Annotated in this window: 48 protein-coding genes and 1 pseudogene (1 of these 49 running past the window's edge); 24 read left to right on the top strand and 25 right to left on the bottom strand. The window is 71.5% G+C overall.

Annotated features, from left to right (window positions below; genetic code table 11):
* Positions 1-162, bottom strand: partial view of a cytochrome P450 gene (locus AC07AB_RS35420; RefSeq protein WP_478575921.1) — the 5' end (the start) only. It extends 1,125 nt beyond the left edge of the window; the window shows 162 of its 1,287 coding nt (coding positions 1-162); it begins with the start codon at positions 160-162; the stop codon falls past the left edge of the window.
* Complete coding sequence (locus tag AC07AB_RS35415; protein ID WP_478575920.1) at positions 159-1,376, bottom strand: MFS transporter; 1,218 nt, start codon at positions 1,374-1,376, stop codon at positions 159-161. Before AC07AB_RS35415 ends, AC07AB_RS35420 begins: the two co-directional genes overlap by 4 nt.
* A gap of 98 nt (positions 1,377-1,474) precedes the next feature.
* On the opposite strand from AC07AB_RS35415, the gene AC07AB_RS35410 reads away from it, so the two are divergent.
* The 4 genes from AC07AB_RS35410 to AC07AB_RS35395 all read left to right on the top strand — a co-directional run bounded on the left by AC07AB_RS35410 (position 1,475) and on the right by AC07AB_RS35395 (position 6,414).
* Positions 1,475-2,533, top strand: coding sequence for a LysR family transcriptional regulator (locus AC07AB_RS35410; RefSeq protein ID WP_478575919.1), 1,059 nt, complete (start codon positions 1,475-1,477; stop codon positions 2,531-2,533).
* Between the two features lie 68 nt (positions 2,534-2,601).
* Positions 2,602-4,017, top strand: a complete 1,416-nt coding sequence (locus tag AC07AB_RS35405; protein ID WP_478575917.1) for an FtsW/RodA/SpoVE family cell cycle protein — start codon at positions 2,602-2,604, stop codon at positions 4,015-4,017.
* On the top strand, positions 4,014-5,468 hold the full coding sequence (locus AC07AB_RS35400) for a peptidoglycan D,D-transpeptidase FtsI family protein (protein ID WP_478575915.1): 1,455 nt from the start codon (positions 4,014-4,016) through the stop codon (positions 5,466-5,468). Before AC07AB_RS35405 ends, AC07AB_RS35400 begins: the two co-directional genes overlap by 4 nt.
* A 100-nt stretch (positions 5,469-5,568) precedes the next feature.
* Complete coding sequence (locus tag AC07AB_RS35395) at positions 5,569-6,414, top strand: ABC transporter ATP-binding protein (protein WP_478575913.1); 846 nt, start codon at positions 5,569-5,571, stop codon at positions 6,412-6,414.
* 77 nt (positions 6,415-6,491) lie between these two features.
* Here AC07AB_RS35395 and AC07AB_RS35390 read toward each other — a convergent pair whose 3' ends face one another.
* Together AC07AB_RS35390 and AC07AB_RS35385 are read right to left on the bottom strand one after the other, a co-directional pair.
* Positions 6,492-7,007: a GNAT family N-acetyltransferase gene (locus AC07AB_RS35390; RefSeq protein ID WP_478575911.1), complete on the bottom strand. Its 516-nt coding sequence runs from the start codon at positions 7,005-7,007 to the stop codon at positions 6,492-6,494.
* Positions 7,008-7,009: 2 nt separating this feature from the next.
* Positions 7,010-7,786 (bottom strand): polysaccharide deacetylase family protein, encoded by a 777-nt coding sequence (locus AC07AB_RS35385; RefSeq protein ID WP_478575910.1) that lies wholly within the window; start codon positions 7,784-7,786, stop codon positions 7,010-7,012.
* A gap of 368 nt (positions 7,787-8,154) precedes the next feature.
* Between AC07AB_RS35385 and AC07AB_RS35380 the strand changes: the two genes are divergently transcribed.
* Complete coding sequence (locus AC07AB_RS35380; protein WP_478575908.1) at positions 8,155-9,033, top strand: NAD-dependent epimerase/dehydratase family protein; 879 nt, start codon at positions 8,155-8,157, stop codon at positions 9,031-9,033.
* 211 nt (positions 9,034-9,244) lie between these two features.
* Here the strand turns inward: AC07AB_RS35380 and AC07AB_RS35375 are convergent, their stop codons facing one another.
* From AC07AB_RS35375 to AC07AB_RS35365, 3 genes are all read right to left on the bottom strand, one after another.
* Positions 9,245-9,463 (bottom strand): hypothetical protein, encoded by a 219-nt coding sequence (locus tag AC07AB_RS35375; protein ID WP_478575906.1) that lies wholly within the window; start codon positions 9,461-9,463, stop codon positions 9,245-9,247.
* 68 nt (positions 9,464-9,531) lie between these two features.
* A complete protein-coding gene (locus AC07AB_RS35370; RefSeq protein WP_478575905.1) occupies positions 9,532-10,569 on the bottom strand; it encodes a hypothetical protein in 1,038 nt (345 codons plus the stop codon).
* 9 nt (positions 10,570-10,578) lie between these two features.
* Entirely contained in the window at positions 10,579-11,013 is a 435-nt protein-coding gene (locus AC07AB_RS35365; protein WP_478575904.1) for a hypothetical protein, read from the bottom strand.
* 417 nt (positions 11,014-11,430) lie between these two features.
* On the opposite strand from AC07AB_RS35365, the gene AC07AB_RS35360 reads away from it, so the two are divergent.
* Positions 11,431-12,858, top strand: coding sequence for a hypothetical protein (locus AC07AB_RS35360; RefSeq protein WP_478575965.1), 1,428 nt, complete (start codon positions 11,431-11,433; stop codon positions 12,856-12,858).
* 63 nt (positions 12,859-12,921) lie between these two features.
* Here the strand turns inward: AC07AB_RS35360 and AC07AB_RS35355 are convergent, their stop codons facing one another.
* On the bottom strand, positions 12,922-13,614 hold the full coding sequence (locus AC07AB_RS35355; RefSeq protein ID WP_478575902.1) for a hypothetical protein: 693 nt from the start codon (positions 13,612-13,614) through the stop codon (positions 12,922-12,924).
* Between the two features lie 423 nt (positions 13,615-14,037).
* Complete coding sequence (locus tag AC07AB_RS35350; RefSeq protein ID WP_478575900.1) at positions 14,038-15,168, bottom strand: ferritin-like domain-containing protein; 1,131 nt, start codon at positions 15,166-15,168, stop codon at positions 14,038-14,040.
* A gap of 158 nt (positions 15,169-15,326) precedes the next feature.
* Between AC07AB_RS35350 and AC07AB_RS35345 the strand changes: the two genes are divergently transcribed.
* From AC07AB_RS35345 to AC07AB_RS35325, 5 genes and pseudogenes are all read left to right on the top strand, one after another.
* A complete protein-coding gene (locus tag AC07AB_RS35345) occupies positions 15,327-16,295 on the top strand; it encodes an AurF N-oxygenase family protein (RefSeq protein ID WP_478575898.1) in 969 nt (322 codons plus the stop codon).
* A gap of 96 nt (positions 16,296-16,391) precedes the next feature.
* Positions 16,392-17,168, top strand: coding sequence for a TetR/AcrR family transcriptional regulator (locus AC07AB_RS35340; RefSeq protein WP_478575896.1), 777 nt, complete (start codon positions 16,392-16,394; stop codon positions 17,166-17,168).
* 358 nt (positions 17,169-17,526) lie between these two features.
* Entirely contained in the window at positions 17,527-17,793 is a 267-nt protein-coding gene (locus AC07AB_RS35335) for a hypothetical protein (protein WP_478575895.1), read from the top strand.
* Between the two features lie 382 nt (positions 17,794-18,175).
* Positions 18,176-19,192 (top strand): annotated as a pseudogene (locus AC07AB_RS35330) (chitinase); the annotation flags it as partial.
* A 151-nt stretch (positions 19,193-19,343) separates the two neighbouring features.
* Positions 19,344-20,486: a C40 family peptidase gene (locus AC07AB_RS35325; protein WP_478575893.1), complete on the top strand. Its 1,143-nt coding sequence runs from the start codon at positions 19,344-19,346 to the stop codon at positions 20,484-20,486.
* Positions 20,487-20,582: 96 nt separating this feature from the next.
* On the opposite strand, the gene AC07AB_RS35320 is transcribed toward AC07AB_RS35325, so the two are convergent.
* The 5 genes from AC07AB_RS35320 to AC07AB_RS35300 are packed head-to-tail and all read right to left on the bottom strand — an operon-like array spanning position 20,583 to position 26,366.
* The gene (locus AC07AB_RS35320) at positions 20,583-21,821 is read right to left on the bottom strand and encodes a styrene monooxygenase/indole monooxygenase family protein (protein ID WP_478575891.1); all 1,239 of its coding nucleotides are present in this window, start codon (positions 21,819-21,821) and stop codon (positions 20,583-20,585) included.
* A 13-nt stretch (positions 21,822-21,834) separates the two neighbouring features.
* Positions 21,835-22,395, bottom strand: coding sequence for a GTP-binding protein (locus tag AC07AB_RS35315; protein ID WP_478575964.1), 561 nt, complete (start codon positions 22,393-22,395; stop codon positions 21,835-21,837).
* Positions 22,396-22,444: 49 nt separating this feature from the next.
* On the bottom strand, positions 22,445-22,846 hold the full coding sequence (locus tag AC07AB_RS35310; RefSeq protein ID WP_478575890.1) for a DUF742 domain-containing protein: 402 nt from the start codon (positions 22,844-22,846) through the stop codon (positions 22,445-22,447).
* Positions 22,843-23,334 (bottom strand): roadblock/LC7 domain-containing protein, encoded by a 492-nt coding sequence (locus tag AC07AB_RS35305; RefSeq protein WP_478575888.1) that lies wholly within the window; start codon positions 23,332-23,334, stop codon positions 22,843-22,845. The genes AC07AB_RS35310 and AC07AB_RS35305 overlap by 4 nt, the downstream gene beginning before the upstream one ends.
* Complete coding sequence (locus AC07AB_RS35300) at positions 23,331-26,366, bottom strand: sensor histidine kinase (protein ID WP_478575887.1); 3,036 nt, start codon at positions 26,364-26,366, stop codon at positions 23,331-23,333. The genes AC07AB_RS35305 and AC07AB_RS35300 overlap by 4 nt, the downstream gene beginning before the upstream one ends.
* A gap of 408 nt (positions 26,367-26,774) precedes the next feature.
* Between AC07AB_RS35300 and AC07AB_RS35295 the strand changes: the two genes are divergently transcribed.
* A complete protein-coding gene (locus AC07AB_RS35295) occupies positions 26,775-27,545 on the top strand; it encodes a protein phosphatase 2C domain-containing protein (RefSeq protein ID WP_478575885.1) in 771 nt (256 codons plus the stop codon).
* Positions 27,546-27,608: 63 nt separating this feature from the next.
* Here AC07AB_RS35295 and AC07AB_RS35290 read toward each other — a convergent pair whose 3' ends face one another.
* On the bottom strand, positions 27,609-28,103 hold the full coding sequence (locus AC07AB_RS35290) for a MarR family winged helix-turn-helix transcriptional regulator (protein WP_478575884.1): 495 nt from the start codon (positions 28,101-28,103) through the stop codon (positions 27,609-27,611).
* Positions 28,104-28,353: 250 nt separating this feature from the next.
* Here AC07AB_RS35290 and AC07AB_RS35285 point away from each other — a divergent pair, with 250 nt between their 5' ends.
* Positions 28,354-29,220, top strand: coding sequence for a lysozyme (locus AC07AB_RS35285; protein ID WP_478575883.1), 867 nt, complete (start codon positions 28,354-28,356; stop codon positions 29,218-29,220).
* A gap of 206 nt (positions 29,221-29,426) precedes the next feature.
* On the opposite strand, the gene AC07AB_RS35280 is transcribed toward AC07AB_RS35285, so the two are convergent.
* Positions 29,427-32,357 carry a M4 family metallopeptidase gene (locus AC07AB_RS35280; protein ID WP_478575881.1) on the bottom strand — a complete coding sequence of 977 codons (2,931 nt, stop codon included), beginning with the start codon at positions 32,355-32,357 and terminating at the stop codon, positions 29,427-29,429.
* A 220-nt stretch (positions 32,358-32,577) separates the two neighbouring features.
* Here AC07AB_RS35280 and AC07AB_RS35275 point away from each other — a divergent pair, with 220 nt between their 5' ends.
* On the top strand, positions 32,578-34,134 hold the full coding sequence (locus AC07AB_RS35275; RefSeq protein ID WP_478575880.1) for an AMP-binding protein: 1,557 nt from the start codon (positions 32,578-32,580) through the stop codon (positions 34,132-34,134).
* Positions 34,135-34,271: 137 nt separating this feature from the next.
* Here the strand turns inward: AC07AB_RS35275 and lon are convergent, their stop codons facing one another.
* Both lon and AC07AB_RS35265 read right to left on the bottom strand, forming a co-directional pair.
* The gene (gene lon / locus AC07AB_RS35270; protein WP_478575878.1) at positions 34,272-36,707 is read right to left on the bottom strand and encodes an endopeptidase La; all 2,436 of its coding nucleotides are present in this window, start codon (positions 36,705-36,707) and stop codon (positions 34,272-34,274) included.
* A gap of 452 nt (positions 36,708-37,159) precedes the next feature.
* On the bottom strand, positions 37,160-38,011 hold the full coding sequence (locus AC07AB_RS35265; RefSeq protein WP_478575877.1) for a LysR family transcriptional regulator: 852 nt from the start codon (positions 38,009-38,011) through the stop codon (positions 37,160-37,162).
* Between the two features lie 80 nt (positions 38,012-38,091).
* On the opposite strand from AC07AB_RS35265, the gene AC07AB_RS35260 reads away from it, so the two are divergent.
* From AC07AB_RS35260 to AC07AB_RS35240, 5 genes are all read left to right on the top strand, one after another.
* Positions 38,092-38,601: a cupin domain-containing protein gene (locus AC07AB_RS35260; RefSeq protein WP_478575876.1), complete on the top strand. Its 510-nt coding sequence runs from the start codon at positions 38,092-38,094 to the stop codon at positions 38,599-38,601.
* 179 nt (positions 38,602-38,780) lie between these two features.
* On the top strand, positions 38,781-39,143 hold the full coding sequence (locus AC07AB_RS35255) for a DoxX family protein (RefSeq protein ID WP_478575874.1): 363 nt from the start codon (positions 38,781-38,783) through the stop codon (positions 39,141-39,143).
* A 379-nt stretch (positions 39,144-39,522) separates the two neighbouring features.
* Positions 39,523-39,879, top strand: a complete 357-nt coding sequence (locus tag AC07AB_RS35250) for a hypothetical protein (RefSeq protein WP_478575873.1) — start codon at positions 39,523-39,525, stop codon at positions 39,877-39,879.
* Between the two features lie 193 nt (positions 39,880-40,072).
* Complete coding sequence (locus AC07AB_RS35245) at positions 40,073-40,858, top strand: helix-turn-helix domain-containing protein (RefSeq protein ID WP_478575872.1); 786 nt, start codon at positions 40,073-40,075, stop codon at positions 40,856-40,858.
* A gap of 168 nt (positions 40,859-41,026) precedes the next feature.
* Positions 41,027-42,199, top strand: a complete 1,173-nt coding sequence (locus AC07AB_RS35240) for a 4-hydroxybenzoate 3-monooxygenase (protein WP_478575870.1) — start codon at positions 41,027-41,029, stop codon at positions 42,197-42,199.
* Positions 42,200-42,432: 233 nt separating this feature from the next.
* Here AC07AB_RS35240 and AC07AB_RS35235 read toward each other — a convergent pair whose 3' ends face one another.
* A complete protein-coding gene (locus AC07AB_RS35235) occupies positions 42,433-43,401 on the bottom strand; it encodes an AraC family transcriptional regulator (RefSeq protein WP_478575869.1) in 969 nt (322 codons plus the stop codon).
* Positions 43,402-43,513: 112 nt separating this feature from the next.
* Between AC07AB_RS35235 and AC07AB_RS35230 the strand changes: the two genes are divergently transcribed.
* On the top strand, positions 43,514-44,503 hold the full coding sequence (locus AC07AB_RS35230) for a zinc-dependent alcohol dehydrogenase family protein (protein ID WP_478575867.1): 990 nt from the start codon (positions 43,514-43,516) through the stop codon (positions 44,501-44,503).
* 344 nt (positions 44,504-44,847) lie between these two features.
* Here AC07AB_RS35230 and AC07AB_RS35225 read toward each other — a convergent pair whose 3' ends face one another.
* The 6 genes from AC07AB_RS35225 to AC07AB_RS35200 all read right to left on the bottom strand — a co-directional run bounded on the left by AC07AB_RS35225 (position 44,848) and on the right by AC07AB_RS35200 (position 50,120).
* Complete coding sequence (locus tag AC07AB_RS35225; RefSeq protein ID WP_478575866.1) at positions 44,848-45,123, bottom strand: hypothetical protein; 276 nt, start codon at positions 45,121-45,123, stop codon at positions 44,848-44,850.
* Positions 45,124-45,226: 103 nt separating this feature from the next.
* Positions 45,227-46,339, bottom strand: coding sequence for an ACR3 family arsenite efflux transporter (gene arsB, locus AC07AB_RS35220; RefSeq protein ID WP_478575864.1), 1,113 nt, complete (start codon positions 46,337-46,339; stop codon positions 45,227-45,229).
* A complete protein-coding gene (locus AC07AB_RS35215; RefSeq protein WP_478575862.1) occupies positions 46,336-46,650 on the bottom strand; it encodes an ArsR/SmtB family transcription factor in 315 nt (104 codons plus the stop codon). The genes arsB and AC07AB_RS35215 overlap by 4 nt, the downstream gene beginning before the upstream one ends.
* 117 nt (positions 46,651-46,767) lie before the next feature.
* Positions 46,768-48,243 (bottom strand): glycoside hydrolase family 5 protein, encoded by a 1,476-nt coding sequence (locus tag AC07AB_RS35210; protein WP_478575861.1) that lies wholly within the window; start codon positions 48,241-48,243, stop codon positions 46,768-46,770.
* 172 nt (positions 48,244-48,415) lie between these two features.
* Positions 48,416-49,321: a pentapeptide repeat-containing protein gene (locus AC07AB_RS35205; RefSeq protein ID WP_478575860.1), complete on the bottom strand. Its 906-nt coding sequence runs from the start codon at positions 49,319-49,321 to the stop codon at positions 48,416-48,418.
* A gap of 79 nt (positions 49,322-49,400) precedes the next feature.
* Complete coding sequence (locus tag AC07AB_RS35200) at positions 49,401-50,120, bottom strand: rhomboid-like protein (protein WP_478575859.1); 720 nt, start codon at positions 50,118-50,120, stop codon at positions 49,401-49,403.
* 194 nt (positions 50,121-50,314) lie between these two features.
* Here AC07AB_RS35200 and AC07AB_RS35195 point away from each other — a divergent pair, with 194 nt between their 5' ends.
* The 4 genes from AC07AB_RS35195 to AC07AB_RS35180 all read left to right on the top strand — a co-directional run bounded on the left by AC07AB_RS35195 (position 50,315) and on the right by AC07AB_RS35180 (position 57,095).
* On the top strand, positions 50,315-51,055 hold the full coding sequence (locus tag AC07AB_RS35195) for a spermidine synthase (RefSeq protein WP_478575857.1): 741 nt from the start codon (positions 50,315-50,317) through the stop codon (positions 51,053-51,055).
* Positions 51,056-51,166: 111 nt separating this feature from the next.
* Complete coding sequence (locus AC07AB_RS35190) at positions 51,167-51,904, top strand: response regulator transcription factor (protein ID WP_478575855.1); 738 nt, start codon at positions 51,167-51,169, stop codon at positions 51,902-51,904.
* A gap of 70 nt (positions 51,905-51,974) precedes the next feature.
* Entirely contained in the window at positions 51,975-53,093 is a 1,119-nt protein-coding gene (locus AC07AB_RS35185; protein WP_478575853.1) for a sensor histidine kinase, read from the top strand.
* Positions 53,094-53,342: 249 nt separating this feature from the next.
* Entirely contained in the window at positions 53,343-57,095 is a 3,753-nt protein-coding gene (locus AC07AB_RS35180; protein WP_478575851.1) for a multifunctional oxoglutarate decarboxylase/oxoglutarate dehydrogenase thiamine pyrophosphate-binding subunit/dihydrolipoyllysine-residue succinyltransferase subunit, read from the top strand.
* The last annotated feature ends 171 nt before the right edge of the window (positions 57,096-57,266 follow it).

Genomic DNA, 57,266 nt, shown 5'->3' with positions numbered 1-57,266 from the left:
AGCGCCCAGCTCGGGCACCGGGTCCATGCCGGTGCGGCGGAGCGGCATCAGCGTGGACTCGGGGAGGAGCCCCGCCTTGGACAGATCAAAACCACCCTTGCGGACATTTGCCAGAAAACGGCGAGTCAGCCAGGCGCTGACTCGCGTACGAATGTTCATCATGCGTGCAATACTGCCCGGTCCCGCCCCCCTCGCGCCCCGGCGGACAGGCTCATCGCCAGGAGGGCGAGGGCCGCGAGTGCGCCGCCGCACCACAGCACGGCGGTGAGCGAGAAGGCGTCGAGCACCCGGCCGCCGATGAGCGCGCCGAGCGCGATGGCCGCGTTGAAGGCGGCGACGAAGAGGGACGACGCCGATTCGCGGGCCTGCGGGGCGAGGGTGAGCAGCCAGGTCTGGGCGGTCACGGAGACCCCGCCGTAGCCGAGGCCCCAAGCCACCACGAGGACGATCGCCCCCGGGACCGTGCGGCCGAGTACGGGCGCCAGCAGTACGGACGCGGCCAGCAGCGCGGTGAGGGCCAGCAGCGTCCGGCGCGGGTCGCGGGTCGCCGTGGCGCCGGCCAGGAAGTTGCTGGCCACCCCGGCCAGCCCGTACCCGAGGAGGAGCCCGCTGATCAGGGTCGGGGTGATGCCGGAGACCTCTTCCAGCACCGGCCGGATATAGGTGTAGGCGGCGAAGTGGCCGGTCACGAGGAGGAGCGTGACGACGAGGGTGCCGCGTACCCGGGTGTCGCGCAGCAGCGCGGGCACGTCGTCCAGGCGCGCGGGCCGGGTCACCGGGAGCGGGGTCATGGTCAGCCACAGCACGGCCAGCACGACCGCCGACAGGGCGGCCATGACGGTGAACCCGGTGCGCCAGTCGGCGAGTTCGCCGAGCTGGGTGCCGGCCGGGACGCCGAGGACGGAGGCGACGGCGATGCCGCTGAACGCGAGCGAGGTGGCGGTGCCCGCGTTCCGGGCCGGCACCAGGCGGACGACCAGGCTCGCCACGATCGACCAGACGCCGCCGATGCTGACGCCGACCAGGACGCGGGCGGCCAGCAGCACCGCGAAGTTCGGGGCGAGGGCGGAGACCACGTTGGCGACGGCCAGCAGCGCGATGAGCGCGCACAGCAGCAGCCGCCGGTCGACGCGGGCGCAGCCGAGGGTGACGGCGGGGGCCGAGATCGCGGCCACGATGCCGGGCACGGTCACGGCCAGACCGGCCACCCCGTCCGTGACGTGCATCGACGCGCCGATGGGGGTGAGCAGGCCGATGGGCAGCATCTCGCTCGTGACGTCCGCGAAGGTGGCGGCCGCGACGGCGTAGACCGCGAGCCAGCCGCGGCGGGTGGCCGTGGCGGGGGCGGCGGGGGGTTCTTCGGTGGCGCGTGACATGTCCCAAGCCTTTGCCCGTGCGGCGGCGGGAACAACAGTGAAGGGCTCATCCTTGGATGAGGTGGGCTAATCGACGGGACCGACGGGGCGGGCAGCGCGTGAGCGGACTGGAGATACGGGAGCTGGAGTGCTTCCTCGCGCTGAGCGAGGAGCTGCACTTCGGGCGCGCGGCGGAGCGGCTGTATGTGTCCCAGGGCCGGGTGAGCCAGCTGCTGCGGTCACTGGAGAGCCGGATCGGGGCGCGGCTGCTGGACCGTACGAGCCGCCGGGTCGCGCTGACCCCGCTCGGCGCCCGCTTCCTGGCGGAGCTGCGCCCGGCGTACGACACGCTGCGCACCGCCGTCGAGAGCGCCCGCACCGCGGCGCGGGGCCTGGCGGGCGTGGTGCGCGTCGGCTTCCAGGGCAACGTGGACGAGCAGGTCACGGGGGCCGTACGGGCGTTCCGCACGCTGTATCCCGACTGCGAGGTGGAGATCGTGGAGGTGGCCCTGGGCGATCCGTTCGGCGCGGTGCGGCGCGGCGAGGTGGACGCGGCGATCGTGCTGATGCCGGTGGCGGAGCCGGATCTGGTCGTCGGCGCGGTGTTCCCCTCGCAGCCGCAGACGCTGGCGGTGTCCGTACGGCACCCGTTCGCGCGCCGGGCGTCCATCGGCGCGGAGGAGCTGGCGGACGGCCCGCTGATCGGCCTCGCGGGCCCCGCGCCCGCGTACTGGCTCGAATTCATGGCACCCCCGACCACCCCGGGCGGCCTCCCGATCCCGCGCGGCCCGCTGGTGCGTACGAACCAGGAGGCGCTGCTGGCGGTCGCGGCGGAGCGGGGCGCGATGGTGTTCTGCGCGCCGACCGCGGCGTACTACGGGCGGCGCGACATCACCTTCGTGCCGGTCACGGGGCTGCCGGCCTCGACGCTGTGCGTGGTGTGGCGGCGCCGGGCGGAGACGGAGCGGGTACGGGCCTTCAACCGGGCGGTGGCCACGGGGGTGGCGCGAGGCAGCGACGAAGGCGCGGCCACGGACGTAACGCGGGACGGCGGCGACGGTACGGCCACGGACGCAACGCGGGGCGGCGGCGACGGTGCGGCCGCGGGCGACCGTACGAGCGGCGGGAAGCCCGCCGCGGGCGTCGGCGACACAGCGGCGCCGGTCCCCGCCGGCTAGGGAACATGCGGGCGGAATAGCAACATCCATAAGGGACATAAGTCGCATACCTTGCTAGGTTGCAGCCCATGAGCGCAACGCCGGCAGACGCTCCCCCTCCCCTGCTTCGGCTCCCCAAACGCCGGGGCACCGAACTGGTTCTCCTCATCGGGGCCGTGCTGGTCTCGGTCTACGGCTATGTGGCCGTCGGGCTGGCGGCCGAGGACACCGTCCCCAAGGACGCCGTGAACTACGGCGCCGGGCTCGGCGTCCTCGCCCTCCTCGCGCATCTCGTGGTCCGGTTCCGCGCCGCGTACGCCGACCCGCTGCTGCTGCCCATCGCCGTCCTGCTCAACGGCATCGGCCTGGTCCTCATCTACCGGCTCGACCTCCAGACCCCCAAGGACCAGGCCGCGCCCACCCAGCTCATCTGGTCGACGCTGGGCGTCGCCCTGTTCATCGCGGTCGTCCTCTTTCTCCGCGATCACCGGCTGCTCCAGCGCTACGCCTATCTCTTCGTCGTCGCCGCGCTCATCCTGATGGTCGTGCCGATCGGCTTCCCCGCCATCAACGGCGCCAAGATCTGGATCCGGATAGGCGCGTTCTCGATCCAGCCCGGCGAGTTCGCCAAGATCCTGCTCGCGGTCTTCTTCGCCGCCTACCTCTCGGCCAACCGGCACGCCCTCGCCTACACCGGCCGCAAGATCCGCCGCCTCCAGCTGCCCACCGGCCGGGTGCTCGGCCCCGTCGTCGCGATCTGGCTGGTCAGCGTCGGCGTACTCGTACTGGAGCGGGACCTGGGCACCTCGCTGCTCTTCTTCGGCCTCTTCGTGGTAATGCTGTACGTGGCCACCGGCCGCACCGGCTGGATCGCGGTGGGCCTGCTGCTCTGCGCGGTCGGCGCGGTGGCCGTCGGCTCCCTGGAGCCGCATGTGCACAGCCGCGTGGAGGACTGGCTGCACCCCTTCGCCTCCATCGACGCGGGGCGCGGCGCCTCCCAGCTCGCCCAGTCGCTCTTCGCCTTCGCCGCGGGCGGCATTCTCGGTACGGGCCTGGGCCTGGGCCACTCGTATCTGATCGGCTTCGCGATGAAGTCGGACTTCATCCTGGCCACGGTCGGCGAGGAGCTGGGGCTCGCCGGGCTGACCGTCGTCTTCCTGCTGTACGCGTTCCTGGTGGCCCGCGGCTACCGGGCCGGGCTGGCGCTGCGCGACCCCTTCGGCCGGCTGCTCGCCATCGGGCTGGCCTCCATCCTCGCGCTCCAGGTCTTCGTGATCGCGGGCGGCGTGATGGACCTGATCCCGCTCACCGGGATGGCGATGCCGTTCCTCGCGCAGGGCGGGTCGTCGGTCGTCACCAACTGGATCATCATCGCGCTGCTCATCAAGATCAGCGACAGCGCGCGCAGACCGCCCCCGGCGGCGGCGACGGGGGTCACCGCGGCGGCCGCGCCCGGCTCGGGGCCGCTGGACGATCCGTACGGATTCGAGGAGGACGAGCTGTGATCCGCTACATCCGGCGCGCCGCGGCCTTCTGCCTGCTCCTACTGGTGGCGCTGCTCCTCAACGCCGGCCGCATCCAGGTCTTCAAGGCCGACGACTACGACAAGAATTCCGCCAACCGCCGCCAGACCATAGCCCGTTACAGCCAGCCGCGCGGCGACATCTACGTCGGCGGCAGGCCGGTGACCGGCTCCAAGGACAGCGGCCAGCAGCTGCGCTATGAACGCACGTACAAGCAGGGGCCGTTGTACGCGCCGGTCACCGGGTACGCCTCGCAGACGTACGGCACCTCGCTCATCGAGAACGCCGAGGACGACGTGCTCTCCGGCACCGACTCCCGCCTCGCGCCGCTCCCGTTCTGGAACGAGGTCACGCGCGGGAAGCAGCCCAGCGGCGGTGTGCACACCACCATCGACGCCGCCGCCCAGCGGGCCGCGTTCAACGGCCTCGGCGGCAAGAGGGGCGCGGTCGCCGCCATCGAACCGAGGACCGGCAAGGTGCTCGCGCTCGCCTCCACCCCCTCGTACGAACCGAACCGGATCGCCGGCACCGGCTCGGCCGTGGCCCGCGACTGGTCGCGGCTCAACGACGAGGACTCCCAGCCGATGATCAACCGGGCGCTCAAGCAGGTCTACCCGCCCGGCTCCACCTTCAAGGTCGTCACCGCCGCCGCGGCCCTGGAGCACGGCGCCGTCGAGGACCCGGACGCGGCGACCGACACCCCGAGCCCGTACACCCTGCCCGGCACCACCACCAAGCTGACGAACGAGGCGAGCGGCTGCGAGAACGCGACGCTGACCCACGCCTTCGAGGTCTCCTGCAACACCGTCTTCGCCCACCTCGGCGTGGACGTCGGGCTCGGCGGCATGGTGGACACCGCCCGTGGCTTCGGCTTCAACGACGGCGGTCTGCGCATCCCGTCGGCCGTGGTGCGGAGCAACTTCGACAGCGAGATGAACGACTCGCAGGTCGCGCTCTCCGCCATCGGCCAGTACAACACCGCCGCGACCCCGCTCCAGATGGCGATGGTCCCGGCGGCGGTCGCCTCCGGGGGCGAGGTCAAGAAGCCGTACCTGGTGGCCAAGATCACCGCGAAGGACGGCGACACCATCGCGACCGCCAGCCCCCAGACGCTGCACCGGGCGATGAGCACCGGCACCGCCGAAACCCTCCAGAAGTTGATGGTGAACGTCGTCACCAAGGGCACCGGCACCAACGCGGCGATCAACGGCGTGACCGTCGGCGGCAAGACGGGCACCGCGCAGCACGGCGTGGACAACAAGGGCACCCCGTACGCCTGGTTCATCTCCTGGGCCAAGGCCGACGGGGACGACCCGGCGGTGGCGGTGGCGGTCGTCGTGGAGGACGCCGCCGCCAACCGCGCCGACATCAGCGGCGGCGGCAGCGCGGCGCCGATCGCGAAGTCCGTGATGGAGGCGGTGCTCAACCACTGAGAGCCCGGGCCGGGTCCACGTATCGGACGGACCCGCGAAAAGGTGCAGCATGAAGCTAGCCTCCGGTGGCACAGCAGCGCGGGCGCGAGGAGGCAGAACGATGAGTGCGCCGGGTACCAGCAGTGACCAGGACATCCGGCCTGGGCGGACCGGCCGGGTGGTGGTGGCCCTCGACGGCGTCGGCGTCCGGCGCTACACCACGGGCCAGACCATTCTCGACGGGATCGACTGGACCGTACGCCCCGGGGAGCACTGGGCGCTCCTCGGCGCCAACGGGGCCGGGAAGACCACGATCCTGAAGCTGATCGGCGCGACCATGCACCCCACGACGGGTTCCGTGGAGGTCCTCGGCCACCGGCTCGGCCGCGTCGACATGCGCGAGCTGCGGGCCCTGATCGGCCTCGTCTCCTCCGCCCAGAAGGTCCCGCTGGACGCGACCGGGCACACCGTGGCGCTGACGGGCGCGACCGGGACCGTGCAGCCGCTGTGGGGGAAGTACGACGAGGCGGTGCGCGAGCGCGCCCACGAACTGCTGGCCGAGCTCGACTGCAAGGAGCTGGCCGACCGCCCGTACGGCGTCTGCTCCGGCGGCCAGCGCGCCCGCGTCCTCATCGCCCGCGCGCTGATGGCCGACCCGGCGCTGCTCCTGCTGGACGAGCCGTTCAACGCGCTCGACCTGCCGTCCCGCGAGGACCTCATCGACACGATGCACCGGCTGGCCGCGAACCGCCCCGAGCTGGCGACGGTCACGGTCACCCACCACTTGGAGGAGCTCTCGCCGAGCATCGGCCACGCGCTGCTGCTCCGGGAGGGGCGGGTGCAGGCGCGCGGGCCGGTGGATGAGGTGCTGACGGCGGAGCGGATGACGGGTTGCTTCGGCAGGTCGATCGAGGTGACGCGGCACGAGGGCCGCTGGCTGGCGCGGTCGGGGGCGGCGGCGAGGTAGCGGTGGTGAGGTAGCGGCGGTGAAGTAGCGGCCCCCGCTTGCAGCTCCCGGCGCATGCGGTGAGGTACCGGCCCCCGCTACAGCTCCCGCCGCATGCAGACGCGGGGCCACCGGTCGAGCCCGAGCTCGGCCTCGTGGCGCCGGATCTCTCGCAGACCGGGCGTCAGTTCCGCGTCCGCGAGGGGGCGGAAGCCGCACCGCTCGTAGTACGGCGCGTTCCAGGGCACCTCGGTGAAGGTGGTCAGCGTCAGAGCGCGGAGCCCCTGCCCGTCCGCCCACTGGGCCAGGTGCTCGATCAGGGCCCGTCCGGCGCCCCGGCGGGCGAGGTCCGGATGGACCGTCACCTGCTCGATGTGGGCGGCGCCGTCGACGGCATCGGCGATGAGATAGGCGCGGGGCCGCCCGCCGGCGTCGAGCGCCACCCAGGCCCGGCCGCCCTGCTGATAACGCGTGAGGTCGGCGAGCGAGGGCGGTTCGTCGTCGGCGATGGCGGCCATGCCGATGTCATGGAAGGCGAGCCCGCCGGCCCGTTCGATGTCTTGGAGAACGGGCAGTTCGTCGGCCGCGCACGGCCGGATGCGGTGGGTCTGCATGATCAGATCTTAGGGAAACTGAATCCGTATCCCTGTTCCTTCAGCCACGGCAGAAGCTCATCGAGCGCGGCCACGGTCTCGCTGCGCTCCCCGCCGCCGTCGTGGAAGAGGATGGTGGGCCCGTTCGACAGCTCCTGCTTGACGGTGTTGATGATCCCCTGCACGCCGGGGTGCTCGAAGTCCTTGGTGTCGATGTTCCAGCCGAGGGGCCGCATGCCGTGCGCCGCCGCGATCTTGCGGCTGTCGGGGGTGAAGGCACCGCCGGGCGCGCGGTAGTACTGCACCTTCGCGCCGCCCGCCGCGCCCTCGATCATCTGCTGGGCGTCGAGGATCTGCTGCTTCTGGTAACTGACGGAGCGGTGGTCCATGGCTATGTTGTGATCGATGGTGTGGTCGCAGAGCCGGTGCCCGGCCGCCACGACCTTCTTGACGAGTTCCGGGTGCTCCTTGGCCTGCGGCCCGATCATGCAGAAGGTCGCCTTCACGTCGTACCGCTTGAGCAGTTCGAGGACCTTGGGCGTCCAGACGGGGTCGGGCCCGTCGTCGATGGTGATGTTGACGGCCTTGCCGCCGCTCTCGGTGGCGTGCGTGATGCCGATGGGTATCTTCTTCTGCGGCGCGGGCTTCGCCGCGGGGTTCTCCTGGCGTACGTGTTGCCCCTGTTCACCACCGGAACTGTGGGTGGCCGCGGCCACCGCCCCGGCGATCCCCGCGGTCGCCACCACGACGGCGGCGACCGCCATCGCGACGCGCCGCCGTTGGGCGGTCAGTCGTGCCATGAGAACGTCCCACTCCCTCTGTGCGTCTCAGTACGGCAGGACTGAACGCGGTACGGCTCCCCATTACTTCTCCCCAAGATGCCCTGTGCGGGGAGATTGGTTCCAATGATTCGCGTGTGTGACGAGTCACCCGCCCAACGCCGGGGGCGCTCCGCTCACGGAAGGGCGAAGGGGCAGGTCAGCGGGCGGGTGCTGAATCGGAGGGGCGGGGCTGAGGGGCGGGCCGTGCCGTGCCGTTCGAGCACGCCCTCCCCGTCCGCGCCTTCGCGGCGTGGCACATACTCGGCACTGCCCCACGGCCCGCGACAACCGCCGCGCGACACAGTCCCGGCCACCGCGACAGACGGGGTACGGGTTAGCCTCGTGGGATGCGTGTACTGATCACTGGGGCAACTGGCTATGTCGGCCATGCTGTTGCGATCGCTCTGGCCGGGGCGGGGCATGAGGTCGATGCCCTCACCCGGGATCCGGGCTCGGACAGGGCGCGGGGGCTGCGGGACCTCGGTGTCCGGCCGCTGCGCGGGAGTCTCACGGACCGTGCCGTGCTCAGCGGGATACTCGCCAGTGCGGACGCCGTGGTCCATACCGCCTTCGACCCGGATGACCCCGTCGGCGCCGATCGTGCTCTGTTCGGCGCTCTCGCCGACGCCGGTCGCCGCCGGCATCTGGTGTATACGACCGGCTGCTCGGTCTACGGTGAGCACGCCCACGCGGTGCTGACGCCTCAGACGCCCGTCGACGACGGCAATCGACGTGCGCGCCTGGAAGCCGAACTGCGCGGTACCGGGCTGCCGCACACCGTGCTGCGCCCCGGGATGGTGCACGGCGGTGATGCGCGCAGTTCGATCGTCGGGGACTGGTTCAGCGAGGCCCGGTCCTCCGGGCCGGTGCACCGGGGACGGCGGGACAAGGTGTGGTCCTGGATCCACGTCGAGGACCTGGCGCGTGCGTACACGGCGGTACTGCGTGCGCCCGAGGAACATGACGGGCGCACCTACCTGCTGGCCGACGCACATCCCGTGGCCCCGCTGGCTGTCGTCGAAGCCGCTGCCCGGGCGGCCGGCAGCACCGACGCTCCGGCCTTCGCCCCGGTTGAGGACGAGAAGCCGGTGTACCGGGTGTTCGACCGTGACGAGGTCATCGACTCCTCCGCCGCCCGGGGCGCGTTGGGGTGGACCCCGCAGGAGAGCGATGTCCTGGCAGCACTGCCTGCTTCGTTCAGGCAGTGGTCGGCCGCCCGGCCCTGAGCAGGGTCTGCCGGGGAACGGAGACCGAGCCACCGTGGTCGACGACGCAAGGTGGATCCGCACAGCCCCGGCGCGGCCTGCGAAGGAACACCTTTCGCTCCGCTGGTCGCCATGCCCGGCGCCGCAGCGTTCACCTGCGCGGGACACCCGGGCCGTGGAGTGCGGCACCTCATGAGGTGGCGGCTCACACGGCCCGGGGGCCGTACGGGCGTCAGCGGCGGCCCGCCGGTGTTCCGGGGGACCTCTTCGCATAGGCGATGACCCACCCGACGGCCAGCGCCAGGCCCGCGATACCGATCGCGGCGAGGGCCAGGGTCTTGAGGATTCCCGCCCCCGCGGACGCCCCGCCGATGGCGCCCGTGATTCCCCCGACGGCCGCCAGGATTCCCAGGACGAGCGTTCTGTGGTTTCCGAACAGCCCGTCGGCCAAACGGCTCCGGCCCGGCCGGGGTGCGCTTCTGGGCTGCGCTCCCGGCTGCGGTTCCCTGCGGTGGTCGCTCATTTCCAGTGCACTCTCCCCGGGTCCTTGGGGGCCATGATCTTCGCATCCGGCCGTTCGGAAGCGTGCTGGGCCGGGGTGTAGTAGAAGTCCAGGCCGGTGGCGACGATGCCGGCGGGGACGCCGAAGACCTTTCCGCCGAACTTGCCCGCCTTGTTCATGAAGGTCGGTTTGCGATGCCGGCCGCCGCCGCCGGAGGTCTCCACGAGGGAGGCTTCCATACCGGCCGCGTAGGCCGGTGTGCCGTCGATGAAGTACGACTTGGCACCGGCCCAGTCGTGCTTCTGCACGCTGTCGGCGCTGTTGAGCCATGCCCGGTAGCTGAGGAATTCGGCCACCGGCTTGACGGTGGAATTGCCGAACTTGCCGTCCGCCGCGTGGTCGATCTTCGACTGGATCTCGGCGTCGGAGATTTCCTTGAGCGAGATCTTCTTGTCGCTCTGCTGCCCGCGTTCCTTCCGCATACTGCGCGCCTCGGCGAGGCTGACCGGGGCCGTCGGGAGAAACCCTATGTCGTAACTGTGCTTCATGTCCCGCAGCGCCCACCGCAGCGTGGAGTCGGTCTTGTCGGCGTCCTCAAGAGCCTGCTGGGTCCGGTTCTTGTAGGCCGCGATGGTGGGCTCGTAATCCTTTTTGAGCTCGGCGAGCTCATCCGGTTTCACCTTGTCGGCGTCCACATAGACGGAGCCGTCGCTCGACTTGACCGAAAGGTGCTCGTGGCCCGCGAGCTCCTCCGTGATGTCGGTCAGCCCCTTCTTCGCCGCGCGGAACGACTTGAGGCAGCTGTTCAGGAATGTGTGGACGCTGCCGGCTTCGTTCTCCGCGTTGTCGAGCTGGTACCCGAGCCCTCGGATGGTCGTGAAAGCCGCTTGCGCCGCGTCCCCTTCCCAGTCCGACCGCTCCAGCCCCTTCGCGACCTGGGTGTCGAAGGTCCTCGCGGCCTTGTGCACGCGCTTGGGCAGGTGCGACCAGGCGTCGACGGCCGAGGAGAGCTTCTCCAGGTTCACGGACTTCAGGTCCGTATAACTCACTGACATGCCGCCCCCTCAGATGACGTCGCCGGGCTTGTACGTGTACTTCTTCTGGAAACTTCGCTTCCGCTCGTGGTCCTCGGTCTCGAAGGAATCCGCGGCCGAGCGCAGCGCCCCGCCCAGCCCCTCTTTGCCGATCTGCCCGGCCACGTACTTCGCGCCCTTTTCCCAGGAGTCGATGAAATCCGAGAAAGCGCCGTCGGAAGAGAATCCCTTCAGCGATCCAGGGATCTCCGCCGTCTTGGCCAGCACGTCCTTGTGAGCGTCCTTGAACTCCTTCGACGCCTCGTTCTCCGCCTTTTCCGCCCGGCCGCGCAGAAGGGACGGCGTCACATGGAGCTTTCCCTTGGCTCCCTGTCCGCCGCCGCCCGCGCCATTGAGCCGCGTACCCGTGGCCTGCTCGGCCTGCGCATTGGCCTTGAGCTGAGCCCACTCGTCATCAAAAGACATCATTCCCCCGTTCGGATCACGCTACGCAAGCATCCGTTCACCAGCCACGAGCCTGGCGGACGTCCGCGCCTGTACGGTAACCCGGAGTTCAGCCCGTACGCACCTGCCGCCGGCCCCCGGGAAACAAGCCCTGTTCCCGATTCGCCACGCAATGCACGTAAAGGCCGTAGCTCTTTTCGCAGGGCCGTCGCAGTCGGGGAGCGGATAGGGCAGGCGCCGGAACTGCCGGAGATTCGGCGGCGCCCGCGGGGGTGACCCTCAGGTGGCCCGCAGGTTACGCAATGACCAATTCCCGTAACGGTCTTGCCAGTTGAGAGCCGCGTGGCCCATGGTTCGATCTCAAGCCGGTGCCGGGTACGTCCGACGCTCGTCGGGCGCGGTGTCGGTGTCCGTTCCGGCGAAGGGTTGTCGACCACCGTGCTCTCCCCCGCTCCGCACTCCTCGCGCCGCAACCGGTTCCTCGGCTGCGGCATCGCTCTGGCGCTCGCCGCCGGTTCCGCCGCTCTGACGCTGCCGGCCTCCGCGGCGGCGGGCCCCGGCAAGCCGAGCATCAAACTCTCCACCGGGTACCTGTCCGGCGCGGTCGGCGCCACGGGCGACCCCACGGTCACGGTCACGGTCGCCCAGAGCGGCGCGGGGAGCGACGCGCTCACGGTCAGCGCCACCGCCAGTTCCCGCGATTCGGTCGCCAAGGCCGGGGACGTGGAGATCACCGGCAGCGGCGACAGCCGGCAGGTGGCCGTCAAGGCGCGCGGGAAGGGGTACGCCGACCTCACTCTGGAGGTGAAGGGAGCCGGCGGGAAGAGCGCCACCACCACCCTCCACTACGCCGCCTCCGGCGCGCTGCACGACGCCGGCGCCGGCACCCGGTACCTCACGGGGGCCAGCGACTCCTCCGCCGCGGTGGACGTCGGCGGCGGGTACATGGTCGTCGCGGACGACGAGAACAACACCCTGCGGCTGTACCGCCGGGACGCCTCCGGCGGGCCGGTGAAGACCTGGGACTTCAGCTCGAAGCTGGGCGTCTCGGAGGAGATCGACATGGAGGCCGCGACCCGCGTCGGCGACACCGTCTACTGGACCGGGTCCATGGGCAACAGCAAGAAGGGCAAGCCGAAGCCGGACCGCTCCACGCTGTTCACCACCACCGTCACCGGCTCCGGGGCCGGCACCGAGCTGAAGGTCGGCGGCTCGTACCACGGGCTGCGCGACGACCTCGTCAAGTGGGACCAGGACCACGGGGACCGCTTCGGATTCGCCGACGGCACCGCAGAGGGCCAGGTGCCCAAGCAGATCGACGGCTTCAATGTGGAGGGGCTGGAGTTCGCACCGGGCAGCTCCAGCACCGCCTACGTCGGCTTCCGGGCGCCGCTGGTGCCGCCGAAGAAGGGCGCCAAGGCGCTCCTCGTACCGGTCACCAACATGGACAAGCTCGCGAAGGCCGGCAAGAAGGGCACCGCGGCGGTGCACGCCACCTTCGGCGACCCCGTCACCCTCGACCTCGGCGGCCTGAGCGTCCGCGACATCCGGCGGAACTCCGCCGGCCAGTACCTGATCGTCGCCGGTTCCTGGGCGGCGGAGGACAACAGCGAGCCGTACGCCCTGTACGCGTGGGACGGCGTCGCCGGGCACCAGCCGGTCAAGCGGCTCGACCTGCCGGTCTCCGACCCCGGCGGCTGGGAGGCCGTGGTCGACGTCCCCGACCTCTCGGCGCCCGGCGCCAAGGTGCAGGTGATCACGGACGCCGGCTCCGCCGACCTGTACGGCGACGGCACCGAGGCCAAGGAGCTGCCGCACGCCGAGTGGAAGAAGTCGCGGGCCACCTGGTTCCCGCTCGGCTCCTGACCGGACACGGCCACCGGGCGCGGTCCGCGCCGCTCGCCGCGAGGCGGCGCGGTCCGGTCCGGTTCAGGACGCCTTGACGCGGACCTCGTCCCGGACCGCCGCCGCCCGCTTCGCCAGGGCGTTCACGTCCGAGGCACCGCCGCCGGCCGAGCCCCCGCCGGTCTCCAGGACCGTCGCCACGGTGCTGTGATCGCTCCACGCGCATACGGGCATGGTGCCGGACTGGCCGGCGCGGCTGATGGTGATCACCTGGCAGCGCACCGGCTCGTCCGCGCCCGGCGGGGTGACGTCGCGGGCGGGCGTGGTGACTTCGGTCCCCTGCGCCTCGCCGACCCCCTTGAGCATGCTCTCCATGGCGACATCCGGGTCGGAGATCTCCCCGTACATGCCCGAGAAGACCAGGGTGGTCGGCGTCTTGCCGGACGCGGCCGTGTACTGGCCGCCGGCATTGCGCATACCGCGCTCGTTGGGGCCGGAGTTGCGGTCGCCCAGCTTGTCGTCGAGCGTGCCGGTCAGATCCTTGGCGAGGGTGTATTGGCCGCCCGCCAGGGACTTGGGGACGGTCAGCCGGTACTCCGCGGAGCTCGACGGCGACGACGGCGATTCCGAGGACGATGACGACGATGACGAGGACGTCGGGGAGGAGGACGACGTCGACGAGTGGCCTTGCGACGCGATCGCGGTCACGACGCCGCCCAGGACCGTGACCCCGACCAGAGCGCCCGCGACTATCGCGATGATCTTGCCCGGGCCCATTCCACGCCGCGGCGGCGGCATCGGCGGCTGCCCCCAACCCGCCGGGTACCCGGGGTACCCCTGCGGATACCCCTGTTGCGGGGCCTGTTGAGGGTGCTGGGGGTGCTGAGGGTATTGGGGAGCTTGGGGGTAAGGGGGATACTGCGGCTGCCCGTACCCGGGCCCGCCCTGCGGTGGCGCCGGGGGCGGCGGTGGCGGCTGCCCCTCCCCGTACGGCCCCTCCTGCCCTTGCCCGTACGGCCCCTGCGGCCCTTGCCCGTATGGCGGCGGCGGTGTCGACATCGGTGCATCCCCCTCGGTGCTCATCCCCGTTCATGAGCACGGTACGTCACCCCCTCCGCACCGATCCGCACCCCTCCGCCCCGTCGTAAGCCCCTCGCCGTCAGCCCGCCGCCGGCACCCCCGCGCCCTCTCGCCCCGCCGTCATCCCGCCTCGGCGCCGCGCGCGATCGCGTCGGCGACCTCGGCCGTACGCGCCGCCTCCTCCGCCTCGAAGCGGCTCGCGTCCAGCCGCTCCGCGATCTCCTCGTCCTGCGCCATGAGCAGGTCCAGATTGGAGTCGCCCAGCTCGAAGACGCCCATGTCGGCGTAGGCCCGCTGAAGCCGCTCGCCCCACAGGCCGATGTCCTTGACGCACGGGACGATGCGGCTGAAGAGGAGTTTCCGGAAGAGCTGGAGGTACTCGGACCGCTCGCTCAGCTCGGTGGCGTCCCGCTCGGGAATCCCGAAGTTGGTGAGGACCTCCTCGCCGCGCAGCCGGTCGCGCATCAGATAGCAGCCCTCGATGACGAACTCCTCGCGCTCGCGCAGCTCCGCGTCCGTCAACTGCCGGTAGTAGTCGCGCAGCGCCATCCGCCCGAAGGCGACGTGCCGCGCCTCGTCCTGCATCACATAGGCGAGGATCTGCCGGGGCAGCGGCTTGTCCGTGGTGTCCCGGAGCATGCCGAAGGCGGCGAGCGCGAGCCCCTCGATCAGCACCTGCATGCCCAGGTACGGCATGTCCCAGCGGGAGTCCTTGAGGGTGTCGTCCAGCAGGGACCGGAGGTTGTCGTTGATGGGGTAGACCATGCCGACCTTGTCGTGCAGGAACCGGCCGTAGATCTCCGCGTGCCGCGCCTCGTCCATGGTCTGGGTGGCGGAGTAGAACTTCGCGTCCAGGTCCGGGGCCGACTCCACGATCCGGGCCGCGCACACCATCGCGCCCTGCTCGCCGTGGAGGAACTGGCTGAACTGCCAGGAGCCGTAGTGGTGTCGCAGCTCCGCCTTGTTCCGCTCGCTCATCCGGTCCCAGTACGGGCTGCCGTAGATGGTCATGTTCTCGTCGGGGACCCCGAGCGGGTCGTACGGGTCCACCTCCAGGTCCCAGTCGATGCGCCGGACCGAGTCCCACTGCTTGTCCTTGCCCTTCTGGTAGAGGGCGAGGAGCCGTTCGCGGCCGGAGCCGTCCTGCTGGCCCGGGTACATCGCTCCCCAGCTGAAACGCGCCGCGCCGCTCGCGGGCACTTCCCAGCTCCGCTCTCCCAGCTCCTGTGGCATCGGCTTCCGCGTCGACATAGGACGCCTCCCGTCGCGTGCACCAAGGGTCGTTGGCAGGCTCACACGCCCGTTACCGCTGGGTCAACAAGTTGCGCGAGAGGGATTGACGGCCTTGCTGACAAGCAGTCTCATAAGAAGGTGACCGCGGGTAACCCAACAACGAGGTGTCCTCAGCCATGACCACCGCTCCCGAACAGACAGCAGCCGCGACGCCCGAGGCGTCCGAGCACGATGTCGCCGTCCTACGGGACGCGCTCGGCCTCCTCAAGGACCGCGAGCAGGTCGCCGAGCGGCTGCTCGCCTCCTCCGCCAAGCACTCCTTCGACCCGGACACCGAACTCGACTGGGACTCCCCCACCGAGGACGGCAAGTGGTACTGGCCGCCCGAGCTGCTCTCCCTCTACGGCACCCCGATGTGGCACCGGATGCCGCAGGAGCAGCGCCTCGAACTCTCCCGCCACGAGGCCGCGTCGCTCGCCTCCCTCGGCATCTGGTTCGAGATCATCCTGATGCAGCTGCTGGTCCGGCACATCTACGACAAGCCCGTGACCAGCTCGCACGTCCGCTACGCGCTCACCGAGATAGCCGACGAGTGCCGGCACTCCAAGATGTTCGCCCGCATGATCGACAAGGGCGGCGCCCCCACCTACCCGGTCTCCCGCGTCCACCACAACCTGGCGCGCGTTCTGAAGACCGTCTCCACGACGCCCGGCTCGTTCGCGTGCACGCTGCTCGGCGAGGAGATACTCGACTACATGCAGCGGCTCACCTTCCCCGACGAGCGCGTGCAGACCATCGTCCGCGGCGTCACCCGCATCCACGTCGTGGAAGAAGCCCGGCATGTCCGGTACGCGCGCGAGGAATTGCGCCGCCAGATGGTCTCCTGCCCGCGCTGGGAGGCCGAGTTGACCCGCGTCAGCTCCGGCGAGGCCGCCCGGATCTTCTCCATCGCCTTCGTCAACCCCGACGTCTACACCAACATCGGGCTCGACCGGCGCGAGGCCGTCCGGCAGGTGAAGGAGAGCGGCCACCGCCGCGAGGTGATGCAGGCGGGCGCGCAGCGGCTGACCGACTTCCTGGACGAGATCGGCGTCATGCGCGGCCTCGGCCGCAGGCTGTGGCGCAGCTCGGGACTGCTGGCCTGACGGCCTCCCGGACCCCGGCCCCCTCGCGCGCCCCGGCCCGTACGCGCGCCCCACCGTCCCGACCACCGCCCCGACATGGCGGTTACGCTGCGGAGTATGAGCAACAGCCGCGCCTCCCAAGAGCTGGACCCGAGATCAGGCGGCACACGGCGGGGCCCGGCCGTGCGGGGCTCGTACCGCAGGCTCAGCGTCGAGGAACGCCGCGCGCAGCTGATCACGGCCGCGCTGGGGCTCTTCGCCCATCGCGCACCCGAGGACATCTCGTTGGACGACGTCGCCGCGGCGGCCGAGGTCTCCCGGCCGCTGGTCTACCGCTACTTCCCGGGCGGCAAGCAGCAGTTGTACGAGGCCGCGCTGCGCAGCGCGGCCGACGAACTCGAACTGTGCTTCGCCGTACCGCAGACCGGCCCGCTCACCCACCGGCTCGCCGCCGCCCTGGACCGCTATCTCGCGTTCGTCGACGAGCACGACGCGGGGTTCAGCGCGCTGCTCCAGGGCGGGAGCGTCGCGGAGACGTCCCGTACGGGCGCGATCGTCGACGAGGTGCGGCGGTCCGCCGCCGACCAGATCCTCACCCACTTGCAGGTCCCCGAGCCGGGCCCACGGCTGCGGATGATGGTGCGGACGTGGATAACGGCCGTCGAGGCGGCCTCCCTGATCTGGCTGGACGAGGAGAAGCAGCCGCCGGTGGGCGAGTTGCGGGACTGGCTCGTGGACCATTTCGTCGCACAGCTGACGGCGACCTCGGCGAGCGACGCGCAGACGGCGCGGGTGACGCGGGCCGCGCTCGCCCTGGAGCTGCCGGACGGAGCGGCGGGACGACTGGCGCGGGCCGTCATACCGGTCGTGAGCGACGCGGCCCACTTGCTCTGACGCGCGTACGGGCAGGGCCCGCGCCCAGCCGTACGGGCACGGGCCGCCCCTGGCCGTACGCGCACACGAGCCCGGGCCGGGCCCCGGCCAGCGCGTGGCGGCCGCATACGCGCCGGCTCGCCTCCGGCTAAGCGGTGCGCCGCCCGCAGCAGCAGGGCGACCGCGCCCGCACCCGCCAAGAGCACCGCGGCACTGAACACGAATGCCGTGCGGTAGCCGTGGACGGCCGCCGCGGGGCCGGTCCCCGCGGCCGTGACCAGCGTGGCGTGGTCGGCACCGGTACCGGGCCGCTGCCCCGCCCACATCTCATCCCCGGGGATGACCCCGGTGACGAGCGGGGCTGACGGAGACTGGTGGGGTGAGAAGCGAAGACACCCTGTTCGTGGGCGGGCCCCTGGACGGGCGCGTGCTGCCGGTGCTGCTGGGGGCCACCGGGCAGCCGCCGAAGTCGTACGAGATCCCGGTGCCGAACGACGACGGGCGGCCGCCGACCCTGCACGTCTATCTGCGGGCTCCGGCCGGTACGACGAAGCGGCTGGGGCTGCCGCGGGGCTGGCGGTACGAGTACGCGCCGCAGGGCCGGCCGCAGGGCGGCCTGAAGTGGCCGTGGACGAAGAGCGGTTGACGGCGGGCGGCCGGGCCGCCCGAGGTTTGGTCCGGACCATTGACACCAGTGGTCCAGACCGGTTTGCTGCTTGACCAGAGGGGTCCGCCCTGGCGAACTCCCTGGCTCCGCGTCCGATGGCCCCGCGCCCGCCGCACCCGGGGCCGGACCGGCGCCGGTTCCTCCCCTGCGAGGGCGGCCCCCTCTCCCGAACGCTCGACCGGCACGCCCCCACCACCCGTACCGCCGTCGACAAGGAGCACCCCCCATGCCCCTGCGCGAGAGAACGCTGTCCGCCTCACTGGCCGCCGTCGCCGCCACCGCTCTGCTGTCCACCGCCGCGTACCTCCCCACGGCCCACGCGGCCGCCCGCCCCGACGCCCGTACAACGGCCGCGACCGCCCTGCCCGAGCACGCGCTCGTGGGCTATCTGCACGCCAGTTTCGCCAACGGTTCCGGCTATGTGCGGATGGCCGACGTCCCCAGCAGCTGGGACATCATCGACCTCGCCTTCGGCGAGCCGACCTCCACCACCTCGGGCGACATCCGCTTCGACCGCTGTCCCAAGAGCGAGTGTCCGAACGTGGAGTCCGAGGACGAGTTCAAGGCCGCGATCAAGGCCAAGCAGGCGGCGGGCAAGAAGGTGCTCATCTCCATCGGCGGCCAGAACGGCCAGGTGCGGCTCACCACCGCCGCCGCCCGCGACGCCTTCGTCAAGTCCGTCGGCGCGATCATCGACCGGTACGGGCTCGACGGCCTGGACATCGACTTCGAGGGGCACTCGCTCTCCCTCGACAACGGCGACACCGACTTCAAGAACCCCAAGACCCCCGTCATCGTGAACCTGATCTCGGCGGTCAAGACCCTCAAGGCGAAGTACGGCGCCGGCTTCACGCTCACCATGGCGCCGGAGACCTTCTTCGTGCAGCTCGGCTACCAGTACTACGGCTCGGGCCCGTGGGGCGGCCAGGACCCGCGCGCGGGCGCGTACCTCCCGGTCATCCACGCCCTGCGCGACGACCTCACCCTGCTGCACGTACAGGACTACAACTCCGGCCCGATCACCGGGCTCGACGGCCAGTACCACACCATGGGCGGCGCGGACTTCCACATCGCGATGACCGACATGCTGCTCACCGGCTTCCCCGTCGCGGGCAACAAGAACAACGTCTTCCCCGCGCTGAAACCCTCTCAGGTCGCCATCGGACTGCCCGCGAGCCCGAACGCGGGCAACGGCCACACCCCGCCCGGCGAGGTGAACAAAGCGCTCGACTGCCTGACGAAGAAGACCTCGTGCGGCGGCTACGCCACCCACGGGACCTGGCCCGCGCTGCGCGGGCTGATGGCCTGGTCGGTGAACTGGGACTCCTTCAACAAGCGGGAGTTCTCCAAGAATTTCGACGCCTATTACCGGCGCTAGCACCTCAGGGCCACCGCTGGTCAGGTGACGCGAAGGCGGCCATTCAGTGGCGAGGTCGGGCGGAATCGCCCGTACCACTGCCATTAATAGCATTGGTCATGGCACGATCCACTCCTGGGCCAAATGATCTCGGCCATTGATGGAGGTAATCGTGTCCGGACGGTTCGTACGGTCGGTGTGCACGGCGGCAGTGGTCGCCACGGCGGCGTTCGCACTGCCCGCGCCCATGGCCTTCGCCTCACCGAAGGACCCGCCGGACACCCCGGTCAGCGAGCTCCTCAGCCAGCTCCAGACGCTGTATCAGAAGGCGGAGGAGGCCACGGAGACGTACAACGGGACCGAGGAGAAGCTGAAGAAGCAGCGGGCCCGGGTCGACCAGCTCAACAGCGAGCTCGCCGACGTCCGGGTCGCGCTCGCCAACAGCAGGAACGACGCCGGACGGCTGGCGCGCGAGCAGTACCGCGGCGGCACCGGCGCCCTCTCCCCGTACGTGCGGTTCCTGCTCAGCCGCGACCCGCAGGAGGCCCTGGACCAGGGGCACCTGCTCAAGCGCGCGGCCGGCCGGCAGGCCGCGACGGTCAAGCGGCTCACCGGCGGCGAGCAGGAAGCCGACCAGGTGGCGACCGACGCGGTGGCCGCTCTCGACGTGCAGCAGACCCTCGCGGCCACCCAGAAGAAGCAGCGCGACGCGGTCAAGCAGCGGCTCGCCGAGGTCGAGAAGCTGCTCTCGTCCCTGACCGGCGATCAGCTCGCCGAGCTCCAGCGGCAGGAGCGGAAGGACGTGGGCGAAGCCCAGCAGAAGCTGCTGGCGACCGGCGCGCTGAGCGGGGCGCGGGCCCCCTCGAAGGACGGCGAGACGGCCGTGAAGTACGCCTTCCAGCAGGTCGGCAAGCCGTACGTATGGGGCGCGACCGGGCCGGACTCCTTCGACTGCTCGGGCCTCACCTCGCAGGCGTGGGCGCACGCGGGCGACCCGATCCCGCGGACCAGCCAGGAGCAGTGGAAGTCGCTCCCCCGGGTGCCGTTCAACGAGCTGCGCCCCGGCGACCTGGTCATCTACTTCGCGGGGGCGACCCACGTCGCGATGTACATAGGGGACGGCCTGGTGGTGCAGGCGCCGCGGCCCGGCGCGCGGGTGAAGGTGTCGCCCATAGCGGCGAACCCGCTGCTCGGCGCCGTACGCCCGGACAAGGGCAAGGAGCCCCTGAAGGGCTACAAGCCGCCGCGGCTGCCGGCGGGCGCGGCGGCCGGGTCGGACACGGGCTACGGCTCCGCCGGGGCGCCGAAGCACTGAGAGCGGACAGCACGAAGGGGTGCGGCCGTCGGCTGCCGCACCCCTGTCCATGCCCGGCTCCGCTCCCTGGCCGGTCCCGGATCTCCCCGCCCGGCGTCAGACCCGGGCCGCGACCTCGCCCAGGTACGCCTCCGCCTTGGCCGGGTCGTAGAAGAAGTTCTCGAAGTCCGACGGGTCGTCGAAGCCGTTGGCGAACCGGTCCGCTATCGGCTGGAACTGCCCGGCCGCGCCGATGATGTTCAGGACGTGCTCCGGCGGCGGGGCCAGCATCGCGTTGGTCCACTTGGTGACGTGCCGCGCCGTCTCCCAGTAGCGGTCGAAGGCGGCCTGCATCCACTCCGCGTCGAAGGGCCGGTCCCCGTGCTCGACGATCGAGGCGAGGTACGAGGCCGCGCACTTGGACGCCGAGTTGGAGCCCTGCCCGGTGACCGGGTCGTTGGCCACGACCACGTCCGCGACGCCGAGGACCAGGCCGCCGCCGGGCAGCCGCCCGATGGGGTGCCGCACGGTCGGGGCGTAGCGCCCGGCCAGCGTGCCGTTGGCGTCGGTCAGCTCGACCTTGGTGGCCCGCGCGTACTCCCAGGGCAGATACCGCTCCAGCAGCTCCAGGGTCACCGCGAGGTGCTCGTTGGGGTCCTTGATGCCCTGGAAGACGTCGAGAGGGCCGCCCGGCACCCCCTCCCAGAAGAGGATGTCGGCCCGTCCGGAGTTGGTGAGCGTCGGCATCACGAAGAGTTCGCCGACGCCGGGCACCAGGTTGCAGCGGACCGCGTCGAAGTCGGGGTGCTCCGGGCGCGGCCCCATGCCGTGCACATAGGAGACGGCCAGGGCGCGCTGCGGCGCGGCGTACGGGGAGCGGGAGGCGTCCCGGCCGAACATCGACACCAGCTCGCCCTTGCCCGCTGAGACCAGCACCAGGTCGTAGCGGCGGGCGAAGAAGTCCAGGTCGGAGACTGCCGCGCCGTGGATGACGAGCTGCCCGCCGCGCTGCGCGAAGGTCTCCATCCAGCCGGCCATCTTCACCCGCTGGTCGACGGATTGGGCGTACCCGTCGAGCCTGCCGACCCAGTCGACGGCGCGCGAGGAGTCGGGAGCCGCGACGGAGACGCCGAGCCCCTTGATACGGGGGGCCTGGCTCTCCCAGAAGTTGACCTGGAGGTCGCGCTCGTGCTGGAGCGCCGTGTGGAACATGCACTGGGTGGACATGACCCGGCCGGAGCGGACCTCGTCGGCCGTGCGGTTGGACATCAGGGTCACCTCGTAGCCCTGGGACTGGAGTCCGAGGGCCAGTTGGAGGCCGGACTGGCCGGCTCCTACGACGAGTATCTTCCGCATGGTTCTCCAGCTCTTATTCGGGGGTGACGTCGTGCGCGTGGCCGACCATGGCCAGCAGCGATTCGACAACCGTGATGCGTCTGCGCGCATCCATGATCACAACAGGTACGCGCGGAGGCACGGAGAGCGCGTCGCGCACGTCCTCCTCCTCGTAACGGGTCGTGCCCTCGAAGTGGTTGACCGCGACGATGTAGGGCAGCCCGCAGCTCTCGAAGTAGTCGAGCGCGGGGAAGCAGTCCTCCAGCCGCCGGGTGTCGGCCATGACCACCGCGCCGATCGCGCCGCGCACCAGGTCGTCCCACATGAACCAGAAGCGCTTCTGGCCGGGCGTGCCGAACAGATAGAGCACCAGGTCGGAGTCGAGCGTGATCCGGCCGAAGTCCATGGCGACCGTGGTCGTGGTCTTCTCCGGCGTCGCCGCGAGGTCGTCGACGTCCTCGCTGGCCGTGGTCATCACGGCCTCGGTCTGGAGCGGGGTGATCTCCGAGACCGTGCCCACGAACGTCGTCTTGCCGACGCCGAAGCCGCCGGCCACGACTATCTTCGTGGCGACCGGCGCCCGGGTACGGTCCATCTGCCAGCTCTGCAACCCCTCCTCGGCGGCTGGCAGGGCCGTCACCGTGTCAGAGTCTGCGAAGTCCACTCAGCACCCTTTCCAGCAGCGCGCGGTCGGGCTGGCCGGTGCCGTGCCCGGTGCCGTAGACGCGGATCTTTCCTTGGTCGGCCAGGTCGCTGATGAGCACGCGCACGACGCCGAGCGGCATCTTGAGCAGCGCGGAGATCTCGGCGACCGAGCGCATCCGGCGGCACAGCTCGACGATGGCCCGCATCTCGGGCATGACCCGGGAGTTGAGGCCGCCGGATTCGAGCTCCCGCCGCTCCTCGGGGGCGTCCAGCGCCGCCACGAAGGTCTCGACGAGCAGCACATGTCCGAACCGGGTCCGCCCGCCGGTCAGCGAGTACGGGCGTACGCGCGCGGGCCTCTTGTCCGACCCGCGGACGGGCAATCGGTGTGCGGATGTCACTGTTCTGCCTGCCTTGGCTCCATTGACCTCCGCAGCTCGCTGCGGAGTTCAGGGGTGAGAACATGACCTGCTCGGCCGACGAAGAGCGCCATGTGGTAGGCGACGACGCTCATCTCGCAGTCCGGGGCGGCCTGCACGCCGAGCAGCGAACCGTCGCTGATCGCCATGACGAACAGGCTGCCCTCGTCCATGGCCACCATCGTCTGTTTGACGACGCCGGCCTCCATGAGCTTGGCGGCGCCCGTCGTCAGGCTGCCGAGGCCGGAGACGATCGTGGCGAGGTCGGCGCTGGAGCCCCGGGGCCCCTCGTACGCCGCCGGGCCGGTGCCCGCGGCGTTCTGCTCCGGATCGGAGGAGAGCAGCATCAGGCCGTCCGAGGAGACGACGGCCACCGACCGCGCGCCCGGCACCTCTTCGACCAGGTTCTCCAGCAGCCAGTGCAGGTTACGGGCCTCGGTGCTCAGCCCGTACGTACTCGGCGCATTCAATCGCGTGCCTCCTCGGCAGTGCCAGCCTCATCCAGCGCCCCCGCTTGCTGATGGTCAGTGTTCCGCATCTTGATCCCGGCCGTGATCTCGGCCTCGGCGTCGCGCCGCCCGTCCCGCGCTCCCTGCTGGAAGCCGCCGAGCTTGCGCCGCAGCCCCTCCGCGTCGACGCCCTTGCCCTGACGTGGTGCGGAGTCGTACTGCGTCACCATCCTCGGGGTGCGCTTGGGCAGCCCCTTGTCCGTGGTCCGGTGGTCCGCCTCCTCCGCCGCATCGGCGGGGGTGGTCTCGGCGGGCCGGAGCCGCGCCGCCCCGGCGGGGGGCGCGGGGTCGGTCGCGGGCCTCGCGTGTTCGTCGGGGCCGGGCGTGTGCGCGCTCGCGACCTGGCCGGTCACGGGCGGCGGCACGGCGCCGGCGGGCCCGTTCGGCACGGGTCGTACGGGCCGCTCGGACGCGTCCGGTGGAGTGGTTTCGGCGCCGGTCCCGGTCTCGCCGGGCCGCCGGGCGTGTCGGCCGCCCGGCGGCTGCTGGGGGTCGGGGACGGCGGCGAGCTGGATGGTGCGCTCGGCCGCCTCGACGAGCGGGTCGGGAACGGCTTTCCACTGGGGCGAGGGCGGGTCGGGCGTGTCGGGGCCCTGGTCCCGGCCCTCGTCCGGCGACGGTCCCTCCGGAGCGGGCGGCTCCGCGCTCGGGTCCGGTGCGGCGGCCGGGCCCGTCGTCGGCTGCCGCTCCGGCCCGGTGGCCTGCCTCGGCACCGTCGCCGGTTCGGCCGGCGGCGTTCCCCGCGCGGGAACCGGCGCCTGACCCGGCGTCGGGCCGTCGGCGTGCGGCGTCGGGCCGTCGGCGTGCGGCGGCGGGCCGTCGGCGTCCGGCGGCCCGGCGGCTCCCCGCGGCCGCGGCGCGGCCGGGTCCCCCGGCAGGCCCGGCTCGGCGGTGCGGGACGCGTTGCCGGGAAGCGCGTTGGAGTTCGCCTCCGCTATTGAGCCGGGCAGCTGGACCGCCGGAGCGCCGGCGCCCCCCGGCACGACCGGAGCCGGGCCCAGCCCCGAGGGGCCGGTGGGCAGGAGCGCCTTGGGGAGGACGACGACCGCGGTCATGCCGCCCTGCTGCTGCGCCCGCAGCTGTACCCGCACGCCGTGCCGGGAGGCGAGCTGCGCCACCACGTAGAGCCCGAGGCCCAGCGTCTGCTCGCCGTCCGCGGTGTGCGCCTCCTGCGGGTCGGCCGCGGCCAGCAGGGTGTTGACGCCGGCCAGCCGCTCACCCGTCATGCCGATGCCCTCGTCCTGCACGGAGAGCATGACGTCGCCGCTCTCCAGCAGCCAGCCGGAGAGCTGCACGTGCGCGTCGGGCGGCGAGAAGGCGGTCGCGTTCTCCAGGAGCTCCGCGACCAGGTGGCTGGTGTCGTCGGCGGCGAAGCCGGCGACCTGCGCGTGCGGCGGCAGGGCCTGGATCTGCACCCGCTCGTACTTCTCGATCTCACTGATGGAGGCGCGCAGCACGTCCAGCAGCGGTACGGCGCCGGGGTACCCGGCGCCGTGCTCCGCGCCCGCCAGGACCAGCAGGTTCTCGCTGTGGCGGCGCATGCGGGTGGCGAGGTGGTCGAGCTTGAAGAGCGTCTCCAGCCGCTCGGGGTCCTGCTCGCTCGCCTCCATGCCCTCGATGACGGCCAACTGCCGCTCCACGAGGCCGAGGGTGCGCAGCGAGAGGTTGACGTACGTGCCGTGCACGGTGCCGGTCAGCGCGGCGATCCGCTCGCGCAGCCGCGCCTGCTGGGCCTGGAGCGCCTCGCGCTCGTCGGCGAGCGCCTGGCGGGCGCCGATGAGCCGGGTCCGCTCGCCCTCCAGCCGGGCGATGCGCCCCCGCTGGCTCGCGGCAGCCTCGTGCAGCGTGTTGACGGACCGTACGACCTCGGCGAACTCGTCGTCGCGCCCCTTGAAGCCGACCGGCTGCTCTCCCGCCGGGTCGGCGGCGACGCGCCGGGCGCCGAGGCGCAGGGCGGCGAGCGGGCGGGTCATGGAGCGGGCGGCCTGGGTGGAGGCCCCGACGGCGACGAGGAAGCAGAGGGCGAGCAGCGCGGCGTCCAGCTCCAGGGCGGTGACGTCGTCGTCCCGCACCTTCTCCAGCCGGGTGATCTCGCCGCTGGCGAGCGCCGATTCGACGCCGCGCATCCGGTCGATACGGGCTGTCAGGGCGGATTCGACGCCGCCCTTGGGGAGGTCGAGTTCGGCCGTGGAGAGTTGGGAGTGGGCGGTGAGGAGGGCGAGGTAGTTGTCGGCCGTGGTGACGTCGGGGCCGTTGACGGTGGCGCTGTAGGAGTCGTGGGCGGCGAGGGGCGCGAGCTGCTCGAAGTCGGCGAGCGCGGCCTGTTCGCGGATCTCCGCCCGCTGGGCGGTGGCGGTCAGCGTGGTCTGCGTGGAGCCGTGCGAGGAGAGCGCGCCGAGCAGCAGGCCGCGGGTGGCGGACGCCTCTTCGACGGCCCGGCCGAGCGGGGGCAGGGCGGCGGCGGAGCCGATGCCGGCGCGGGCCGGGAGCTGGTGCGCGAGGGTGTCGGCGACGCCGTGCAGCGCCTGGACGGTCTTGGTGTAGGCGGTGAAGGTGTCGATGGCCTTGCCGGGGCCGGTCAGGGCCTGCTGGCGGGTCTGCGGGAGGGCGTCGAGCAGGGCGCGTACGGGCGCGGGGGCCTGGGCGCGGTACTCGGCGACCTGGCGGTCCACTCGGGCGCGCTGGCTCTCGGTGACGCCGCCGGAGCCCGTGGCGCGGCCCGCGGCGACGAACTGGGTCATGGAGTCGCGCTCGTCGGCCAGGGAGTGCGCGAGGGCGACGGCGCCTCTGTTGGCCTGGGAGAGGTCCACCAGGTGCTGTGTGTCGTGGAGGTCGTCGACCGCGCCGAGTATGCCGGGGACGCCCGCGCCGAGGACGGCGACGGCCACGACCGCTACGGAGACGACCAGCCGGTTACGTACGCGCGTGGTGCGCTGTCGCGCGGCTGTCGTCTGCTGCTCGTGTGTACCGCCCCGAAGCCGCTTTTTCCGCACCGGTGCTCACAATCTTCGCTCGCCTGTCCCTACGTGGTGCCAGGAGGTGACGACAGTTCGGTCAACGGCGCGGACCACCCCTGGTGCCGATTTCGACTTTTGACCTTTTCAGCCTGGATCAGGAGTGGCTGCCCATCGCCTGCCCAGCCACTCCAAGGAGTGAACATCAATCAGAACTTGACCATCAACTTCTGTGCGGGGCCTGTGCGGCCCTGACCAGGGGGTCAGTTGGAAAACCCCCGGGGGTCCTGGAAGGATGCCCGCCCGCGGCTCACCGCCTCGGCCGGCGCCCCGGCGCCGGTTCCCCTGCCGTGCGGAGGCACCACTCCCCACCTGGGGCGGGCTCCGCCCAGGCCGCCGCGGGACCCACGCCGCGCGCCGCCACCCGCCCTCCGGCAGACTGGCCGGATGCGCATCGAACTCGCCACCCGGCCCGGAGATCCCCAACGCCCCAATGAGGACTTCGTGTCGGTGGCGCTGCCCGCAAGTGGACAAGGTGGAGCATTGGTCCTGCTGGACGGGGTGACCCCGCCCGCGACCAGCACCGGCTGCGCGCACGGCGTGCCCTGGTTCACGGCCCGGCTGGGCGGCGCCCTGCTCGAACTGTGCGTTTCACGCCGGGAACTGACGCTCACTGAGTGTTTGGCCGAGGCCATCGCGCGAACAGCCGAAGCCCACCGCGAGAGCTGTGATCTTTCTCACGTCCGCACACCGCAGGCAACCGTCGTCGCGGCGCGCTGGGACGAAGAGCGCGTCGAACATCTGGTTCTGTCCGATTCCGTCCTGCTGATCGAGGGCCCGGACGGCTCGGTGGCCCCGGTCCTCGACGACCGCATCGAGGCCCTGGCCGCCCGCGGCCCGGTGACGGACGACCAGCGCAACGCGGAGGGCGGGTTCTTCACCGCGGCGGGCGACCCCGCCGTGGTCGCCCGCGCGCTCACCGGGACGACGCCGCGTACGGACGTACGGGCCCTGGCCGCACTCACCGACGGGGCGTCGCGCTGGGTGGAGATGTTCGGCGAGGGGAGCTGGCAGGACTGCCTGGCGGTGCTGCGCAAGGAGGGCCCGGAGGCCCTGATCGACCGGGTACGGGCGGTGGAGGGCGCCGACCGGGACGGCGCGGCGTTCCGCCGCTGGAAGCGCCACGACGACGCGGCCGCCGCCTTCATCGAGCCCTGACCGGCCTCCCCCGCCGGAGACCGCCGGAGACCGCCGGAAGCCGCCGGGTGCCGCGCGCCGGTTTCACGCCTCCGCGCGCGCGTTGAAGTGGTGGAGAAGCCGGGCCAGTTCGGCGATCTCGGCGCGGTCCCATTCGGCGAGCCGGTGCACGTACTGCGCGCGGCGAGCGTCCCGTACCCGCGTGAAGCGGGCGCGGCCCTCTTCGGTGAGGGAGAGGAGCGAGGCGCGGCCGTCGGCCGGGTCGGGGGCCCGGGTGACGAGGCCCAGCTCATCCAGGGCGCGGAGTTGGCGGCTCATCGTGGCCTTGCCGACGCCGAAGTAGCCGGCGAGATCAGTGGCGCGCTGCGGGCCGCACTCCTCCAGCCGGACGAGGAGCCCGTAGGCCGCGGCCTCCAGTTCGGGGTGGACCTCCCGGGCCATCTCGCCCGAGGAGGCGCGGGCCCGGCGCAGGAAGACCGCCAACTCGCGCTCCAGAGCGAGGAACGCGCGGTCGTCTCCGCTTCCGGCCACAGTGCGGTCGCCGCCCTCCGGGGGCGGCGGGGTCCCGGTGTTGTGCACGTCAGCGCCCTCTCCAGCTGTTCAGATCTGAAACTTTCCGCTCACCGCGGCCGTATCGCCGCAGCTTGACCAGTATTTCGCAGGATTAGACCAACGGCAGCACCCGGCCCCTCTATCCCCGCGCCGGGCCGCGCACGTAGCGTCTGACCTGTCATGGCCACTCCAACTCGCGGTTTCTCTCCCGTCAAACGGCGGTAATAAGTCATGATGTATGAGGACAAACCCCCACTAAGTCCCTCGGAGGCAAGCAATGCCCGAGCACAGATCCGGTCCGGTCCGCCGCGGACTCCGCGCGCCGGCCGGCCTTCTCGTCTCCCTCTGCTCCGCCCTCGCCGTCCTGCTCTGTCTCCTGGCGCCGCCCGGGACCGCCGCCGCGGGCCGCGGCTCCGAACCCGCCCACCCGGACCGCGACTGGATGGGCTCGACCCTCCCCTCCCACGAAGCCCACGCGCGCGCCGGCCAGGGCCGTAATCCGCGACCCGGCCTCAGCGCCTCCGTCGAAGGCGTGGACGTCTCCAGCCACAACGGCGACGTCAACTGGCAGACCCTGTGGAACAGCGGCGTCCGCTGGGCCTACGTCAAGGCGACGGAGTCCACCGGATACACCAACCCCTTCTTCCCGCAGCAGTACAACGGCTCGTACAGCGCCGGCATGATCCGCGGCGCGTACCACTTCGCCACCCCCGACACCTCCTCCGGGGCGGCCCAGGCCGCCCACTTCCTCGCCCACGGCGGCGGCTGGTCGCGGGACGGCAAGACCCTGCCCGGCGCGCTCGACATGGAGTACAACCCGTACGGCGCGGCCTGTTACGGCAAGAGCGCGAGCGCGATGGTCGGCTGGGTCCGCGACTTCTTCACCGCCTACCAGGCGAAGACCGGCCGCGACCCGGTGATCTACACCTCGACCAGCTGGTGGAAGGCGTGCACCGGCAACTACGCCGGCTTCGGCGCCGCCAATCCGCTGTGGATCCCCCGCTACGGCTCCTCGGTCGGCGAACTCCCCGCCGGATGGGGCTTCTACACGATGTGGCAGTACACCTCGACGGGGCCGACGGTCGGCGACCACAGTGTCTTCAACGGCGCGTACGACCGGCTCCAGGCGCTCGCAAACGGCTGACGGCTGACGGCGGCTGACGGCTGACGGCTGACGGGCGGCAGCCGGTGACAGCCGCCGCGGGCCGGTGACCTGCCCCATGGACGTGTACGGGCGGACGCGTCCGTACACATGAGGGCGGGCCCCCGGGCATCGGTGCCGGGGGCCCGCTCGCTCATTCGCTCAGGTCAGCTCGGGTACGTACGCGGGTAGCGGATCGGTACGGCGCGTCAGCCGCACAGGCCCGCCGGCCGGTTGCGCGTGACGAGATCGGTGTAGCCGGTGGTGCCGTCGATCCACACCACCTGCTTGCCGCCGGCCGCCGCGGGCGAACTCTGCTCGCCGCGGTTGCAGGAGAACCGGTTCTTGGCCTTCCCGTCCAGCGAGAACTGCCACAGCTTGGGCAGCGACTCATTGCGGTACTCCGTGTCGGGCAGCGCCGTGTTGACCGTCACCGCTTCCTCGGAGACCGTCAGATCGAAGGGGAAGAGCGCGTTCGGGCCCGTCTCCTTGCTGATGTCGGTCGCCCCCGTACCGTCCGGGTTGGCGCGGCGCACCGCCATCTGCCCCTCGTCGGTGACCACCTCGTCCGCCAGCCAGTAGACGCCGGAGCCGTTGATGCCGGTCTGGCCGATGCCTTCGGGGCTGCCGAGCTGCCCCATCAGGGTCGCCTTGCCGGACTTGAGGTCGAGCACCTCGGTGCCGAGCTTGTACGTGCCCGCCTCGGGGTAGAGCTTGGCGTACGCGATCCGGCCGCCGTGGATCGACGGCAGCGCGGTGCCCAGCTGGTACTTGCCGCCGTCCACCCAGGTCGGCTCCCGGTCGCCCTGCTTGAGGTAGCCGACGTGCCGGCCGCCGAACGGGTCCATCGATTCGAAGGTGACCACGGTGCCCTCGACCCGCAGGCCGGAGACGTCGGTGGTGCTGGAGTAGAGCTTCTTGATCGGGCCGCCCGCCAGCGGCCGGGACAGGACGTCCACGCTGGTCGTGCCGAAGGCCGCCCAGACCACGGTCTTCCCGTCGGTCGCCGGGTAGACGTGGAAGCGCCCGTCGTTGGGGCTGATGAGCTTCGGGTGGCCCGAACCGTCGGTACGGCCCGCGTAGACCGAGTACGGCTCGGAACCGTCGTCGTTGGACTTCGACGTGGCCCACCAGCCGCCGCCCGCGCCCACGCCCGTACTGGCGGTGTTGAGCTTGCCGAGGAGCTGGTCGGAGTCGACGCCGAGGGCGTTCTCCCAACCGGTCACGATGCCATGCGCGTTGAACGAGCGCTTGACGGTGTTCAGGTCCTTGCCGGAGACCTTGAGGTCCTTGGCGGCCGCGAGGACGGCGTTGCGGCCCTCGGTGAAGCCGTCGAGCGGCGTCATGTACGCGGTGAGCGCCTTGTAGACGATCTGGTCGGCGAGGGTCCTGCCGAGGTCCTCGCGGATGTCCCACAGGGCGCCGGAGAAGATGGTCGAGTTGAGGTGGACGCCGCCGTTGTCGCTGCCGAAGCCGACGCCCAGGAAGTTCTTGGACGTGGTGTGCCCGTCGTTGAGGTCGCGGAAGGCGCACTCGCGGGGGGTCTTGGTGCGGCAGAGGTGCTCGCCCAGCAGGCCCGAGTCCGGGTCGTCCATCGCCATGCCGGCCGCGTCCACGTCGATGGCGTTGCCGAAGTAGTCGGCGATCCCCTCGTTGAGCGCGCCGGACTGGCCCGCGTAGACGAGGTTGGCGCTGTTCTCGACGACGCCGTGCGTCATCTCGTGGCCCACCACGTCCAGGTCCGCGGAGAGCGTCTTGTACTCGTCGTCGCCCCCGCCGTACACCATCTTGGTGCCGTCCCAGAAGGCGTTGATGTACGGGCCGCCGAACTCGGTGACTCCGACGAGGGAGTTGATGGTGCCGCCGCGGCCGTCGAGGCTGTCCCGGCCGTGCACCTTCTTGTAGTAGTCGTAGACCTTGCCGGCCGCCCAGTGCGCGTCGACCGCGCCCGATTCGGTGGCGTCCTTACCGAAGGCCGGCGTCGGCGAGCCGAACTCCTTGATGCCGGCGGGCCACTTGCCGGAGACCTCGCTGACGTCCTTGCCGCGCGCGTCCCAGGTGGAGATCAGGTTCTTGCTGGTGCCCCACATCCGCGAGTAGTCGTTCATCGTGTACTCGTTGCGGGAGGCGTTCTTGTAGAGCCCGAGCGCCACGGCGTTGCCGTCGTACTTGACGCCCGATCCGGTCGTGCCGGGGAAGTCGTCGGCCGGGGCGGCCTTCGCCGCTTCGGCTCCGGACGACGCCTTGGCCGCCTTGGACGCTGTGTTGGCCGTGGTCGCTGTGTTCGCCGTGGTCGCCTTGTTCGCCTTGGAGGTAGGCGAGCCGAACGTCTTGATGCTGCTGTACTGGAGGAGCGGGAAGCCCGCCTTGGCGTCGACGTAGACCTCGCGCCGAACCGGTTCGCCGGTGGCCGGATCGGTGCCGTGCACGGTGACGTGGTGCGCGAGCACCCCCTGCCCCTTGGGCAGCACGACCAGGCCGTGGGACGTTCCCGTCAGCGCCTTGGCCGACGCGGTCCGCACTCCCTTGGCGGGCGTGACGTCGCCCTTGTCGAGCTTGCCGCCGCCGAGCTGACGGGCCGTCGCCGTGACGGCCCGCTGGACGGCGACCTCCTTGGAGACGGCCGCCTCCGTGCCGACCTTCAACCCGGTGAAGTACTTGCCGGACGTGCCGGTGACGGTCCGTTTGCCGCCCTGCCGCTCCATCCGCACGACGTACTGACCGCCGAGCACGTCGATGCCGCGGTGCTTCTGCTGGAGTCGTACGGTCTCGTCCGCGCCGCTGCGCACCGACTGGGCGGGCGCGAGGTCGCGCCGCGGGTCCGCGATCCGGTAGCGGCTCTCCTTGCCCGCGAGGTGGGCGCGCGCGGCGTCGGCCGCGCTGCCCGCGCCGTCGGCCGCCTCGTGGATCCCGGACACCAGCGCCGGGGTCTCGGTGCCCGTGCCCGGGATCACCTCGGTCCCGGGCGCCTGCCGCGGTGCGGCGGCCTGGGCGGGGGCCGCGGTGACGACGAGAGCGGCGACGCCGATGAGCGCCGCCACTCCCGTTATACCGCCGGCCCCGCCGGTTCTCGATCTTCCTGTACGTGCTCTGGACTTACGCAAGGTTCCCCTCCCGTACGTGCCTGACCGCCGGAACATCTCTGGGCAGGGCCATGCAACCTGTGATGTGTCGGACTATCAATGGGGTGTGGTGGGTTGGGGACTGTTATCGGACACATGTGCCGACTTGGAGTCAGGGCGCGATTACGGATACCATGATTTTAGTTGCCTTTGGCAACTAAAAATGTTGGTAAAACACCATACGCGTCGCACCGTCGGAGTACACGGATGAGCGCTCCGGCGACGGGAGGAACTCTCAATGTCCACTGCTGACCCCACATTTCGCACATACGTGGAGGAAATCCTTGAAGCCCTGACCGCCGCCCCCGACCACGAGGCCCTGGTCCACGAGGAACGCCGGATCAGCGCCGGGGAGTTCACCGGCCTCGTACACCGCATGGCACGGGCGCTGCACGCCCAGGGCGTGGCCCGCGGCGAGACCGTGACCCTGCTCAGCGGCAACCTGCCGGAGACCGTGGCCGCCCGCTACGCCGCCAATCTGCTCGGCTGCCGCGTCAACCACCTCTACAACAAGCTCTCCGCCGAGTCCCAGGCCCTCATCGTGCGCGACGTCGAGACCCGCGCGCTGATCGTCGACCCGCGCCTCGCCGAGCGCGCCGCGACCGTGGTCGTACAGGCCCCGGTGGACGTGGTTCTGACGCTGGGTCCGGCGTCGACCGGAACCGACCTGCTGGAACTGGCCGCCGGGCAGCCGGCCGACCCGTTCCCCAGCCAGGCGCGGCCCGAGGACGTGTGCACCATCCGCCACACCGGCGGCACCACCGGCCACCCCAAGGGCATCTGCACCACGTACGGGCAGGGCCGCTGGTTCCGGTCCTCGACGCTGGACCTGGAGAACGCGCACCGGCAACTGGTGTGCACCACCCTCGCGCACGCCGCGGGCATGATGGCCGACGCCACCCTGACCGGCGGCGGCACCGTGGTGCTCCAGGACGACTTCGACGCCGCGGCCGTACTCGCGGCGATCGAGCGCGAGCGGATCACGCAGGTGTTCATGCTGCCGCCGCTGCTCTACCGGATGATGGACCACCCGGACGCGGCGCACACCGACACCACGAGCCTGCGCAACCTGGTCTACGGCGGCTGCCAGTCGTCACCCGCCCGGATCGCCGACGCCATCCGGCGCTTCGGCCCGGTACTGGTCCAGGGCTACGGCCAGAACGAGGCCGGCGGCATCAGCATCCTCGACGCCGAGGACCACGACCCCGACCGCCCGGACCGGTTGCGCTCCGCCGGGAAGGTGATGGACGGCGTCGAGGTCGCGATCCGCGACGAGTCGGGCCGCGACCTGCCGCACGGCGAGCACGGCGAGGTCTGCGTCCGCTCCTCCCAGATCATGGAGGGGTACTGGAAGCAGCCCGGGCTGACGGCGGAGGTGCTGCGGGACGGCTGGCTGCACACCGGCGACATCGGGTTCCTGGACGACGAGGGCTACCTGACCATCGTCGACCGGCTCAAGGACATGATCGTCGTGGTCGGCGGCCATGTGTACACGACCGAGCTGGAGGACCTGCTCAACTCGCATCCGAAGGTCCTGCAGAGCGCCGTCTTCGGCGTCCGGGACGCCGACCGCATGGAGCGCGTGCACGCCGTCGTGGTGCCGGCGCCGGGCGGCGGGGCCGACGGGCAGGGGCTGCGGGACATGGTGCGCGAGGAGCGCGGCGCGATGTACGAACCGGCGCACCTCACCTTCATGGACGCGCTGCCGCTGACGGACGCGGGGAAGCCGGACAAGAAGGAGCTGCGCCGCCGGGCGGAGGCGGCGCAGGAGCGGGAGCTGACGCCTACTCACTGACGGGTGCGGGGCGGCTCGCCGGCGGGTGCGCGCGCCGTGGGCCGCCCGCCCACACATACGGAACCGGCCCCTCCGCCACGTCGCCTGGGCGACCTGATTGGAGGGGCCGGTTCCGCCGGGTGGCCCGGCCGCGTCCGTCACGCCGCGACCGGGACCTCCGTACCCGTCACGGCCGCCGCCGAGGGCTGGAGCGCGAGCTCCAGGACCTGACGGACGTCCGAGACCGGGTGCACGTCGAGCCGGTCGAGGATCTCGGCGGGTACGTCGTCGAGGTCCGGCTCGTTGCGCTTGGGGATGACCACCGTGGTGATGCCGGCCCGGTGCGCGGCGAGCAGCTTCTGCTTGACGCCGCCGATGGGCAGCACCCGGCCGGTCAGCGACACCTCGCCGGTCATGGCCACGTCCGGGCGGACCTGGCGGCCGGAGAGCAGCGAGGCCAGCGCCGTGGTCATGGTGACGCCCGCGCTCGGCCCGTCCTTCGGCACGGCTCCCGCCGGTACGTGCAGGTGCACGCCGCGCTCCTTCAAGTCGCCGACGGGCAGCTCCAGTTCGGCTCCGTGCGAGCGCAGGAAGGAGAGCGCGATCCGCGCGGACTCCTTCATGACGTCGCCGAGCTGCCCGGTGAGGGTCAGCCCCGCGCCGCCCGTCTCGGCGTCGGCGAGCGACGCCTCGACGTACAGGACGTCGCCGCCCGCGCCGGTCACGGCGAGGCCGGTGACCACGCCGGGCACCGCGGTGCGCCGCTCGGCCGGGTCCTGCGCGGACTCGGGGGTGTGGTGCGGCCGCCCGATCAGGCCGCGCAGTTCGCCGGCGCCGACGGTGAACGGCAGCTCCCGCTCGCCGAGTTCGTGCTCGGCGGCGACCTTGCGCAGCAGCCGCGCGATGGAGCGCTCCAGGTTCCGTACGCCCGCCTCCCGGGTGTACTCGCCGGCGAGCTTGCGCAGCGCCTCGTCCTCCAGCACGACCTCGTCGCCGCCCAGACCCGCGCGCTCCAGCTGCCGCTTGAGCAGGTGATCGCGGGCGATGGTGACCTTCTCGTCCTCGGTGTAGCCGTCGAGCCGGACCAGCTCCATGCGGTCGAGCAGGGCCTCCGGGATGGCTTCGAGCACGTTGGCCGTGGCGAGGAAGACGACGTCGGACAGGTCGAGTTCGACTTCGAGGTAGTGGTCGCGGAAGGTGTGGTTCTGCGCGGGGTCGAGGACTTCGAGGAGGGCCGCGGCCGGGTCTCCCCGGAAGTCGGAGCCGACCTTGTCGATCTCGTCGAGCAGGATGACGGGGTTCATGGACCCGGCTTCCTTGACGGCCCGTACGATCCGGCCGGGCAGCGCGCCCACGTACGTACGGCGGTGGCCGCGGATCTCGGCCTCGTCGCGGACGCCGCCGAGGGCGACGCGCACGAACTTGCGCCCCATGGCCCGGGCCACGCTTTCGCCGAGGCTGGTCTTTCCGACGCCGGGCGGCCCGACGAGCGCGAGCACCGCACCGCCGCGCCGCCCGCCGACGAGCCCGAGGCCCCGGTCGGCGCGTCGCTTGCGGACCGCGAGGTACTCGGTGATCCGCTCCTTGACGTCCTCCAGCCCGGCGTGGTCGGCGTCCAGGACGCCCTTGGCGCCGAGGATGTCGTACGCGTCCTCGGTGCGCTCGTTCCACGGCAGTTCGAGCACGGTGTCCAGCCAGGTCCGGATCCAGGACCCCTCGGGGCTCTGGTCGGAGGACCGCTCCAGCTTGTCGACCTCCTTGAGGGCGGCCTTGCGGACATCCTCCGGCAGATCGGCGGCCTCCACGCGGGCCCGGTAGTCGTCGCTCTCGGCCCCGTCCGCCCCGGATTCGCCGTTGAGCTCGGAGAGCTCCTTGCGTACGGCCTCCAGCTGGCGGCGGAGCAGGAACTCGCGCTGTTGCTTGTCGACGCCTTCCTGGACGTCCTTGGCGATGGACTCGGCGACGTCCTGCTCGGCGAGGTGGTCGCTGAGCCAGGTGACGGCGAGCCGCAGCCTGGCCACCGGGTCGGCGGTCTCCAGCAGCTCCACGCGCTGCTGGACGGTCAGGAACGGGGAATATCCGGAGTTGTCGGCGAGCTGTGATACATCGTCGATCTGCTGCACCCGGTCCACGACCTGCCAGGCGCCGCGCTTGCGGAGCCAGCTGGTGGCGAGTGCCTTGTATTCCTTCATCAATTCGGCGACGGCGCCGGGGGCGGCGCCGTCGGGGGCGGCCTCCTCCACCTGGACGCCTTCCACCCAGAGCGCGGCTCCGGGCCCGGTGGTCCCGGCCCCGATCCGTACGCGGTGCACACCGCGGATCAGCGCGCCGGGGTCCCCGTCGGAGAGCCGCCCGACCTGCTCGACGGTGCCGAGCGTGCCGACGGCGGCATACGTCCCGTCGACCCGCGGCACCAGCAGCACCTTCGGCTTCCCACCGCCGGAGCCGCTGGACCGCGCGGCGGCCTGCGCCGCCTCCACGGCGGCCCGTACGTCGTTGTCGGAGAGGTCGAGCGGCACCACCATGCCGGGCAGCACGACCTCGTCGTCGAGGGGCAGCACGGGGAGGGTGAGCGGTGTGGACGGCGAAGCCATGATCTTCCCTTCGGCAGGCAAGTTGAGCTATATGGACTCAATGCATATGAGGCTCCTGGTGTTCCCTCTTGGGTGTTCGCTGTGAGCGATCAGCGGGGAGTGTCCTATGTCGATGGATCTTTCGCTTTGCAGCTTCACTCCGCGCGCGCCCTTTCGTTGCGCAGAGTGACCTTTCCTCGCGACCTGGCGAGCACTTGTGAGCACCCTGGAGACCAGACTGGGCCGGACGCCGCATCCCCACACGCCTGGGCAACGAATTCCTCGGCTGGCACCACTTCTCCAGGCCGCACAACATCACGTCGTGCAAGCTCATCAACGCCGCCCTCAACGGAAGACCCGACAAAATGTCCGACCAGCAGCGCAACCTCGAATACTGGGGGTCGGCCATCATCCGCACCCGCACCCGCACCCGTGCTCGGGCGGGTGCGGATGTGGCAGGCACTGCGCGGCGCTCACTCGTGGTAGGCGGCGGTCGCGATCTGGACGAAGGAGCGGATCAGCGGGTTCGTGTCGCCCTCGTTCCATGCCACCACCACGCGGCTCCGCCGCATGTCGGTCAGCGGCACCACGGTGAGCCCCGCCGCCGGCTCGTGGTCCAGGAGAGTCATGCCGACCGTGCCGTTCCAGAGAACAGCCTGCTGGCATTCCTGGACGGCGCGCACCACCGGGCCCTCGCGAGGCTCCCCGCCGTTCCAGTACGACTGCCAGATGGGGTCGGTGCCCTGCGGGAACAGGAACCAGCCGCGGTCGGCCAGGTCTGCCAGGGTCAGACTGTCGCGGCGGGCCAGTGGATCGTCGGCGCGCAGCAGCGCTCCCACCGGGTCGGCGCGCAGCGCGCGCACCGTCAGGCCGGTCTCGTCGAAGGGGCCGCGGGTCAGGGCGACGTCGACCCGGCCGGTGTGCAGCCCGCAGGTGGGATCGGTCAGGTCGGTCTCGCGGATGCGGACCTCGACGCCCGGGTGCCGCCCGCGGTAGGCGGCGGCCAGCCGGGTCACGCCCGGGTCGGCGCCGTCGCCCAGGATGCCGACGGTGATGGTCGCGGCGCCGGCCGCGGCGGCCACGCGTACGCGTACCCGGTCGGCCTGGTCGAGCAGGGCCCGTGCCTCGTCGAGCAGCACCGCCCCCACCGCGGTGAGCGTGACACCGGCGGACGACCGGTCGAACAGCGCGGCGCCGACCTCGGTCTCCAGCTGCTTGATCGCCCGGCTCAGCGGCGGCTGGCTCATGTGCAGCCGGGCGGCGGCCCGGCCGAAGTGGAGTTCCTCGGCGACCGCCACGAAATAGCGCAGCGTGCGTAGCTCCATGGTGCAACGATACCCGTAGGGTATCGACTTCACAGAACGGGTCTTGGACAGCCGCAGCGCCCTGGCAGTGGAATCGAAGCATGACTGACGAACAGATGGCCAGTGAGCCGACCGACGACCCCGCCGTATCGGTGGTCCGCCCGGGCGAAGGCGAGACGATCGTCCTGGGCGGCACGCACATGCGCGTCCTCGAAGACGGCAGCAATACCGAGCACCGCTTCGGACTCACCGAGTCCATCCTCGCGCCGCACATGCCCGGTCCGCCTCAGCACCGCCACGCCCAGCACGACGAGGGCTTCTACGTCATCTCCGGCGCGGTGCGGTTCACGGTCGGAGAGAAGGACTACGACGCGACGGCGGGCACGTTCGTGATGATCCCCACCGGAGCCCCGCACACCTTCGCCAACCCGACCGACCAACCGGCCGTCATGCTCAGCGCGTTCACGCCGGACCTGTATGTGCAGTACTTCCGGGACGTGCGGGACATGATCGACGGCGGTCGGGCACTGACCCCCCAGTCGAACATCGAAGCGATGAGCCACTACGCCACCGAGCCCGCCACCGACTTCCCCCCGAGGCCGGAAAGCTGAGGCCGGAAGGCTGAGGCCGGAAAGCTGAAGCCGCCGGGCCGCCCGCTACCGGGTTCGTACGGCCGAGGCGGCTCATGCCTCTGAAGGTCCGGGTCGCCGACGCGTGCGCGCGGCCTTCGCCCGGCCCCCCCTTGGTGACGAGTGGTCACCTACAACTGGTCGACCGTGGAGGGAAAATCGTGAACGTCGCGTATTGGATCGTTGCCGGCCTGCTCGCTCTCTTCTACCTCTACGGGGGCGGGGTGAAGGTGGTCCGCAGCCGTGATCAGCTCCGACCGATGATGGCCTGGGTGGACAGCACGCCGATGCAGGCCGTCAGGGCCATCGGGGCGGTCGAAGTACTCGGGGCGATCGGGCTGATCCTCCCGCCGCTGACCGGCATCGCGCCCTGGACGGCCCTGGCCGCCGCCATCGGGTTCGTGGTCCTGCAAATCGGCGCGACCAGGGTTCACCTGAACCAGGGAGACCGTCAGATCGCCCTCAACATCACTCTCTTTCTCACTGCGGCCGTGACCATCTGGCTGGCGACGACATGGCTGTGACTTCAGGCGAGTCGGCCCCTTGACCCCACGGGAGAGCGATGTCCTGGCGGCACTGCCCGCTTCGTTCGGGCAGTGGTCGGCCACCCGGCCTTGAGCGCGGGCCTTGAAGCGCGGGCCTGACGGCGGACGGAGATCGGGCCGACGCCGGTCGATGGCGCAGACCCCGGCATGGCTGACGGTGGGTCCCGAGCGCGCTGGGGAAGCGATTCGCGCATGGACGAAAGTCCGTCATCTTTACGGCTGGAAGATGCGAAATGCCCCCGTGAGGTCCTGACGGCTCGACTATCGGGGGAGCGCTGCACACAGGCGTGCTGCTGAGCTTCCGGAGTTCGTGCCGCCCGTCGGGCGGTGTCGAACGCCGGACGGACAAGGAGTGCAGATGCCCCACTTCCAGACCGGCGAGATCCCCCATGGCTTCGCGTTCGACGAGGCCGGCGCGACCATCCACTACAAGCACACGATCATCCTGGCCGTGCCGGGCGCGAACCAGTCCACCGTCTGGGGCGACCTCTACCTCAGCTTCGGCTGCGCCTTCGACGACGTGAAGCTCGGGGTGAGCGTTCACGACGGCAACAAGTGGGGCGGCATCCAGCCCTGGGACATCAAGGACAGCGCCGGCCGTCTCGCCAAGAAGCTCCCCGTGGGATCGCAGAAGATCGTCATCGGGCGGTGGAAGAGGTCCGGCGGTGACACGGTGGACGACAACCCGGCCAGCTGGCTGATCGAATACCTGTAACCGTCTCCGCCCCACCCCCACGCCCCGGATCGGCCCACCACGCCGAGCCGGGGCGTCGGCGTCTCCCCCCTGCGGCAGGCGGCGGCAGGCGGCAGGCGGCAGGCGGCAGGCGGCAGCAGGCCGTACACCGCCGCCCCACGGGGCCATCGCCAGGCCGGCCTCCCAGTTCGAACCATCGGTAAGCTGACGGCTTATGCCGAAAACCCGCCACCCTTCCTCACCGTCTCCCGCGCGGCACCCGGCGAAGCTCAGCGGCGCGGGCCGGCTCCCGCACGGCTACCACCTCGACACGCACTCCCACGACGACGGCCAGCTGGTGTACGCGGCCGCGGGCGCGGTGGCCACCACGACCGAACGCGGGACCTGGGTCGCTCCGGCCCACCGCATGACGTGGACGCCGCCCGGCTTCGCGCACTCCCACCGCTTCTACGGTGAGACCGACGTCCACCTCCTCACCATCCCGGCCGACCTGTGCGCCACGCTGACGGCGCGCCCCAGCGTGTTCGCCGTGAACCCGCTGCTGCGCGAGGCCCTTCCGGCGCTGACCGGGCGGGCGGAGATGCGCCCGGAAGCCTTCGAGCGGCTGCGCGCGGTGGTGATCGACGAGGTCGCCGAGACGCCCGAGCAGTCCCTGCACCTGCCCGAACCGGCCGACGACCGCCTGCGCACCGTCACCGGCCTCCTGCACGCCGACCCCGGCCGGGCCGCGACCCTGACCGAGCTGGGGCGTGCCGCCGGGGCCGGCGAGCGCACGCTGAGCCGCCTGTTCCACACCGAACTCGGCATGAGCTTCCACCGCTGGCGCACCATCCTCCGCATCCACCACGCCCTGGTGCACCTCACCGCCGGCCGGTCCGTCACGGACACCGCGGCCGAGTGCGGATGGTCCAACCCCTCCGGCTTCATCGACGCCTTCACCGAGGTCGTCGGCCAGACTCCGGGCCGCTACCAGGCAGCCCTGCGCGGTGACGGGAAGTAGCCCTCATCCAACTTGGCGGCTTTTCGGTATCCCGCCTCCATTCATCGGTTTGCGGCAACGCCGTCGGCTTCCACAGTGGTGGTCAGAAGGCCGAACCAACCCTGGCGGCACGCCACTTCACGCTCTGACCGAACGGCGTGCCGCCCGCTTCCGAGAAGGCGCTCCGACATGACTGAGACACCCGAGAACACGGCCGTCGTGATCGTGGGGGCCGGGGTGGCCGGGCTCACGCTCGGCAACTTCCTGCTCCGCAACGGCATCAACTGCACCGTGCTGGAAAAGCACAGCCGCGCATACGTCGAGCAGCGTCAGCGCGCCGGAACCATCGACACCCGCGGAGTGCGCCTGTTCCGCGCGTGGGGGCTCGAAGAGGTGATGGAGGGGGACCCCATCACCGAGGCCGGGGGTGGCTTCTTCATCGACGGCGAGGAAATGCCGATCGGCGTCATTGACGACGACGAAAGCCTGTTCTACCCCCAGCAGATCCTCGTCCGCAACCTCACCGACGTCTTCCTCCGCGACGGCGGAGACCTCCGCTTCGCAGCCGCCGACGTCACCCTGGAAAACCTCCACGGCCCCCATCCCCTGGTGCGCTACCAGGACAGCACGGGCTCGGCGCAGACCATCAGCTGCGACTTCATCGCCGGCTGCGACGGCCACCACGGCGTCAGCCGCGCCACCATCCCCGAAGACGCACTGACCCGCTACTCCCACGCATACGGATACTCCTGGGTGAGCATCCTCGCCGACGTGCCCGCGAGCCGCCCCTCCGGCATGGCGATCCACCCCCGCGGCCTGGCCGGACTGATCCCCCGCGGCGCGAAGGCCAGCCGCCTCTACCTCCAGTGCCGGCTCGACGACACCATCGAGCAGTGGCCCGACGAGCGCGTCTGGAGCGAACTGGGCGCCCGGTTCGGCACGCCCGTGACCCCCGGGCCGATCGCCGACAAGCGGATCCTGCCCCTGCGCAGCGTGGTCTACAGCCCGATGAGCCACGGCAAGCTGTACCTGCTCGGCGACGCCGCCCACATCGTCCCGCCGATGAGCGCGAAGGGGATCAACCTCGCCCTCAACGACGCCGAGGTGCTCGCTCGCGCCCTCATCCGGCAGCTCCAGCAGGGCGACGCGAGCCTGCTCGACACCTACTCCGACGACTGCCTGCGCCACATCTGGAACTACCAGGCGTTCGCGGCATGGATCACCGACCTCATGCACAACGCCGGTGACGCCTCTCATGAAGGGGAGTTCCGCAAGCAGATCGCCCGAGCCGAATTGCAGCGCCAGTTCACCTCACCCGCGGCGAACCGGCTCTTCAGCGAACTCACCTCCGGGGTGAATTGACGCCGAGGGCGGCAGGTCGGCCCGTCGGCCTGCCGGCCTGCCGGCCTGCCGCTGCGGGACCGCTTCGCCCGTCGGCACCTGTGATCGCTCACGCCACAGCCCATGAACTCGTCGCGGAATCCGTGGGCTTCGCGTGGTCATGCCCGCGGCAGCAGTCGGGGGCCGGACCCACCCGAGAACGCGCAGCGGGTCTGCGCGGACCGGACAGGGGCCCCGCAGACAGCCCGGACGCGTCAGGCGTCCTCCGGCGGGGAGGGCCGGCCCCTCAGCTGCCGCCAGGTCCCGGGAGCGATGCCCTCCCGGCGCAGGAACGCGCGGCTCAGCGCGCTGCCGGTGTCGTAGCCGACCCTGACCGCGATCTCCTGGACGCTCAGCGGCGTCTCCCGGAGCAGGGTCTTCACCCGGTACATGCGCCACGCCGTGAGGTAGCCGAGCGGGGTGTCGCCCGCCTTCTCCTTGAACAGGGCGGCGAACGCCGAGCGGGACATGCCTGCCTTGCGGGCGAGGGCGTCGACCGTCCAGGGGTGGGCCAGGTCCTCGTGCATCTCCCGCATGACCTGGGCCAGTCGCGGCTCGCGCAGCGCGGCGAGCCAGCCGACCGCGCCGCCGCCGAACTCCGCGCAGCAGGCCCGTAGCGCCTGGACGAACAGCACGTCGGACAGGCGGCTCATGACGAAGCCCCCGCCGATCCGGCCCGTCTCGCTCTCCCGGGCGATGAGGTCGAACGTGGTGCGCAGCAGGTGGCCGGCCGTATCGTCCAGGCTCAGCCGGAACAGCGGCGGCAGGAGGGCGAACAGCGGCTCGGCCGCCACGGCGTCGAAGGCGAACCGGCTGGAGACGATCTCGGTCAGCGCGCCGTCGCCCCCGGCCCGCGCCGAGCCGCCGGCCCCCTGCCCCTCCCATCGTCCCCGGGCGGATTGTCCCCGGGCGAACACTTCCTCGCAGTCGACGGCCGTCCTGCCGCGCTCGTCCTGGAGCGTGAAGTCGATGCCCGCCCGTACCAGGAAGCAGTCGTTCGCCGTCAGCCGCTGCGGCCGGTCGAGGACGTCCGCGGTCAGCCAGCACGAACCGCTGGAGATCAGCACCAGCCGGGCGAGGTGCCGGGGAGGGAACGAGATGCCCCACGGCGCGCGGGCCTCCACCCGTACGTACCGGGCGTCCTCGATCCTCATCGTGGCGAGGAGGTCGTCGATCGGGTCCATACCTTCCCCCTCTCCTGGACGATCGGCACTAAATCCTGGACCGAATGATACTTTCCATCCAGTCGCCCGGCCCTAGCGTGAAGGCGTGAGAGCTACCAGCGAAGAGCGCTTCATGCGCACATTTCAGGTGAACGGCGACAGCGGCGGCCCGGTCGTCCCCGTGGAGCGCCCGGTGCCGGTTCCCGCCGCCGGTCACGTGCTCGTACGGGTGAAGGCCAGCGCGCTCAACGCGCGTGACCGGCTCATCGTCAGCGGGAGGTACTCGGCCGCGGTGCCGCCGGGGCGCGTCCCGCTCTCCGACGGCGCGGGCGTCGTGGAGGCGGCCGGGGACGGGGTCTCGCGATTCCGCGTCGGCGACCGCGTCATGAGCAGCTTCCACCCGGCCTGGCTCTACGGGCCCTTCTCCGGGTGGGGCGAGCTGTACGGGGTGCAGCGCGACGGCTGGCTCACCGAGTACATCGCCGTCCACGAGGAGAGCGTGGTCGGCGTGCCGGACCACCTCTCCTTCGAGGAGGCGGCCACGCTCCCGTGCGCCGCGCTCACGGCGTGGTCGGCCGTCAGCGGGATCGGGCCGGGCGACACCCTGCTCGTCCAGGGCTCGGGCGGCGTGTCCGTCTTCGCCCTGCAATTCGCCCGCCTGGCCGGGGCGCACGTGCTGGCCACGACGTCCAGCGCGGAGAAGGCCGAGCGCCTGCGCGCCCTCGGCGCGTCCGATGTCGTCGACTACACCCGTACGCCCGAGTGGGGCGCCCGGGTACGGGAGCTCACCGACGGGCGCGGCGCCGATCTGATCGTGGAGATCGGCGGCGCCGGAACGGTCGCCCAGTCGGTCGAGGCCCTCGCCGACGGCGGCCGGATCTCCCTCGTCGGCAATCTCGCGTCGGGCGGCGGCATGGATCTGACGCGGTTCTTCCAGCGTGGCGCGACGCTCAGGACGGTCACCGTCGGCAGCCGGAGCGACTTCGAGCGGATGAACCGGGTCATCGGCCGGCACCGGCTGCGACCGGTCATCGACCGCGTCTTCCCGTTCGCCGCAGCGCCGGACGCGCTCTCCTACTTCGAGCGGGGGGCGGGCCTGGGGAAGGTCGTCATCAGCCACTGACACCGCGCGCCGGGCCTCGGGGGCCAGTCGTCGACAGACGACGGACACGGCCGCGCGGCGTGCGGCATGCGGCATGCGGCATGCGCGTCGACGCGGCCCGGTATGGAGGGGCGCGGGCGTCGATCGGGGGCCGGGGCGAGGGTGGTCCGGGGCGTCACCGGGCCGGAAGTTCATGACCTGCCGGGAGTTCATGACCTGCCGCAGCCCGCGGGCGCCCGCGTCGCCGCGTCCGCTTCCCGCGGGCCACCCGCCGCCGGGGCAGCCCGCGCAGCCCGGTACAGACGGCGCAGCGCGGGCCGGTACAGATGGCGGCGGCCATCCGGACGACGCCCGTCCGCCCCGCCTCAGGAGGCCCCGGCCGCCGGTCCGCGGGAGGGGGTCGAGCAGGCCGGGCACCAGTAGCCCTCGCCGCCCTGAATGAAGATCCAGCCCAGCTCGGCGATGTGCGGAACCGCCTGCTTGGCCTCATGGAGCAGGAAGTTGGTGAGATCCAGCTCCTCGTCCGGTGGTGGTTCGGAGATCACCAGGTCGAAGGTGACCCGCTCCGTGCAGCCCCCGCGGTCGCAGGCGAGATAGAAACGCACCGGGCCCGGGGCGCGGCCTTCGGTCGTCAGGCTCATAGGGCATCGTTACGGAGCCCGGCCGCATCCGGCAACCCGTCGTCACGGGATACCACCGGCATCGGCTCGGCGGGCGGTCCGAACCGCCCGCCGGCCGCGCGCCTCACCCCGCCCGAGCGCCGAACTTCCGCCGCCAGGCCAGGGATACGTAGACCAGCGCGATCAGCACCGGCACCTCGATGAGCGGGCCGACGACCCCGGACAGGGCCTGGCCGGACGTGACGCCGAAGGTGGCGATGGCGACCGCGATGGCCAGTTCGAAGTTGTTGCCCGCCGCGGTGAACGCGAGGGTCGCCGTACGGTCGTACGCGAGCCCGAGCCCCTTGCCGAGGGCGAAGGCGCCGAACCACATGATCGCGAAGTAGGCGAGCAGCGGCAGCGCGATGCGGGCGACGTCCAGCGGCCGCGAGGTGATCGTCTTCCCTTGCAGGGCGAAGAGGATGACGATGGTGAACAGCAGCCCGTACAGCGCCCAGGGGCCGATCTTCGGCAGCACCTTCGCCTCGTACCGCTCCCGGCCCAGCTTCCGCTCCCCCAGGCGGCGGGTCAGGAAGCCGGCGACCAGCGGGACGCCGAGGAAGATGACGACGTTCAGGGCGATCTTCCCCATGGAGATGTCGAGGTGCCGGCCGTCGCCGAGGCCCAGCCAACGGGGCAGCAGGTCGAGGTAGAACCAGCCGAGGAGACCGAAGGCGACGACCTGGAAGACGGAGTTCAGGGCGACGAGCACGGCGGCGGCCTCGCGGTCGCCGCAGGCCAGGTCGTTCCAGATGATGACCATGGCGATGCACCGGGCGAGGCCGACGATGATCAGGCCGGTGCGGTACTCGGGCAGGTCCGGCAGGAAGAGCCAGGCCAGCGCGAACATCACGGCGGGCCCGAGCAGCCAGTTGACGACCAGTGAGGAGACCATCAGCCTCTTGTCGCCGGTGACCGCGTCGAGCCGGTCGTAACGGACCTTCGCGAGGACCGGATACATCATGATCAGCAGGCCGACGGCGATCGGCAGCGAGACCCCGCCGATCTCGACCGCCGCGAGGGCGTCGTTCAGGCCGGGGATCAGCCGGCCGAGGCCCAGCCCGAGGCCCATCGCCAACAGGATCCAGACCGCGAGGAAGCGGTCGAGCGTGGAGAGCCGCGCGGCGACCGGCGGCTCGGGCGCGTCCGTATGGGCCGTACGGGCCTCCGCGGCCGGTGCGGGATCGGCGGGGGTCACAGGCACGGCCTCCTGCGGTCGGCGGCCGCGGTCTCCCGCGCCGTGGCGGCCAGTTCCGCGAACGAACCGGCCAGCGCCTCGACGACCTGCGGCCGCAGCCGGTAGTAGGTGAAGTTGCCGCACGGCTCGGTCTCCACGACGCCCGCCTCGCGCAGCACTCTGAGGTGGTTGGAGAGGTTGGTCTGACGTGCGCCGGTCTCCTCGACCAGATGTGTGGTGCACAGCGTCTCGCGGGCGAGCAGGGTCACGATCCGGAGCCTGAGCGGGGAGGACAGGACCTGGAGCAGATCAGCGTCTACTGATGTCAGCATGGACTGATGCTTTCACATCAGTCGGCGCTGATGCCACCGCCGATGCCGCAGCGGCCGGCGGCCGACGGTCGGCGGTCACCGGCCGCTGCGCGCACCGTCCGCTCCGCACCCCGAACGTCATCCCGGACGCGCCGTCACCACCACCCGCGCTCCCGGCGCCGCCCGCACCCGCACCACCGCCGACCTCCCCCGCGCCACCGCGCGCGCATCGCTCCGGGCCCGGCCCGCCACCGCGACCCGCCAGCCCCGCGCGTCCGGCGGCAGGGAGATCTCGGTGGGCGCCGAAGAGCCGACTACGTAGGTGAGGCGGTAGTGGCGGCTGTCCGGGTCGTACGTCTCCGCGCGCACCCGGCCCGCGACCGCGGCGGCGTACGGGGCGGCGGTCAGGTCCTTGTTCGGGCGGAGCCGGCCCGCCGCATCGAGGGCGCAGTAGCCGCCGCCGTAGCACCACACATAGCCCGCCCAGCCGGAGCTGTAGCGGGCCATGGAGGCCAGGGCGTCCCGGTAGAACCGGTTCATGTGCGGGAGGCCGCTGTCCGGCGGGCCCCACTCGCCGAGCACCACCGGAACGCCGTATCGCTTCGGATAGCCGGTGACGGCCGCCTCGTACGACTCGATCCAGCCCGCCGCCGGGTCGTAGTCGCCGCCCGCCTCCATCGCCGTGTCGTAGAAGTGCGGGGCGTACACCACCTTCGGGTCCCCGACCCTCCCGAGCCCGGTCGGCACCCCCTCGCCGACGACCGGGGTGGGCTCCACGAACAGCCAGGTCCGGCGGTCGGCGCGGCGGATGGCGCGGGCGATGCGGCGGTACATGGGGGTGAGCTGCTCGGCCTCGATCCGGCGGGCCGCCGTCGGCAGGTCCTCGCCCGCGCGCAGCTCGCCCATCGGCTCGTTGACGAGGTCGTAGCCGAGTACGGCCGGGTGGCCGCCGAAGCGGTCGGCGAGGACGCGCCACATACGGGCCTGGGCGCGCCGGAGGTCCGCGCCCTCGTAGAGGTGGGTGAAGGCGCGCTGCACGGCGGGCTCGAAGTACTCGGCGAACCAGTCACCGGGGTGGGGGGTGAAGGGCAGCCCGTCGGTGCGCGTCGCCCAGCGGGGTATGCCCCGGTGCCCGAAGGCCGGGCCGAAGACGTCCTGGTGCGCGTCGATGAGGACGCGGACGCGGTACTTCTCCGCCCAGTCCAGGATGCGCCCGATCCGGCGGAGGTAGCGCTCGCTGTACCGGCCGGGGCCGGGCTCCAGGTCGTCCCAGAAGATCAGCAGGCGGGCGAAGCCGAAGCCCTGGCCGCGCAGGTCGCGGAAGTGCTTCTCGGTGATGGCGGTCAGGGCGTCGGGGCCGCGGTGGGTCTTGTCCTCGACATTCCAGCCGCGCAGGGTGACGACCCGGCCGCGGTCGTCGGTCAGCCGCGGTATCCCGGGGGCGGGGGCGGGGCTCGGCGCGGAGCTGAGGGCGGTGCAGGTGGCCGGGGCGGGTCCGGGGGCCGGAACCGGGGCCGCTCGTGAGGGAGGGGCGAGGCCGCCCGCCAGGACGACGGCGCACAGGACGCTGAGGAACCCGGCGGCTCTGGCGGCGGAGGGTCTGAAGGCTCGCATGGGCAGCACTCCCGGCGGTCGGGTGCCGGAGAGCCAATCAGGTTGACCGTGAACCTTCAATGGGCGCGGTCCGAGCTCTTCCCGTCCGGCGCCCGGCAACGCCGGGCGGCACACCGGCAACGCCGGGCGGCACACCGGCAGCGCCGGGCGGCTCAGCGCCGCGTCAGGCGGCTCAGCTCCAGTGCCCCGGCCGCGTAAGCGCCCCGGGGAGCTTGGTGGCGGCGTCGCCCTTGGCCGCGTTGAGCTGGGCCTGGGTGAGGAAGATGCTGCCCGTGAGGTCCGCGCCGCTCAGCTCGGCGTCGCGGAGGTCGGCGCCGATCAGGTCGGCCGAACGCAGGTCGGCGCCGCCCAGATCGGCGGCGATGAGGTAGGCGCCACGGAGGTTGGCGCCCCGCAGGTCCGCGCCGCGGAGCCTGGCACCCATGAGGTCGGCGCCCCGGTGCTGTTTCTTGCGCCCCGCGACACCGGCCCGTACGAGCTCGCTCGTACGCAGCAGCAGCGCGTTGACCTCGCCCCGGTGCGCCGCCACGTCGAGCTCGGCCAGCTCCTCGGCGCTGCCGCCGGTGAGGCGCTCGGTCCGGTGCAGGGCGTCGCGCAGTTCGCCGTGGAGGGGACGGGCCCGCGGGAGGGTCAGCGCTTCGGCGAGGTACCACAGGAGTTCGTGGAGCTGCCGCATGACGGGGAACACGTCGAACATCCGGCGCGCGGTGTCCGGTGCCTGCCGCCAGTCCCGGCCGCCGAAGGTGACCTGGGAGACCTTCTGGCCCGCGCCGAAGCAGTCGAAGACGGTGCAGCCCGAGAAGCCGTGCTGCCGCAGGTCGGCGTGGATGCCGCAGCGGAAGTCCGTCCGCAGGTTGCGGCAGGGCTTCCCGGCGTCCTTGTCGATCGCGAAGTCCGCCGAGGCCGCGAAGGGCAGCGCGACGCAGCACAGTCCGAAGCAGCTGGCGCAGTCGGACCGCAGACCGAGCGCGTCGGCGTCGTCGGAGGTGCCGGGGGATGGCTGTGCGTGGTCGTCGTCGGACAACGTGCGTGGGCTCCTGGAGCGAGGCGGATGCCGCCCGGCGGGGCGGCCCCCCATCCTCTCAGCCCGCGCCCGTACCCGTCGGAACCGTGCCCGCGCCCGTTCCCCTTCAGGGCCGTGCCCGCGCCCGTTCCCCTCAGAGCCGTGCCGGCGCCCGCGCCCGTACCCGCTGCCGGACGGCGGGCCAGCAGGCGATCCCGACCAGGCAGGCCAGCGGGTGGCCCCAGGCGGAGAGGGGGTCGAGGTACTCCAGCAGGTCCCGGGCGCACAACAGCCCCACCGCCCCCAGCAGCGTCCACCGGGCCCAGGGCGCCAGCAGCCCCGCGAGCGCGCCCGCGCACGCCATCAGGCCGAAGCTGATGCCGTAGTCCAGGCGGTGCAGGGAGGCCGTCGGCAGCTCGCCCATGGCGACGCCCCAGGCCACCGGAAGCTCCGTGGCGAGGGTCGCGAGGACGTGCCCGAGGAGGAAGACGCCGACGGTGCGCAGGCCGCCGACGCGTCGTTCGAGCGCCGTGAGGATAAGGAGGAAGGCGAGTCCGTACGCCGACTGGAGCCCGCCCGCGACCCACAGCGCGCTCGCGACGAGGGCCAGCAGCGGCCGGTCCGAGAGGTGCGCGACATCGGTGCTGGAGTCGCGGAGCAGCTGGCTGACGGTCGCCTGGTCGCCGTAGTCGGCGTACGCGGCGGTGGCCATCAGGACGAGGGCGTAGCCGAAGGTGAAGGGGGTGCCGACAGGGGTCGGGAGGATGCGCCAGGGCCGCAGTTCCAGGGCCCGTCTCAGCCATCCCGGCGCGAGCGGGCGCGCGGCCCCCGCAGACGTGACAACCGGCACATCGGCAGCGTCCACCAAGGTCACGGCGGTCGAGCCCCTTCCTCCCGGGCGGCCGTGTCCCTCGGTCGCTCTCAGAACATTAAGGTGCAGCGTCGACCCGGGAATCAACCCCTGTCAGTGACCCCTGTCACAATAGGCAACCGAAAATGCGTACGAGGCGTCCCGTCTCCGCGCCTTTCCACCCCGTTCACCGCCGAGCCGCCCGGAGGTCTTGCACCATGTCGACGCAGTACGACGCCACCGATGCCCCCGTCACCTTGGAGCGCCACGAGGGCCCGTACGGCGAGGTGGTGCTCAGGCGGCGCGCCGCGGGCGGCGGGCGTTCGGCGGCGGGCGGCGGAGCGGCGGAAGCGGCCGGCGACGTCTACGAGATCATCGCCAACGGCTGCTTCCTGATGGACACCTCCGACGGCCGCTCCGAGCGGCTGCTGATCGACGCGGCGCTCGCCGCGCTGCCGCCCGAGCGGCCGGCGCCCGCCCTCCTGATCGGCGGCCTCGGCGTCGGCTTCTCCCTCGCGCGGGCCGCCGCCGAGCGGCGCTGGGGCCGGATCGCCGTCGTCGAGCGCGAGCGGGCCGTCATCGGCTGGCACCGCACCGGGCCGCTCGCCGCCGTCTCCGCCGAGGCGCTCGCCGACCCCCGGACCGAGATCCTGCACACCGACCTCGTCGCGTACGTGCGTAACGCCCCGCACACCTACGACGCGCTCTGCCTGGACATCGACAACGGCCCCGGCTGGACCGTCACCGAGGACAACGGCGGCCTCTACTCCCCCGCCGGACTCGCCGCCTGCCGCGCCCGGCTGAACCCCGGAGGCGTGCTCGCCGTGTGGTCCGCGCAGCCCTCCGCGGCCTTCGACGCAGCTCTCCGGAATGCCGGGTTCACGGGTGTACGGACGGAAGAGATCGCAGTTGCCCGAGGCGTACCGGACGTGGTCCACCTGGCGGTTCGGGGCGCGTAGCCCTCCCTTGCCACCTGCCCGTACTCTGCTTTGCGTAGAGCCGACCAGGCACGCACGAGCCAGGCATGACCAAGCACGACCGGGCACGGAAAGACGCTAAGGGCGGGGCGCATGGAGCAGACACACATCAGCCCGGGCGGCGCCGCGGCCACTCCGGGCGCACAGCGGAGGGTGCTGGTCGTCGAGGACGACCAGACGATAGTCGACGCCATCGCGGCCCGGCTGCGCGCCGAGGGGTTCCAGGTGCAGACCGCGGGCGACGGGCCCGCGGCCGTGGAGACGGCCGAGGCGTGGCAGCCCGACGCCCTCGTGCTGGACGTCATGCTGCCCGGCTTCGACGGCCTGGAAGTCTGCCGCCGGGTCCAGGCGCAGCGGCCGGTGCCCGTCCTGATGCTGACCGCCCGCGACGACGAGACCGACATGCTGGTCGGGCTCGGCGTCGGCGCGGACGACTACATGACCAAGCCGTTCTCGATGCGGGAGCTGGCGGCGCGGGTGCACGTACTGCTGCGCCGGGTGGAGCGGGCGGCGATGGCCGCGCACACCCCGCGCAGCGGCATACTGCGCCTGGGCGAGCTGGAGATCGACCACGCGCAGCGCCGGGTGCGGGTGCGCGGCATCGACGTGCATCTGACGCCCACCGAGTTCGACCTGCTGGTCTGCCTCGCCAATACGCCCCGCGCGGTCCTCTCGCGCGAGCAGCTGCTGGCGGAGGTGTGGGACTGGGCCGACGCCTCCGGGACCAGGACCGTGGACAGCCACATCAAGGCGCTGCGCCGGAAGATCGGGGCCGAGCGCATCCGCACGGTCCACGGCGTGGGCTACGCACTGGAGACCCCGGCCGTATGACGGGCCGCACACGCGGCGGCGGGGCGGACCGCCCGGCGCCCGGCCGCGGCGCGACCGCCGGCGGCGCCCGGTGAGCGGGACCGAGCGGACCGAGCGGGCCAAGCGGACCGGAGCGTGGGGCCGGGTATGGGAGGCGCTGCGCCCCCTCGACCCGTACCGGTCGGTGAAGGCCGCGCTCGGCGCTCTCGTCATCGGGTCGGTGATCATCACCACCCTGCTGGTCTTCGTCGCGATCCACTCCGCGACCGAGCTGCGCATCATCACCGTCTTCTCGATCATCGCCTCGCTGCTGATCACCCAGTTCGTGGCGCAGGGGCTGACCGCGCCGCTGGACGAGATGACCGAGATCACCGGGGCCATGGCGCACGGCGACTACACCCGGCGGGTACGGGCCGACCGGCGCGACGAGTTCGGCGACCTGGCCAACGCCTTCAACCACATGGCCGCCGATCTGGAGGCGGTGGACACCCATCGCAAGGAGCTGGTCGCCAACGTCTCGCACGAGCTGCGCACCCCCATCGCGGGGCTGCGCGCGGTGCTGGAGAACGTCGTCGACGGCGTCTCGGAGGCCGATCCGGAGACCATGCGGATCGCGCTGCGCCAGACGCAGCGGCTCGGCCGGCTCGTCGAGCAGCTGCTGGACCTCTCCCGGCTGGACAACGGCGTCGTGCCGCTGCGCTCGCGGCGCTTCGAGGTCTGGCCGTATCTGGCGGGCGTCCTGAAGGAGGCCAGCATGGCCAACGGCAGCGGCTCGGCACCGCACACCCGCAAGGACGTCCATCTCCATCTGGACGTGTCTCCACCGGAACTGACCGCGTACGCGGACGTGGAGCGGCTGCACCAGGTCGTGGCCAACCTGGTCGACAACGCGGTCAAGCACAGTCCGCAGCGGGGCCGGGTCACGGTCCGGGCCCGGCGCGGCGACGGTGAGGGCGAGGAGACCCTGGCACTGGAGGTTATCGACGAGGGGCCCGGCATCCCCGAGTCCGAGCGGCACCGGGTCTTCGAGCGCTTCAACCGGGGCGGCTCGGGCCAGCAGGGGCCGGGGACCGACGGCGGTACGGGGCTGGGGCTGGCCATCGCGCGCTGGGCGGTCGATCTGCACGGTGGCCGGATAGGGGTGGCCGAATCCCCCCGTGGGTGCCGCATCAAAGTCACTCTTCCGGGGACGCCTCGCCAGGCGAGTTGACGTAGGGTCGACTGCGGAAGCACACATTCGAGGGTTGTGGGCGCTATCACCCGAACCCTCGGAGAGTCTTGGGGACCTCAAGGACAGCGAAACTCGGTGTGTTTCCCGCCAAGTCACGCCACGAAACCAACCCAACAATGTGACTTGCGCGACGACTGGCCCGTGTGGCCTGCAAGCAAGGTCCCAAGAGGCGTAGCCTTTATTCCCGCTGTCCACCACCTTAGGAAGCGGAAGAGGGCGGTTGCCGCCGTGTCGCCACAGTCCCCCAACACCTCGAGCATCTCGACCGAAGAGAACGGGCCGGGCAAGAGCCCAGCCGATGTCTTCGGCCCCAATGAGTGGCTCGTCGACGAGATCTACCAGCAGTACCTCCAGGACCCGAACTCGGTCGACCGAGCCTGGTGGGACTTCTTCGCCGACTACAAGCCGGGCGCCCCGGCGGCTCAGCCGCCGCAGGGTGTCACGGAGGCCGATACTCCGGCCCCCACCACCGCCCCACCGGCCGCACCGGCCGCACCGGCCGCACCGGCCGCACCGGCCCAGCCTGTGAAGGCCGCTCCGCAGCCGGCCGCCGCCGCTCCGGCCCCGAGCGCGGCGCCGAAGCCCGCCGCGAAGCCCGCGAGCCCGGTCGCCGAGGGCACGGAGTACGTCACGCTGCGGGGTCCCGCCGCAGCGGTCGCGAAGAACATGAACGCCTCGCTGGAGCTGCCGACGGCCACGTCCGTGCGCGCGGTCCCGGTGAAGCTGCTCTTCGACAACCGCATCGTGATCAACAACCACCTCAAGCGCGCCCGGGGTGGCAAGGTCTCCTTCACGCACCTCATCGGCTACGCCATGGTGCAGGCGCTGAAGCTGATGCCGTCGATGAACCACTCCTTCGCGGAGAAGGACGGCAAGCCGACCCTCGTCAAGCCCGAGCACGTCAACCTCGGTCTCGCCATCGACCTGGTCAAGCCCAACGGCGACCGCCAGCTCGTGGTCGCGGGGATCAAGAAGGCGGAGACGCTCAACTTCTTCGAGTTCTGGCAGGCGTACGAGGACATCGTCCGCCGCGCCCGCGCGAACAAGTTGACGATGGACGACTTCACCGGCGTCACCGCGTCGCTGACCAACCCCGGCGGCATCGGCACCGTGCACTCCGTGCCGCGCCTGATGCCCGGCCAGGGCCTCATCCTCGGCGTCGGCGCGATGGACTACCCCGCCGAGTTCCAGGGCACCTCTCAGGACGCCCTGAACAAGCTGGGCATCTCCAAGGTCATGACCCTGACCTCGACGTACGACCACCGGGTGATCCAGGGCGCCGCCTCCGGCGAGTTCCTGCGGATCATGAACCAGCTGCTGCTCGGCGAGAACGAGTTCTTCGACGAGATCTTCAAGGCGCTGCGCATCCCGTACGAGCCGGTCCGCTGGCTCCGCGACATCGACGTCTCGCACGACAACGACGTCACCAAGGGCGCGCGCGTCTTCGACCTGATCCACTCCTACCGGGTCCGCGGCCACGTCATGGCCGACACCGACCCGCTGGAGTACCGCCAGCGCAAGCACCCGGACCTCGACATCATCGAGCACGGGCTGACGCTGTGGGACCTGGAGCGCGAGTTCGCCGTCGGCGGCTTCTCCGGCAAGTCGATGATGAAGCTGCGCGACATCCTGGGCGTGCTCCGCGACTCGTACTGCCGCACCACCGGCATCGAGTTCATGCACATCCAGGACCCCAAGGAGCGCAAGTGGATCCAGGACCGCGTGGAGCGCGGTCACGCCAAGCCCGAGCGTGACGAGCAGCTGCGCATCCTGCGCCGGCTGAACGCCGCCGAGGCGTTCGAGACGTTCCTCCAGACCAAGTACGTCGGTCAGAAGCGCTTCTCGCTGGAGGGCGGCGAGTCCGTCATCCCACTGCTCGACGCGGTCATCGACTCGGCCGCCGAGTCGCGCCTCGACGAGGTCGTCATCGGCATGGCCCACCGCGGCCGCCTCAACGTCCTCGCCAACATCGTCGGCAAGTCGTACGCGCAGATCTTCCGCGAGTTCGAGGGCAACCTCGACCCGAAGTCGATGCACGGCTCCGGCGACGTGAAGTACCACCTGGGCGCCGAGGGCACCTTCACCGGTCTGGACGGCGAGCAGATCCAGGTCTCGCTGGCCGCCAACCCCTCGCACCTGGAGACCGTCGACCCGGTGGTCGAGGGCATCTCCCGCGCCAAGCAGGACGTCATCGGCAAGGGCGGCACGGACTTCACGGTCCTGCCGGTCCAGCTGCACGGCGACGCGGCCTTCGCGGGCCAGGGCGTGGTGGCCGAGACGCTCAACATGTCGCAGCTGCGCGGCTACCGCACCGGCGGCACGGTGCACATCGTCATCAACAACCAGGTCGGCTTCACCGCCGCGCCGGAGTCGGCCCGCTCCTCCATGTACGCCACCGACGTGGCCCGCATGATCGAGGCGCCGATCTTCCACGTGAACGGCGACGACCCGGAGGCCGTGGTGCGCGTCGCGCGGCTCGCCTTCGAGTACCGCCAGGCGTTCAACAAGGACGTCGTCATCGACCTGATCTGCTACCGGCGCCGGGGTCACAACGAGACCGACAACCCCGAGTTCACGCAGCCGCTGATGTACCACGTGATCGACAAGAAGCGCTCGGTGCGCAAGCTCTACACCGAGTCCCTCATCGGCCGCGGCGACATCACCCTGGAAGAGGCCGAGCAGGCGCTCCAGGACTTCCAGGGGCAGCTGGAGAAGGTCTTCACCGAGGTCCGGGAGGCCACCACGGCCCCGGCCCCGACCGAGGTCCCGCAGCCGCAGGCGGAGTTCCCGGTGGCGGTGAAGACCGCGATCTCCCAGGAGGTCCTCAAGCGGATCGCCGAGTCCCAGGTCAACATCCCCGACCGGGTCACCGTGCACCCGCGGCTGCTCCCGCAGCTGCAGCGCCGGGCGACGCAGGTCGAGGAGGGCACGATCGACTGGGGCACCGGCGAGACGCTCGCCATCGGCTCGCTGCTGATGGAGGGCACCCCGGTCCGGCTCGCCGGCCAGGACTCCCGCCGCGGCACCTTCGGCCAGCGCCACGCGGTGCTGGTGGACCGGGAGACCGGGCAGGACTACACCCCGCTGCTCTACCTCTCCGAGGACCAGGCCCGCTACAACGTCTACGACTCGCTGCTGAGCGAGTACGCGGCGATGGGCTTCGAGTACGGCTACTCGCTGGCCCGCCCGGACGCGCTGGTCATGTGGGAGGCGCAGTTCGGCGACTTCGCCAACGGCGCACAGACCGTCATCGACGAGCTGATCTCCTCCGCCGAGCAGAAGTGGAACCAGACCTCCGGGGTCACGCTGCTGCTGCCGCACGGCTACGAGGGCCAGGGCCCGGACCACTCCTCGGCCCGTATCGAGCGCTACCTCCAGCTCTGCGCGCAGAACAACATGACGGTCGCCATGCCGACCCTGCCGTCGAACTACTTCCACCTGCTGCGCTGGCAGGTGCACAACCCGCACCACAAGCCGCTCGTCGTCTTCACCCCGAAGTCGATGCTGCGTCTGAAGGCGGCGGCGTCCAAGGCGGAGGAGTTCACCACCGGCAGCTTCCGGCCGGTGATCGGCGACGACTCGGTGAACGCCGCGGACGTCCGCAAGGTCGTCTTCTGCTCGGGCAAGGTCTACTACGACCTCGCCGAGGAGCGCACCAAGCGCGGTCTGACGGACACCGCCATCGTCCGCATCGAGCGCCTCTACCCGCTGCCGGGTGAGGAGCTCCAGGCCGAGATCGCCCGGTACTCCAACGCGGCGAAGTTCGTGTGGGCCCAGGAGGAGCCGGCGAACCAGGGTGCGTGGCCGTTCGTCGCGCTCAACCTGATCGACCACCTCGACCTGGCGGTCGGCGCGGACATCCCCGCTCCGGAGCGGCTGCGGCGGGTCTCCCGCCCGCACGGCTCCTCGCCGGCGGTGGGCTCGAACAAGCGCCACCAGGCGGAGCAGGTGGCCCTGGTCAACGAGGTCTTCGACATCTGACCTGGCCCCAGCGCAGCCGAGAGGGGCGGGGGGGGGGGGGGGGGGGGGGGGGGGGGGTGGGGGGGGGGTGGGGGGTGGGGGGGGGGGGGGGGGGGGGGGGGGGGGGGAGGGGGGGGGGGGGGGGGGGGGGGGGGGTGGGGGGGGGGGGGGGGGGGGGGGGGGGGGGAGGGG

Source organism: Streptomyces sp. NPDC044033 (assembly GCF_056434425.1).
Note: the sequence above shows the minus strand (reverse complement) of the source record. Positions and strands in the feature narration are given on the sequence as shown.

Excerpts from the sequence above, each read along its gene's own strand:
- AC07AB_RS35315 (WP_478575964.1), bottom strand. The coding sequence starts at position 22,395 with ATGGACCGTACCCGGGCGCCGGTCGCCACGAAGATAGTCGTGGCCGGC.
- AC07AB_RS35275 (WP_478575880.1), top strand. The coding sequence starts at position 32,578 with ATGTCCACTGCTGACCCCACATTTCGCACATACGTGGAGGAAATCCTT.
- AC07AB_RS35295 (WP_478575885.1), top strand. The coding sequence starts at position 26,775 with ATGCGCATCGAACTCGCCACCCGGCCCGGAGATCCCCAACGCCCCAAT.
- AC07AB_RS35265 (WP_478575877.1), bottom strand. The coding sequence starts at position 38,011 with ATGGAGCTACGCACGCTGCGCTATTTCGTGGCGGTCGCCGAGGAACTC.
- AC07AB_RS35240 (WP_478575870.1), top strand. The coding sequence starts at position 41,027 with ATGACTGAGACACCCGAGAACACGGCCGTCGTGATCGTGGGGGCCGGG.
- lon (WP_478575878.1), bottom strand. The coding sequence starts at position 36,707 with ATGGCTTCGCCGTCCACACCGCTCACCCTCCCCGTGCTGCCCCTCGAC.
- AC07AB_RS35340 (WP_478575896.1), top strand. The coding sequence starts at position 16,392 with ATGAGCAACAGCCGCGCCTCCCAAGAGCTGGACCCGAGATCAGGCGGC.
- AC07AB_RS35260 (WP_478575876.1), top strand. The coding sequence starts at position 38,092 with ATGACTGACGAACAGATGGCCAGTGAGCCGACCGACGACCCCGCCGTA.
- AC07AB_RS35230 (WP_478575867.1), top strand. The coding sequence starts at position 43,514 with ATGCGCACATTTCAGGTGAACGGCGACAGCGGCGGCCCGGTCGTCCCC.
- AC07AB_RS35210 (WP_478575861.1), bottom strand. The coding sequence starts at position 48,243 with ATGCGAGCCTTCAGACCCTCCGCCGCCAGAGCCGCCGGGTTCCTCAGC.
- AC07AB_RS35385 (WP_478575910.1), bottom strand. The coding sequence starts at position 7,786 with ATGGCACGACTGACCGCCCAACGGCGGCGCGTCGCGATGGCGGTCGCC.
- AC07AB_RS35195 (WP_478575857.1), top strand. The coding sequence starts at position 50,315 with ATGTCGACGCAGTACGACGCCACCGATGCCCCCGTCACCTTGGAGCGC.
- AC07AB_RS35405 (WP_478575917.1), top strand. The coding sequence starts at position 2,602 with ATGAGCGCAACGCCGGCAGACGCTCCCCCTCCCCTGCTTCGGCTCCCC.
- AC07AB_RS35280 (WP_478575881.1), bottom strand. The coding sequence starts at position 32,357 with ATGTTCCGGCGGTCAGGCACGTACGGGAGGGGAACCTTGCGTAAGTCC.
- AC07AB_RS35225 (WP_478575866.1), bottom strand. The coding sequence starts at position 45,123 with ATGAGCCTGACGACCGAAGGCCGCGCCCCGGGCCCGGTGCGTTTCTAT.
- AC07AB_RS35190 (WP_478575855.1), top strand. The coding sequence starts at position 51,167 with ATGGAGCAGACACACATCAGCCCGGGCGGCGCCGCGGCCACTCCGGGC.
- AC07AB_RS35350 (WP_478575900.1), bottom strand. The coding sequence starts at position 15,168 with ATGTCGACGCGGAAGCCGATGCCACAGGAGCTGGGAGAGCGGAGCTGG.
- AC07AB_RS35370 (WP_478575905.1), bottom strand. The coding sequence starts at position 10,569 with ATGTCAGTGAGTTATACGGACCTGAAGTCCGTGAACCTGGAGAAGCTC.
- AC07AB_RS35365 (WP_478575904.1), bottom strand. The coding sequence starts at position 11,013 with ATGTCTTTTGATGACGAGTGGGCTCAGCTCAAGGCCAATGCGCAGGCC.
- AC07AB_RS35320 (WP_478575891.1), bottom strand. The coding sequence starts at position 21,821 with ATGCGGAAGATACTCGTCGTAGGAGCCGGCCAGTCCGGCCTCCAACTG.
- AC07AB_RS35345 (WP_478575898.1), top strand. The coding sequence starts at position 15,327 with ATGACCACCGCTCCCGAACAGACAGCAGCCGCGACGCCCGAGGCGTCC.
- AC07AB_RS35235 (WP_478575869.1), bottom strand. The coding sequence starts at position 43,401 with ATGGACCCGATCGACGACCTCCTCGCCACGATGAGGATCGAGGACGCC.
- AC07AB_RS35395 (WP_478575913.1), top strand. The coding sequence starts at position 5,569 with ATGAGTGCGCCGGGTACCAGCAGTGACCAGGACATCCGGCCTGGGCGG.
- AC07AB_RS35250 (WP_478575873.1), top strand. The coding sequence starts at position 39,523 with ATGCCCCACTTCCAGACCGGCGAGATCCCCCATGGCTTCGCGTTCGAC.
- AC07AB_RS35415 (WP_478575920.1), bottom strand. The coding sequence starts at position 1,376 with ATGTCACGCGCCACCGAAGAACCCCCCGCCGCCCCCGCCACGGCCACC.
- AC07AB_RS35355 (WP_478575902.1), bottom strand. The coding sequence starts at position 13,614 with ATGGGCCCGGGCAAGATCATCGCGATAGTCGCGGGCGCTCTGGTCGGG.
- AC07AB_RS35245 (WP_478575872.1), top strand. The coding sequence starts at position 40,073 with ATGCCGAAAACCCGCCACCCTTCCTCACCGTCTCCCGCGCGGCACCCG.
- AC07AB_RS35215 (WP_478575862.1), bottom strand. The coding sequence starts at position 46,650 with ATGCTGACATCAGTAGACGCTGATCTGCTCCAGGTCCTGTCCTCCCCG.
- AC07AB_RS35205 (WP_478575860.1), bottom strand. The coding sequence starts at position 49,321 with ATGGGGGGCCGCCCCGCCGGGCGGCATCCGCCTCGCTCCAGGAGCCCA.
- AC07AB_RS35380 (WP_478575908.1), top strand. The coding sequence starts at position 8,155 with ATGCGTGTACTGATCACTGGGGCAACTGGCTATGTCGGCCATGCTGTT.
- AC07AB_RS35390 (WP_478575911.1), bottom strand. The coding sequence starts at position 7,007 with ATGCAGACCCACCGCATCCGGCCGTGCGCGGCCGACGAACTGCCCGTT.
- AC07AB_RS35285 (WP_478575883.1), top strand. The coding sequence starts at position 28,354 with ATGCCCGAGCACAGATCCGGTCCGGTCCGCCGCGGACTCCGCGCGCCG.